Below are 57,042 nucleotides of genomic sequence, written 5' to 3'. Positions count from 1 at the left end.
TCAGGACTTGGGTCATGGTTCTATCATAACTTCCGCATTCCTCCCGACACTGACCCTACGGGTACAGTGCGGGGCTCCTGCGATTTCTAGCTGACCCCTATCCCGGCAAGACTTGTTGCTGCCAGAGGGCCTCCAGTTGCACCGTGTATTCGGAGTTCACGATGGGCACTGCCCCAGCAATGGCCTCTTGAATGGGGATCCCGGCAGCAGCCTCCAGTTGGGCAAAAGCTGTTTGGTAGTCGGCAGACAACCGGCTGACATCGATGAGCGGCAGATCCCCCCAAACCTCCGGCTTGAACTTTTCCAATTGCCCCTCCGGGCTGGCCAAAACCTCCGCCAGGACCATTGCCCCCCAAGGATTGGCCGCATTAATGGGAATGGCTGTAAACGAGGGATCGATCAAGCTGGTGCCCGGGATCCCATAGGGGGTGGTGCTGGGGGGAAATTGGCCGTTGCCCTTGCGTAAGATCACCTGATCGATAAAGGTGGGGATGAGCCACACTTCGCCGTTGGCAAAAAGCTCCGCCAGGCGGGCAAAGGTGGGCGGGTAGGTTTGGCCCTGTCTCCACAGGAAGGGATCCAGCTTTCTCAGGTATTCCACCAGGGCAGGGGATTGTCGCGCCCAGAGATCGGCATCGAAGTCCGGCCCGCTGTACTGAGCATAGCCCCCGGTCACGCCGTAGAAGGCGCTCAACAAAAAGCGGCTGCCATGAAAATCCGGCGGGGCCACGTAGGTAAATCGCCCTGGATTGGCCTCTGCCCAAGCCAACAGTTCGGCGTAGCTCTGGGGGGGATTGGGTACCCGTTCGGCATCATAGGCCATCAAAAAGTAGTTGCCGGTGTAGGGCGCAGAATAGCCCTCGGTGGGCAGGCCAAAATCCGTTGCAATATCGGCGGGATCGTAGAAGGGCAAGCTGGGCAATTTCTCAGCAAAAGGGCCGAAGAGCAAATTCCCCTGCTTGAGGGTGCGGAAGTTGTTGCCATTGATCCAGATGAGATCGATGCTGCCGCCGCTGAGCAGCCCGGCCTGTACCTCCCCAATCACCTTGTTGACTGCTTCAACGGTATCCGTGAGCGGGATCCGGTTCAAGCGAATGCCATAACGCTCCTGCAACTGGCTTTTCACCCAGCCATCCACGAAGCCGTTGATGGCCTCGCTGCCGCTCCACATGGCCCAGTTGACAGAGCTGCCCCGCGCCCGCTCCAGAATATCCGCCCAGCTCAAGGATCCCAGATCCACCATGTTCTGGGGGGCATTCTGGGCCAACGGAGAGCCTTGACTCAACACCCAAGCCCCCAGGGATCCCAGGCCGGCCAACACCTGCCGCCGCTTCCAGATAACGCTTTTGGGTTGCATAGCCTTGCCACCATCCCCATCAAACTTTCAGGTTCCAGATTCAACTTAAACTGATACATTTACGCTGAACACTGCTGATCATTACTGCTCAACGGTGCAGCGATAGCATTCTGTCCTTTTCCGAACAGAAAGGCGGTATCCCGCAAAGCTCTGAGCATAACACCCAGAGCGCCTTGCCAATCTCGTGGTAGCCTATGGCTGCACTTTGGGCATCTAAACACCTTTGCGCCACCCAACTTGGTGTGGATGTGCCCGCACTTGGTACAGGTTTTGCTGGTGTACGCTTCCGATACTTCCACGACGACCACGTTTTTCTTTTTGGCTTGAAACTTCAGGAACTGCTGGAACCGATAGTGCGCCCAGGTGAGCATCGCCCTTGCTGTCTTGCTACCAAACTTCCTCCCTGCCTTGGCAACCATCTTGGCTGACTCGAAAGTGGGGAGGAATATCAATCGGTAGTTATCCGTTAGGAACGCCGCTACCTTGCGATGGCACTCGTCCACCAAGTTCCTGATTCTCTCCCGCAGACGAAACGCCGCTTGCCGCATTCGCCTACGTTTGAGTCTCGGTGCTTTGCTCAGCCTAGATTGCAGATCGTCTAGGTGGTAGCACAGCCGAGCGATTCTACCAAAGTCCCCCTTGGCAATATTTACAAAACCTGCCCCATCAAACCCTGTAAGGAAGCTTCTTACCCCAGGGTCAAGCGCAACCACCCCCTTTGCTAACGAACACTGCTCGTTCACGGGCTCAGGAAAGATGGCATACCATCTGTCTTTCACCCGCATTAGCTCAGTTCCACGTGCCCATTCTCTGGGCATCTCCTCGGATGCACGGAACGCCAAACCTCGGGTGAGTTTCGGATACCACGTCCCATTGCGAAAGTTGCCGGCGTTGAATTGCAGCGTATGCGACCTGTCCCGCACACTGCGAAACCTCGCGTCTTTGCTTCGGCGAAACGCCAACCACGCCTCGACGACCGCGTTCTGCTTGATGTGGCAGGGGGCGTCCTTTACCCACTGGGGCAGGTCGGAGCGCAGGATGATGTCCCGCAGCTTTCTGGCCGTTCTTGGAACACCATGCTGACGCTGATAGGCAATCGCTTGGTTGTAGCAGTACCGGCACGCCGCTTGCCAACGCTTCCAAACCTTAGCCAGCGCTGGCTCCGGATAAATCCGTATCTTTCTCGATTGCAGCCCGGTATTTTCTGAGTCCGTAGAGCCGACTGCTGAAGCAGTGCAGGATGGTGAGGATATCCTCAACCAGTTCCTGTTGGGGAGAAAGGTGGTCGTCATCGAGAACCAAGATTTCGCAGCCGTATTGACGGCAGTACCACTCAACGAACTCAAATCCAAACCGGCAGAGTCGATCCCGATGAGCGACCACAATTGTTCCGACATCTCCCGCACGAACTCGTTCCAATAAGGCAAGGAACTTTGGTCTTTTGAAGTCGAGACCGCCGCCAACCTCTCCGACCACTTCGGCTCCAGGATAGAGGTTAACCAGTCTTGCAATCTGTCTCTCCAAGTCTGGTTTCTGCCCTCGACTGCTGACTCGGGCGTACAAAACGACTCGTTTGACTTTTCTTGGCGTTTTGATGTAGCTGTCGAGGTCATACCTTCTCGCCCTACCGGATGGTGTGCGTATTGCCTTGATCCAACCTTTCTGTTCCCATCGCCTCAAAGTGTGGAGACATACCCCGAAATAGTCCGCCGCTTCTCTCGGTTTCACATACCTAGCCATACTAAGCAGCCACGCTGAACATACTATACGTTATTTCCAGTATAGTCCAGCATATCATTGACTAGAGTCATGCTCTCCCCTCTTCCTTTGGGAAAAGGGCTGGGGGTGAGGGATCCCCGCCAACCCCCACAGGCCACAGAGCCTCTGGCGGCAAATGGATCCACACCGTCTGCCCCGGCGCAAACACTTGGTGGGGAGCCACCCAAGCCTGCAGACTGCCCCAAGGGGCTTGCAAGGTCAGCCGTCGCTGGGTGCCCGCAAAGCGTTCCGCCATCACCTGGGCCAAGAAAACATTGTCGGCCAAGCCGGGCGGCTGGGGAAGCACCTGCACCTGTTCCGGGCGCACCGTCAGCCGCACCTGACCTTGGAGTGGCGCGTCGCTTTTCAAGAGGATCCCGTCGTTGAGGCGAAGTTGGTGACCCTCCGCCTGCGCATCGAAAAAATTGACCCCGCCAAAAAAGCGGGCAATGCGCTCGGAGCGCGGCTGCTGATAGAACTCCACAGGGGATCCCACCTGGTGTAGCTGCCCCTCAAACATCAGGCCGATGCGTTGGGCCATGGCTGTGGCTTCTGCTTGATCGTGGGTAACCAGCACCGTCGTCACCCCTGTTTCCGCCTGCAGCTCCAGGATGAGAGCCTGCATCTCTTGGCGCAGGTTGGCATCCAGGGCCGATAAAGGTTCATCCAACAGCAGCACCTTGGGCCGAATCACCAAAGCCCGCGCCAGGGCCACCCGCTGCGCTTGTCCGCCAGAAAGCTGACTGGGCCGACGCTGAGCAAACCCGGCCAATTGTACCCGCTCCAGCATGCGCAAGGCGGCAGCCTCCCGCTCTGTCCGGGGAATGCCCCGCATTTTCAGGCCAAAAGCGACATTCTCCCCCACGCTCAGGTGGGGAAACAGGCGGCTGTGTTGGGACAGCAAAGTCACGCCGCGCCGTTCCGGCGGCAGAGGGTTGAGGGGGATCCCGTCCAGCCAGATTTCCCCCGGATAGGGCAAGGGATCCGGCTCCAGCAGGCCGGCGATGAGATTGAGGGTGGTGGACTTGCCGCAGCCCGACGGCCCCAGCAGGGCGAAGATCTCCCCTGCCTCCACACTCAAAGACAAATCCCTGAGGACAGGGATCCCTCCCTTGTGGAAGCGCTTGCTGAGGTGGCGGAGAACAAGGTGGCCCATGCTTGGGTTACCGATCAAACGCTCAATAGAGCTCTCAAACTCTCCCAAATTAGAACACCCAAATTAGAACAGAAAATACCGCTGCGCCATGGGCAGCACCTCTGCCGGCTCGCAGGTGAGCAATTCTCCATCGGCCCGCACTTCATAGGTCTCCGGGTTCACCTCAATGTGGGGAGTGGCGGTATTGAGTTTCAAATCCGCTTTGCCGATCTCGCGGCAATTTTTCACCGCTACGGCCCGGCGCTGGATCCCCAGTTTTTCCGGGATCCCCAGGTCTAGGGCAGCCTGGGAGACAAAGAGGAGGCTGGTCTCGGTCAAGGCGCGGCCAAAGCTGCCGAACATGGGGCGAGGGTACACCGGCTGCGGGGTCGGAATGGAAGCATTGGGATCCCCCATCTGGGCGTAGGCAATCAGGCCCCCCTTCAGGACGATTTCCGGCTTAACCCCAAAAAAGGCCGGCTTCCATAGACACAGATCCGCCAGCTTTCCCACCTCCACCGACCCGATGACGTGGCTGAGTCCTTGGGCGATGGCAGGGCAGATGGTGTACTTGGCTACGTAACGCTTGGCCCGGAAGTTGTCGTTGCGGCTGCTGTCTTGTGGCAAAGGCCCCCGCTGCACCTTCATCTTGTGAGCCGTCTGCCAAGTGCGGATGATCACCTCCCCCACCCGGCCCATGGCCTGCGAGTCGGAAGAGATGATGCTGAACACCCCCATGTCATGCAAGATGTCTTCGGCGGCGATGGTTTGGGGACGAATGCGGCTTTCGGCAAAAGCAATATCCTCCGGCACATTCTTGCTCAGGTGGTGACACACCATCAGCATGTCCAGATGCTCTTCGATGGTGTTGCGGGTAAAGGGGCGGGTGGGATTGGTGGAGCTGGGCAGCACGTTGGGCTCAGAGGCAATGCGAATGATATCGGGGGCATGCCCACCCCCGGCCCCTTCGGTGTGGAAGGTGTGAATGGTGCGGCCATTGATGGCAGCGATAGTGTCCTCCACGAAAGCGGACTCATTTAAGGTATCGGTGTGGATGAGGGTTTGGATGTCGTACTCATCCGCGACCTGCAAACAGCTGTCGATCACCGCCGGCGTGGATCCCCAATCTTCGTGGATCTTGAGGCCGCAGGCCCCCGCTTCCACCTGTTCCCGCAAAGCTGCGGGAAAAGCCGCGTTTCCCTTGCCAAAAAAGCCCAAATTGACGGGGAACCCCTCCGCCGCCTGCAACATCTTGCCCAAGTTCCAAGCTCCAGGGGTGCAGGTGGTGGCGTTGCTGCCTGTGGCCGGCCCAGTTCCGCCCCCCAAAAGGGTGGTCACTCCCGAGGCGATGGCAAACTCGCACAGCTGCGGACAGATGAAATGCACATGGGCATCGATCCCGCCCGCTGTCAGGATCAGGTTTTCCCCGGCAATCACCTCAGTGCTGGGGCCAACCACCATGCCCGGCGTCACCCCCGCTTGGATGTTGGGGTTGCCGGCTTTGCCAATGCCGACAATGTAGCCATCGCGAATGCCCACATCCGCCTTGACAATGCCCCACCAGTCCAGGATCAGGGCGTTGGTGATCACCAGATCCAAGGCCCCGTTGGCGCGGGTGGCCGTCGGCGATTGCCCCATGCCATCGCGGATGGTTTTGCCGCCCCCAAACTTAATCTCCTCGCCGTAGGTGGTGAAATCCTCCTCCACCTCGATGATCAGTTCGGTATCCGCCAGGCGCACCCGATCCCCTACGGTGGGGCCGTAGTTGCTGACGTATTGGCGACGGGGAATCTCTAGGGTCATAGGGTGGTATCTGCAAAAGGGCTGCCAGGGTTTTACCACACATCCCCACCCAGGGGATCCCTTGCTGCTTGTTGTCTGGTTTCAACCCTTCATTAGAACCCATTGGGTCGACTGAAAATTCGTTACATATATTTACATCTATGATCGAAAAAACAATTGCCAATCGACTCCGACCTCGATGGGACAAGGGATCCCTCGTTTAATTATTGTGAAGCAACTGAGGGCTCACAAACCCTGACCTATAATGCCAGGTAAGTCCTGCCCTGGGGGAATCTTCTGCCAAGGGGTAGGGATGCTTCGTTCCTTGTCGCAAGAGAGGAGTTCTTGATGACAACTACGCCAAAGGAGCGAGAGCCGAAGGTCAAGGTGTCGGTTGATGTGGATCCGGTTCCCACCTCATTTGAGAAATGGGCTAAGCCGGGCCACTTCGATCGCAGCCTATCCCGTGGCCCCAAGACCACGACCTGGATCTGGAACCTCCATGCTCTTGCTCATGACTTCGACAGTCACACCAGCGACTTAGAAGACGTCTCTCGTAAGATCTTTTCCGCTCACTTCGGCCACTTGGCAGTGGTTTTCGTCTGGCTGAGCGGCATGTACTACCACGGAGCTCAGTTCTCCAACTATTCCGCTTGGCTGGCGGATCCGATCAACATCAAGCCCAGCGCCCAAGTGGTCTGGCCCATCTTCGGCCAAGAGATCCTGAATGGGGATGTGGGCGGCGGCTTCGAAGGGATCCGCATTACTTCCGGTCTGTTTCACCTCTGGCGAGCTGCCGGCATCACCAATGAGTTTCAACTCCTCTGCACCGCCATCGGTGGCTTGGTGATGGCCGGGTTGTGCCTGTTTGCCGGCTGGTTCCACTACCACAAGCGGGCTCCCAAGCTGGAGTGGTTCCAAAATGTGGAATCGATGCTCAACCACCACCTGGCGGGCCTGCTGGGGCTGGGTTCTTTGGCCTGGGCCGGTCACCAAATCCACGTGGCCATTCCCATCAACAAGATGTTGGATGCGGGCGTGCCGGCTGACCAGGTGCCTTTGCCCCACGAGTTCATCCTCAAGCCCGCCTTGATGAAGGAGATGTTCCCCAGCGTGGATTGGGGCATCTTCAGCGGGGTGGTGCCCTTCTTTACCTTGGATTGGGGCAAGTACGCGGAGTTTCTCACCTTCAAGGGTGGCCTGGATCCGCAGAACGGTGCCCTCTGGCTGACCGACCAAGCCCACCACCACTTGGCCATTGCCGTGCTCTTCATCGTGGCCGGGCACATGTACCGCACCAACTGGGGCATTGGCCACTCCATTAAAGAGATCCTGGAAGCCCACAAGGGCCCCTTCACCGGCGAAGGCCACAAGGGCCTCTACGAAGTGCTCACCACCTCTTGGCATGCCCAGCTGGCCATCAACCTGGCCATGGTGGGATCCCTGAGCATCATCGTGGCGCAGCACATGTACGCCATGAACCCCTACCCCTACATGGGCATCGACTACGCCACCCAGATCTCCCTGTTTACCCACCACATGTGGATAGGCGGCTTCTTCGTGGTGGGGGGTGCTGCCCACGGGGCCATTTACATGGTGCGGGACTACGACCCGGCGGTGAACCGCAACAACGTGTTGGATCGGGTATTGCGCCACCGCGACGCCATCATCAGCCACCTCAACTGGGTGTGTCTGTTCTTGGGCTTCCACGCCTTTGGCTTCTACGTCCACAACGACACCATGCAGGCCCTGGGTCGTCCGCAGGACATGTTCTCGGACACCGGCATCCAACTGCAGCCCATCTTTGCCCAGTGGATCCAGTCGCTGCACACTTCGGCCATTGCCAGCACCGCTCCCTATGTGGGCGCCTCGGTTAGCCCCATCTTTGGTGGCGACGTGGTGGCTGTGGGTGGCAAGGTGTCCATGATGCCCATGGTGCTGGGCACGGCGGACTTCATGGTGCACCACATCCACGCCATGACCATCCACATTACGGTGCTGATCCTGCTCAAGGGGGTGTTGTTTGCCCGCTCTTCCCGGTTGATCCCGGACAAAGGCAAATTGGGCTTCCGCTTCCCCTGCGATGGCCCGGGCCGCGGCGGCACCTGCCAGGTCTCCGGCTGGGATCACGTGTTCCTGGGGCTGTTCTGGATGTACAACTGCATCTCCATCGTGATCTTCCACTTCAGTTGGAAGATGCAGAGCGACATCTGGGGCACCGTCAACGCCGATGGCACGATTGAGCACATCACCGGCGGCAACTTTGCGGCCAGCGCCATTAACATCAACGGCTGGTTGCGGGACTTCCTGTGGGCGCAATCGGTGCAGGTGATCAACTCCTACGGCTCGGCTCTGTCGGCTTATGGGCTGCTCTTCTTGGGCGCTCACTTTGTCTGGGCCTTCAGCCTGATGTTCCTGTTCAGCGGTCGCGGCTACTGGCAGGAGCTGATTGAGTCCATCGTTTGGGCCCACAACAAGCTAAAAGTCGCTCCGGCCATTCAACCCCGCGCTCTGAGCATCATTCAGGGTCGGGCGGTCGGTGTGGCCCACTACCTGTTGGGAGGGATCGTCACCACCTGGGCGTTCTTCCTGGCACGGTTCGGCGCACTCGGCTAAGGCAAGGAGGAAGAGAGAATCATGACAACTGCAACTCGTTTTCCCCAATTCAGCCAAGACCTGGCCAGCGATCCCACCACGCGTCGGCTGTGGTATGGCATTGCCACCGCCCACGACTTCGAGACCCACGATGGCATGACGGAGGAGCGGCTTTACCAAAAGCTGTTCGCCACCCACTTTGGCCATCTGGCAATCATCTTCCTGTGGGCCTCCGGCAACGTCTTCCACATTGCTTGGCAAGGCAACTATGAGCAATGGGTAGCCAACCCCACGGGTGTCACCCCCATCGCCCACGCCATCTGGGATCCCCACTTTGGCAAGGCAGCGGTGGAAGCCTTTACCCAACCGGGGGGCGGCGGCCCCGTCAACGCGGCCTACTCTGGCCTGTACTACTGGTTCAACACCATTGGCCTGCGCACCAACGGCGATCTCTACGCCGGTGCCATTGGCCTGTTGTTGTTGGCGGCGGTGTTTCTGTTTGCCGGCTGGCTGCACCTGCAGCCCCGCTTCCGGCCTAGCCTGAGCTGGTTCAAGAACGCTGAAGCCCGTCTCAACCACCACCTGGCCGGCTTGTTTGGGGTCAGTTCCCTGGCTTGGACTGGTCACCTGGTACACGTCGCCATCCCCGAGTCCCGCGGGCAGCACGTAGGCTGGGACAACTTCCTTACCACTCTGCCCCACCCGGCAGGTCTGAAGCCCTTCTTTACCCTCAACTGGGGGGTCTACGCCCAAAACCCGGACACGGCCAACCATGTCTGGGGCACGGCAGAAGGGGCGGGCACGGCCATCCTCACTTTCTTGGGTGGCTTTAACCCCAACACCCAGTCTCTGTGGCTGACGGACATGGCCCACCACCACCTGGCCATCGCGGTGATCTTCATCGTGGCCGGCCACATGTACCGCACCAACTGGGGCATTGGCCATAGCATCCGGGAGATCCTTGGCGCCCACAACCCCCCCAAGGGCACTCCCTTCGGAGGCCTGCTGGGAGAAGGCCACAAAGGTCTCTACGACACGGTCAACAACTCCCTGCACTTCCAGTTGGCTCTGGCCTTGGCCTGTCTGGGGGTGGTGACCTCGCTGGTGGCGCAGCACATGTACGCCCTTAACCCCTACGTGTTCATGTCCATGGATCACACCACGGAGGCGGCTCTCTACACCCATCACCAGTACATTGCTGGCTTCTTGATGGTGGGGGCGTTTGCCCACGGGGCCATCTTCCTGGTGCGGGACTACGATCCTGAGGCCAACAAGAACAACGTGCTGGCGCGGGTGCTGGATCACAAAGAAGCGATCATCTCCCACCTCAGTTGGGTATCGCTGTTCTTGGGCTTCCACACGCTGGGGCTGTACGTCCACAACGACGTCATGCAGGCCTTTGGCACGCCCGAGAAGCAGATCTTGATCGAGCCGGTGTTCGCCCAGTTCATCCAGGCCTCTCACGGCAAGATGATCTACGGCATGGATGTGTTGTTGTCCAACCCCGACAGCCTTGCTTCTACCGCTTGGCCCAACTACGGCAACGTGTGGCTGCCGGGCTGGCTGCAGGCCATCAACGATCCCAATGGATCCCTGTTCCTGCCCATTGGCCCGGGTGACTTCCTGGTGCACCACGCCATTGCGCTGGGCTTGCACACCACCACCTTGATCTTGGTCAAGGGGGCGTTGGATGCCCGCGGCTCTAAGCTGATGCCGGACAAGAAGGACTTTGGCTACAGCTTCCCCTGCGACGGCCCGGGTCGAGGCGGCACCTGCGACATCTCCGCCTGGGATGCCTTCTACCTGGCCATGTTCTGGATGCTGAACACCATCGGCTGGGTTACCTTCTACTGGCACTGGAAGCAGCTTGGGGTTTGGAGCGGCAACACTGCCCAGTTCAACGAGAACTCCACTTACCTGATGGGCTGGCTGCGGGATTACCTCTGGGCCAACTCTGCTCAGTTGATCAACGGCTACAACCCCTACGGGATGAATAACCTGGCGGTTTGGGCCTGGATGTTCCTGTTTGGCCACTTGGTCTGGGCGACGGGGTTCATGTTCTTGATCTCCTGGCGCGGCTACTGGCAAGAGCTGATCGAGACCTTGGTGTGGGCGCATGAGCGCACTCCCTTGGCCAAGCTGATCCGCTGGAAAGACAAGCCGGTGGCCATGTCGATTGTCCAAGGTCGTCTGGTGGGTCTGGCTCACTTCACGGTGGGTTACGTGTTGACCTATGCGGCCTTTGTTATCGCCTCGACAGCCTCTCAGTCGGGGTAGCAAGCCCATAACCTGCTGAATAGGGATCCCTCGGCTGGTCCAGGGATCCCTTTTTTGTGAGTTGGTAGAGTGGTGATATGAAGTTTAGGGTCTGATGAGTTTGGTCGATGACTCTAGCCGCCCGATTGGATCCCTATATCAGGCGATATACCTTTGAGGAGTTTCATCGGCTGATTGAGTCTGGACAGATTGAAGAGCCCAATCAGTTGGAGCTGATTGACGGGCTCCTGGTTCAAAAGATGACGAAAGGGGAGAGGCACGCCGCCTACTGTAGCCGCCTGTACCGACTGTTGGTGGGCCTTGTGCAGGAGCAAGCTATTGTGCGCACCCAGGATCCGGTGCAACTGCCCCCCAATCACGAGCCAGAGCCCGACTTTGCCATTGTGCGCTTTCAGCAGGATGAGTACCGCTCTCGGCATCCTCAGCCCGAAGACATCTATCTCATCATCGAAGTGGCTGATTCTTCCCTTACCTATGATCGGGAAGTCAAACTCGGACTCTACGCCAAAGCCGGGATCCCCAACTACTGGATCTTGAACTTGCAAGAGAACTGCCTAGAGACGTACAGCTTGCCAACAGGGTCGGGAGTTTACCAGAAAAGAGAGGCTTACACCCCCGAGGAGAAAGTTGGGATCCCAGGGATCCGGGCTGGAGAGTTGAGTCTGGATCAGGTTTTTTCCATCGGTTAAGGCAGGGATCCCTTGCCGGCAGATCGAATCTTGGCTGGCAGGAGCATGACTCTATTCAATGATACGCTGGACTATACTGAAAATAATGTACAGTATGTTCAGTATGGCTGCTTGGTATGGCTAGGTATGTGAAACCGAGAGAGGCGGCGGATTATTTTGGGGTGTGTCTCCACACTTTGAGGCGATGGGAACAGAAAGGTTGGATCAATGCAGTACGTACGCCGTCTGGTAGAGCGAGAAGGTATGACCTCGACAGCTACATCAAAGCGCCCAGAAAGGCCAAGCGAGTCGTTTTGTATGCCCGAGTCAGCAGTCGAGGGCAGAAGTCAGACTTGGAGCGACAGATTGCAAGACTGGTTAACCTCTATCCTGGAGCCGAAGTGGTCGGAGAGGTTGGCGGCGGTCTCAACTTCAAAAGACCAAAGTTCCTTGCCTTATTGGAACGAGTTCGTGCGGGAGATGTCGGAACAATTGTGGTCGCTCACCGGGATCGACTCTGCCGGTTTGGATTTGAGTTCGTTGAGTGGTACTGCCGCCAATACGGGTGCGAAATCTTGGTTCTCGATGACGATCACTTTTCTCCCCAACAGGAACTGGTTGAGGATATCCTCGCCATCCTGCACTGCTTCAGCAATCGGCTCTACGGACTCAGAAAATATCGGGCTGCAATCGAGAAAGATACGGATTTATCCGGAGCCAGCGCTGGCTAAAGTTTGGAAGCGTTGGCAAGCGGCGTGCCGGTACTGCTACAACCAAGCGATTGCCTATCAGCGTCAGCATGGCACTACTAAAACCCCAGAAAAGCTGCGGAATATTATCCTGCAATCGGACTTGCCGCAGTGGGTGAAGGAAGCCCCCTGCCACATTAAGCAGAACGCCGTCATGGAGGCATGGCAAGCGTTTCGCCAAAGCAAGGAAGCTCGGTTTCGCAGTGTGAGGGATAAGACCCACACCTTGCAGTTCAACAACAGTAATTTCAGTCAGGGCAGGTGGTATCCGAAGCTCACGAAGGGTTTGTCGTTTACGGCGTCAGAAGCGGTGCCGCAAAAGTGTGCCTATGGGACTAAGCTAATGCGGGTGAAAGATAGATGGTATGCCATCTTCCCCGAGCCCGTGAACGAGCAGTGTTCGTTAGCAAGGGGGGTGATCGCACTTGATCCTGGAGTAAGAAGCTTCCTTACAGGGTTTGATGGGGCGGGCTTTGTAGATATCGCCAAGGGAGACTTTGGCAGAATCGTTCGGCTGTGCTACCACCTAGACGATCTGCAGTCTAGGCTGAGTAAAGCACCGAGACCCAAGCGTAGGCGAATGCGGCAAGCGGCATTTCGTCTGCGGGAGAGAATCAGGAACTTGGTGGACGAGTGCCATCGCAAGGTAGCGGCGTTCCTAACGGATAACTACCGATTGATATTCCTCCCCACTTTCGAGTCAGCCAAGATGGTTGCCAAGGCGGGGAGGAAGTTTGGTAGCAAGACGGCGGGGGCGATGCTCACCTGGGCGCACTATCGGTTCCAGCAGTTCCTGAAGTTCCAAGCCAAAAAGAAAAACGTGGTCGTCGTGGAAGTATCGGAGGCGTACACCAGTAAAACCTGTACTAAGTGCGGGCACATCCACACCAAGTTGGGTGGCGCAAAGGTGTTTAGATGCCCAAAGTGCAACCATAGGCTACCACGAGATTGGCAAGGCGCTCTGGGTGTTATGCTCAGAGCTTTGCGGGATACCGCCTTTCTGTTCGGACTCCGTCCCGCTGACGCGGTCGCGTTAGCGTCGCGTAGCGACAACGGAAACGGGCAGAATGCTATCGCTTCACCGTTGAGCAGTAATGCTCAGCAGTGTTCAGCGTAAATGTATCAGTATTGTGGGTGGAGAAGCGTTTGCAGAAGGATTGTCGATGAGCTACGACGCGGTGGTGATTGGGGCCGGGCACAACGGGCTGGTGAGCGCTTGCTATTTGGCCAAAGCGGGGCAAAAAGTGCTGGTGCTGGAGCGCTATCACACCGTTGGTGGTGCTGCCATTACAGAAGAAATTCACCCGGGCTTTCGCGTGTCGGTGGCTTCCTATTCCTGTAGTTTGCTGCGACCGGAGATCATTCGCGATTTGCGCCTGCCGGACTATGGCTTTGAGGTCTACGCCAAGCAACCTTCCTACTTCATGCCTTTCCCGGATGGGCAGCACCTCTTTCTGTATGCCGATAACCGTGCCAAGAGCAAGGCGGAAATTGCCAAGTTTTCTCGCAAAGATGCGGAAGCCTACGACCGCTGGGAGGAGTTTTGGGATCGGGTGAACGAGGTGGTGGAGCCAACCTTAATGCAGCCGCCGATTTCACTGGGCCAACTGGCGGATCGCTTTGCAGCTGCTGGCTATGAAGACGATTTCCGCCGCATCATGCTCCTCTCGACCACTGATCTCCTGGATGAATTCTTCGAGTCGGAGCAAGTCAAGGCGGCGATGGCTCCTCAATCTTTGATCGGCACCTCTGCCGGGCCGATGACTCCGGGTACGCCCTACATCTGGCTGGTCCATGCGGTAGGTCGGGCCATTGGCTCGCGTGGGGTCTGGGGCTATGTGCGCGGTGGGATGGGATCCATTACCCAAGCGATGGCCAAGGCAGCTCTGGACTTAGGGGTGGAGATCCGCACGTCTGCTCCAGTGGCGGAGATCTTGATGGAGAGTGGGCAGGCCGCTGGGGTTATCCTCGAATCGGGGGAAACCGTGCGGGCGCGGGCGGTTCTCTCCAATGCCCATCCCCAAATCACCTTTTTGCGGCTCTGCTCCTCTTTGCCCCCAGACTTGCGCGACCGACTAGAACGGCACTACCGCACCTCAGGCCCGGTGTACAAGCTCAACTTGGCCCTGGAAGAATTGCCTCGCTACACAGCGGCCCCTGCTGAAGTGCCCCCAGAAGTGGTCAGTTCCGCCACGGTAGACATTGCTCCCTCGGTGGCCTATCTGGAGCGGGCTTGGGATGATTGCAAATACGGGATCCCTTCCCGGGATCCGTTTATCGAGATCTACAGCCAATCCCCCACCGACCCGACGATGGCTCCCCCAGGCAAGCACATTCTCTCCTGCTTCTGCCAGTTTGTGCCCTACCAACCCAAAGGGCGGGACTGGAACGATGGCCTACGGGAGGAATTTGCCGATCGGGTAATCGACAAAATTGCCCAATTTGCCCCCAACATTAAAAACGCCGTGATCGCACGGCAGATGTTGTCGCCCGTGGATCTGGAGGCCCGCTTCGGCCTTGTGGGGGGCAGCATTTTTCACGGGGAAATGACGCCGGATCAAAGCTACAACCTGCGGCCCATCTCCGGCCTAGCCGACTATCGATCCCCCATCCCCGGCCTTTACCTCTGCGGCTCAGGGGCGCACCCAGGAGGCGGAGTGACCGGGATCCCTGGCCACAACTGCGCACAGGTGGTGCTCAGCGATCTACCCAAGCTCTGACCGACGAAAAGGCCAAGCCAGAGCGGATCCCTGCTCTGGGATCAGACGGTTTGCCTGGGCTACAGGCGTACCTCAGTTCCCTCAAAGAACCCACGGATGATTAAGATAGTTCCAGTTGGGTCTGGAGTAAGAGTGTTAGTAGGGAATTGCTGTTCCAAAAACCACTGGCCGGAAATGCGCTCAGCAGAGGTCGTTGAATCGAAGACAAGGTTCAGATTTCCTCTTTGTGTTCCCCCACCAATATCAAGCCGGTTAAACGGCCCTGATAACTGTGCTCCGGCCAAGGTGCGGAAGAGGAAATCCCCCGTTGCAGGCACGATGCCCTGCAAAACAACTGGAGTACCCCCGCCTTCTTCCCTTTCAGTTCGTAATGAGAAAAAGTAATCAAAGGCTGTAGGAGCATTTGGCGGCGGGCTGACCTGCACAAAGTTGAGGACTGTGCTGACGTTGGCCGGATCAAACTCCGCTTGAACACGACCGTTCAACAGGCGGCGGATGCGAACCAACTGATTGGGCAAGATGTTCGGTCGAGTCGGATCCGGAGCGAACAGTACCGACTGCGTACCCACCTGGGCAGGGCGATAGACAATCTCCGCCTGGTTGGGCCGGAAGTTCAGGCGGGCAAAGAGAGCCAAGGCATCCTCAGGAGTGCCATCGCCCGCAACCCCCCGCTGCCGCACCACAAAGCTCGCGGAGAAACTGCCTGTTTGGAGAATAGCGACTACAGGACCTTGGGGTGGAGGAGGGTTGACAAAGGAGCCAGGCGCCAAAATCTCACCACCGGGGCCAGGGCCACCGTTTTCAAACAATACACCCACAGTGGGGACAATCAGGGAAGAATCTCCCTCCAGGACGACTTGATTACCATTTCTACTCACCAAAATGCGGCGCACGGTGAGCGTTAAAACAGTGCGGTCATCTCGGATAGCCCTGAAGGTGGTGTTCACCCGAATGCGCTGGTCGTTGGGGAGGGTCGAAATTGCAACCAGCCCGGCGATATTGAATTGCGTAGATAGCCTGCCGTCGTTGGGTCCAAAGGCAGTGATATTCACCAGCGGTGTGGTTCGCCCAATTTGGATGGCCAGGGTGCTGGAGCGAAGAGTTGAGTCAATCGTCAGCTCAGTGGCTGGGATCTCGTTCACAGGCAAGATGCGGGCTTCAACATTGGCGATGCGAGCTTCACCGCTGCCTTGGAGGGGGTTGGTGCGCACAGGGATCCCGTTGTCAAACCTCGGATTGACATAGTCCAGCCGCAGGCTGGTGGTCTCCAGCACCGAGCCGGGGGTAAAGCGATACTCTTGGGCCGAGACAAAGGCAGCCGGATCCACCTGGACGGGCCCAGGCAAGGTCGGAGACTCATTAACTTCTCCGCAGCCGCCTAGCAGCAAGACTCCACACAAAACCGCCAACGAGCGACCTTTGAAGTTCATATGGCACTTCCTCACACACCTTAAATCTGGGCAAATCCACACACAAAATGGGGAGAAGGCACCCAACCCCTAACGCTACAGGTAAGCTGGCCGCCCCTGCTCGAGGCTATGATACCCCATATCTAGGGGATGGGCCATTTCCAGAACAATTTCTTGCATTTGCTCTGCCGCTCGCTTGACAACGCTCTAGGATGCAGTAGAACTAACAGCAGGCATCCCCCTTGAAATTGTGCAGATGCATAAGACTTGAGCAAGCTCCGTGGATCCCCGCTGGACGCTGCCTAAGACGTTTGCTGTGGTGTGAGTGAGTGGAGATTTTTCGATGAGACGACGTTTTGGCTCAGCCCTTGGCCGTGGCGGCCTCTCTCTTTGGGCAACCTGTGCTTCGGTTGCGCTGATTACCGGCTGCAGTAGCGAGACCACCAGCGGGGTGCCGCCTCTACTGGCTTCTAGCGGTGCCACGCCTCCTCCTGTGGCCGTTGCCCCTACGATTGCCCCCATCACCCCACCGCCCATCCAGCTCGACCTACCGGATCCGCCTAGTCTGTTGCCAGATGGGGAGTTCAATCTTTCATCAGTGGAATCCGCTTTCGTAACCATCACTCTGAGAGGCTTACTTGCTCCAGGAGTGATCAGGAGCGTAGAGGTTCAGTTTTTTAACATCAGTCGCGGCACGGATATTACCAGCATCTTTTTGCCGACGGCAATCGAGCAGTTTAGAAATACGCTGATAGGCAGAGGCAATAGCTACGACGACCGAATCAACGGGATCACGCTTACCAACGGCTTCACCTTCCCGGCGGATCTAGCCGCCTACAACACCAACGTTGCTGCGGGAGAAAGGGTTTTGGTAATCGTGGTCATTCGAGATTCATTTGGTCAAGCTCTGAGGCTGGAAGCGGACGCCCAAGCCACCCAAGCTGGAGCTGAGTAAGGCTGTTTGGGTTTGTGCCACGAGAGAGTTGAATGGCAGGAGGATGAGGGAATGAAAACGGGAAAAGTAGCTGGGGTTTTGGCTTGCTTGTGCTTGGGCTTGCTAACAGCTTGTCAACAAACTAAAGAGAGGAATCCAATCAGCTCGCTGCCAGGGCCAATCATCCCTGTGCAAAACCCAAACACAGAACCCGGAGGAACGGGGGTAGGGCTGCCATCCACCCCGCCCCTGCCCACTCCCAATCCCTCTCCTAGCATTATTGGCTTGCCCCCAGGCCCCTTGGCTGCTCCAACGTTCACTAAGCAGTTTGTTCCTAACCCGACTACAAACGGCAACGTCGTAACTGTTGTCTTCACAATTACGAACACTGCAACTGTTCCCATAACCGGCCTCAGTTTCATCGACATTTTGCCCAACGTTCCGGCTTCAGGGTTACAAATTACGACTCCAGCAGTTACCTCAAACACCTGCGGTGGCACGCTGACAGCAACTGCTGGTACGACCGCGATTTCTCTCACGGGCGGAAGCCTAGCCGCAGGCGCCTCCTGCGTGGTTTCTGTATCGGTCAAGCAAGCAGCTATGATGCCCACGCCTGGAACCTACACCAATCCACCTGTTACTCTCTTGAGCAATGGCGCGCCGCCAGCGACTTCTGGTACAGTTATGGTAACTTTTACACCGTAACTTTTAAGTAGAGTTCTTACCCTTGACCCAAGTAAAAGTGAGGCAGATGGGTCAAGCTGTGAGCATTCCTATGCTGCTCAGCAGAGCTTGGGGGGAGAGGCCAACCCTGTAGGCTGCCGCAGTTTGGCAGCCTCTCAGTCTCTGCACTCAAGAGTCAAAGGGATCCAGCTTTGCGCAAAAGATTATCTGGGATATTAAGCTGTTGTGCTGTTCAAGCCGGCTGCCCAATCCAGCAGGCGATTCACTTCTTCCGGGGTTTTGGCTTCCGAGTACAGCCGCAGCAAAGGCTCGGTGCCGCTGCCGCGAATCATCACCCAACTGCCGTCGGCGAGGGTGAATTTGTGGCCATCTTTGTCGAAATGTTTGATCACCTTCTGCCCCAAAATCTCAGCCGGGGGATCCATCTGTAGCCGTTTGAATAACTCAGTTTGTTGATTTTGATCGGCGAGGTGGAGATCGCGGCGCAGGTAAACAGAGGTGAACCCTTCCCGTTCCTGCAAAGCCCGGTAGATGGTGCTGAGATCTTGGCCGGTTTCCGTAACCGCTTCGATGAGATACAGGGCCGAAAGCAGGGCATCCCGCTCGGGAATGTGGCCCAAGTAGCCGATGCCGCCCGATTCCTCTCCACCCAAGAGCACCTCTGTGCTCATCATGCGCTCGGCGATGTACTTAAAGCCCACCGGCATTTCCGTAACCGGTAGGCCATAGTGCTGTGCAACTTTAACAAACAGTTCGGAGCCGCTGATGGTTTTGACAATCTCGCCCCGCAAGCCGCGTCGCCCGGCCAGGTGGTCGATCAAGATGGGGATCAGGATCTGCGGGCTGAGGAAATGGCCCTGCCCATCCAGGGCGGCAATGCGGTCGGCATCTCCATCAAAGACCAAACCCATTTTCAAGGGGGCGGGATCCGCCGCGATGATCTGAGCAGAAGCCTGCAGGTTTTGGGGCAAGGGCTCGGGGGGAAATCCCCCAAACAAGGGATCCCGATGCGCCTGCAATTCAATCACCTTCTCCCCCAAGAGGCGCTTGAGGCCGCCAGCGCCAGAGCCAAACATGACATCCACCCAAATCTTGGCCGGGGATCCTTTGAGCTTTTCCAGATCCACAAAGCGGCTGAGCTGGGCCAGGTAGCCAGGCCAGGGATCCCAGGCGTGAATGGGGGCCTTGTGGGATCCCAGAGGTTGCAGGTGGCGCATATCCTGCTCGATGGCGGCAGTGACTTCCGGTGGCACGGATCCGCCAAATCCCCCCTTGACCTTGAGGCCGGAATAGTGGGGGGGGTTGTGGCTGGCGGTGATCACCAAAGCGCCGTGGCAGCCCCGCTCCTTGGCACCCCAGCTAAAGGCCGGCGTTGGGGCCACACAGGTGGAGAGGTAAACTGGGATCCCCAGGCGGGCCACCACCTCAGCAACGTGGGCGGCAAAGCGTTCCGAAAGAAAGCGGTTGTCGTAGCCGACCAGGATCCCTTCGCCGGGGTAGGTGCGGGCCAACACTTGGGCGCTGGCCTGGGCGGCAAGGGCCAAGTTTTGGAAAGTAAAGGCATCGGCAATCACGGCTCGCCAGCCGTCGGTGCCAAAGTGAATAGGGGGGGTGGGCATGGCTTGATGTATCGGATCCCGTCGCATCAACTCATAGCATGATGCCAAGGTCAATGGTTTCAAGGAGGACGAAAAAGCGGTTGATCTGCGGTTTCTCAGCCCACTCTCAGGCAAAATGGGCTGCATTCTCAGCTGGAGCGGGGGTAATAAGAGAGGAGTTTCTCTTGCAGGGTTCATCAATCCAGCTCCCAGCCTGACGGCCCAAGGTATCTGCGAGGGAGTTCCTCCGCGTATTTACGTGGGTACAGTTCTGCAAGTTGTGGTGCCAAGATGTTCAGCCTACTCCTTCTGCTGACCTTGATTGGGGTGATCTTCTTCACCCGGCGGCTACAGCAACTCCTGCACAACATTCCGCAGCGCTACTGGCTCTCTCTGGGTGGAGGGATTTCTCTGGCCTATGTGTTCACGGCTTTTTTGGCGGAAGTGACGGAGCTGCAACAACACTTGATGCCCCTAGAAGTGCCTGTGTTGGGCTATTTGATTGAACACATTCATCTGCTCATGTTGCTGGGCATTGTTACGGTATATGGGTTGGAGGGGCTGGCCCAATCTTCCAAGCAAGAGGCATTGCTGCATCCAAGGATATTTTCCGTTCACATTGGTTTCTTTACGCTCTACAGCGTAATTCTGGGTTATTTGCTAAGACACACGGTGCAAGAATGGCTCAGTTGCCTGTTGCTGACCATCGCTTTGGCTATCCACCTCAGCATCGTCTGTAAAGATCTATTTGAGCATCATCCCCACTTATTTCAGCACCAAGGGCGTTGGCTGTTGATCGGATCCCTTTTTGTCGGTTGGCTGATGGGGCAAAGGGCCATTTTGCCGGAGATAGCCTTAGCCGCCAGCATTGCCTTTGTAGCGGGGGTTTTAATCTTTCAAGTGCTGAAGCACGAGCTACCCGAAACCGAAGGGCACTTTGGGGCATTTTTGGCGGGTGTTGTCGGTTTTGGTAGCTTGCTGGTGGCCATTTCGGCCATTCGGGCCTGGGAGTGAGTTCTACGGGTAAACCCAGCGTATCAGTAGCAATCACTGGGATCCCTCTCTGAAATTCTGCGGATTTTGAGTGGAGATTACCTTTTCTGAATCTTCGCTTAACAAAAAGTTAACTCTAGCCTGCTATTTTCTATCTGTTCCTTGAAGAAACACTGAGCCCTCATTGAGGAGTCAATAGACACTATGATGAAAACTTTCTTGGCAGGCCGTCGCTCTTTGCTCGTGGGGCTAGTTGCCACCGTGGCCGGTGCTTCTGTAGCCCTGTCTGGACTGGTGCATGCCCAGGCCAAAGATTGCCCCCGTCCGCCGGAGATGGATGTGCGCTTCTGCGACCGCGATGGCGATTTGATTGCCGATGTGCCGGAAGATCCGAACGAGTGGATCAATCCGGATACCCTGATCTTTGCCTACACCCCCGTTGAGGATCCCTCAGTTTACAAGAACGTTTGGGCTGAGTTTCTCGATCACTTGGCAGAGTTAACCGGCAAGAAGGTGGAATACTTCCCAGTGCAGTCCAATGCTGCTCAGTTGGAAGCGATGCGGGCGGGCCGTCTGCATGTGACCGGCTTTAACACCGGCTCTGTCCCTTTGGCGGTGAATGCGGTGGGCTTCCGTCCTTTTGCTATGATGGCCAGCTTGGATGGCAGCTTCGGCTACGAAATGGAGATCATCGTTCCTGCCGATAGCGATATCCAATCCATCGAAGATCTGCGCGGTCGGCAATTGGCTTTCACTAGCGAAACCTCCAACTCTGGCTTTAAGGCTCCTTCGGCGCTGCTGAAAGGGGAATTTGGCATGGAGCCCGGGGTTGACTACCAAACTGTCTTCTCAGGCAACCACGAGAACTCTATCTTGGGTGTGTTTAACGGTGACTACGAGGCGGCGGCTATTGCCAACTCCGTGATGACCCGCATGGCCAAGCGGGGCACGATTGATCCCAGCAAAATTCGCACCATCTACAAATCTCAAACTTTCCCCACCACAGCCTATGGAGTTGTCTACAACCTCCACCCAGAAGTGGCGGAAAAAGTGAAAGAGGCTTTCTTCACCTTTAAGTGGGAAGGCACCAAGCTAGCGGAAGAGTTTGGCAAGAGTGGTGGGGAGCAGTTCATTACCATCACTTACAAAGAGTATTGGGAAGTGATCCGCACTATTGATAAAGCCAGCGGCGTGGAGTACAAGCTCTAAATCCTCTCCAGCAGATCTTTCACTTATGGGATCCCTTCTCGATCGGGGATCCCTTTTTGTTGTCCTGCGACAGTCAGGATCGAGCCGGACAGTATCATCGTTGCAGACCTATCCTGCAGATCCCAGCATCCTGATCCCCCATGGCCCTGTTCACCCTCAACTCCGTTCGCAAAGATTTTGGCATCAAGGAACTCCTGAGGAATGCCAGTTTCAGCCTAGAAGAAGGCGATAAAGTCGGCATCATCGGCACCAACGGTTCCGGAAAATCCACACTGCTCAAGATGATCGCTGGCCTAGAACCCATCGATGGGGGCGACCTCTGGGTCAGTTCTGGGGCGAGGATAATCTACCTACCCCAACAGCCAGAGATGGATCCCGAGCATACGGTGCTGGAGCAGGTGTTTGCGGCTGCCGGAGAAAAAATGCGCCTGATCCGAGCCTACGAGGAGCTTTCCCATCGCTTGGCCCATCAAGGTGGGGATCCCAGTCTGTTATCCCAGTTGGCCAGTATTAGCGAGCGTATCGAGGTGGAATCCGCTTGGGATCTGGAAACCCAGGCCAAAACCATTCTCAGCCGTTTGGGCATTGCAGACTTTCAGGCCCGCGTTGGCGATTTGTCGGGGGGATACCGTAAGCGGATTGCCATTGCGTCAGCCCTCTTGGCAGAGCCAGATGCTCTACTGATGGATGAGCCCACCAACCACTTGGATGCCGAATCGGTGGAATGGTTGCAAGATTATTTGAATCGTTTTGCTGGGGCAGTGCTGCTGATCACCCACGACCGCTATTTTTTGGATCGGGTTACCCAGCGCATTCTGGAAATTGATCGCGGCGATCTGTATGCCTACAGCGGCAACTACTCTTACTACCTGGAGAAAAAAGCGGCTGCTGAAGCGGTCGAAAAGGGATCCCAACGCAAGTATGCCAATCTCTTACGGCGGGAATTGGAATGGCTCAAACGAGGCGCCAAAGCCCGCAGCACCAAGCAAAAAGCCCGCAAACAGCGCATCGAAGACCTACAAAATCAAGAATTCAAGCAAGCTCTGGGACAAGTGGATATTGCGACCGCCGGGCGTCGCATCGGCAAAAAGGTGATCGAGCTAGAAGGGATCCACAAATCCTACGGCGACCAACTCCTCATTCAAGACTTTACCTATACCTTTGCCCCCGATGATCGGGTGGGCATTATTGGCCCCAATGGGGCGGGAAAATCGACTTTGATGAATATCATCATCGGCAAATTGGCTCCAGATGCGGGCCGAGTGGAGATTGGCCCCACCATCCACATTGGCTACTTCGACCAACACTCTGACGATCTCAGCCTCAACCCCGACCAACGGGTGATCGAGTACCTCAAAGAAGTGGCAGAGCTGGTGAAAACTGCCGATGGGGAGACGATCACCGCATCGCAAATGTTGGAGCGCTTTCTCTTTCCCCCCAATCAACAATATGCCCCACTCCACAAACTTTCCGGTGGTGAGCGCCGCCGCTTGTTTTTGTTGAGGGTGTTGATGCAAGCGCCGAATGTGTTGATTTTGGATGAGCCCACCAATGATCTGGATGTGCAAACCTTGGCAGTATTGGAAGACTATCTGGAAGAATTCAATGGTTGTGTGATCGTGGTGTCTCATGACCGCTATTTTTTGGATCGCACCGTGAATCGCATCTTCGCCTTTGAGGGATCCGGCCGAATCCGGCAATATCCTGGCAACTATTCTGTTTATCTGGAGCATAAGCAGCGCCAAGAGAGTGAGATCAAATCCGCCCGCCCTGAGTCTGTCCCTCTCATTCCCCAGCCTGAAAAAGAGCTTGATAGGATCCCACAAAGCAGAAAACTCTCCTTCAAAGAAAAACGGGAATATGAGCAGCTTGAAAGCCAAATTCCGCAGATGGAGGCAGAAAAAGCTGAAATTGAGCAGATCCTTTATCGCAACCCTCCCAGCGGCTACAGCGAAGTGCAAAAGTTAGCCCAGAAACTGGCAGACTTAACCGCCGCCATCGACTCCGGGACCGCCCGTTGGCTAGAATTGGCCGAGCGCCACCTCAACTAGCGTCGAGCCTGCTTCCAGCATCTCTTCTGTCGAATTTGCAACAGCATCTGGGCAACAATCGTCAAAACTGGCAGCTCGATCAGGGGGCCGATCACCAAAGCCAGAAGGATCAACGGACGCTGCGGAAAAGCAGAAGCAGCAATGGCCAAAGCAAGCGGAGAATTGCGAGCCAAGGTTGTACAGGTCAAACAGACCCACTCCTCATAAGCCAAACCCAGCCAGCGGCTGACCTGGTAAGCCAAGAGGAAGTTGACGGCGAAAAAAACCAGAATGGGAGGCAGAAGCTTGAAAAGTAGGGCTGGATTCTCAGCGAGAATGCTTCCTTCAGTGGCAAAAATAAAAACTATCGCTAGATTCAAAGCCACAATCTGCATGATGCTAATCCGGTCTTGATAGCTTTCAAGGGATCCCCTCTCTCCACGTTCCGTTTTGATTTGCCGAATGGAGTATTGTGTGAGTGCTGCTGCCAGCAAAGGCAAGAAAAGGATCCAAAACAAGCCTGACAATAAAATTTCAACATTTAATTCGACTAAATCTCCTGCCAAAAGCAAAAGATAAACTGGCAAAAGCAAAACTTGCAGAACCAAATTAACAGGCAACAGGGCCGTTGCTAAAACCACATTTCCACCCGCTATCCCTGTAAAAACCAAATACCAATCCGTACAAGGAGTTACCATCAACATGAGCAGGCCAACCCACAAATCTGGCAGATCCGATAAAAAAACAGCCCCCAATCCCCAGGCAAAAATCGGAGTCCACAGAAAGTTGATCGACAAACTGGCCAACGCCACTGCCAATACAGCTTTAGAAGCGCGATTAACCTGCTCAAGTTTCTGAAAAAAACCTTTCCCCCAGATGCGAGTGGAATGCCCAGGAAAGTGAGATAAAGCAGCAAAGCCAACAGAGGTTGTACCCAGCCTCTTAAGATTTGGACAGAGTTTGGCCATCCTGTGAGGGCCAGACCCACGCCGATCGATACCACAACGAGCAAAGGTTGAGCTCTTTCAGAGAAACGCATGGATACAACTCGATGGATAGTGAGCAGCATTTCCAGTCTCTCAGCCCCTGTCAGTGTGGGATCCCACCTCGCAAGAACCAGAGAAACGGCTACAGTAACCTGGAAAGCGTTCCGCTCCTTTGTGCCATGACTCAGCAACTGACTCTCGACGGACTGGGATTTGGCTCGGGTGGGGGATCCCGTCTGGGTCGGGTGATTGTAACCGATTTGCAGGGGGAGATGCAGCGCTCCTACCTGGAATACGCCATGAGCGTGATCGTGGGGCGGGCCTTGCCGGATGTGCGGGATGGCCTCAAGCCGGTACACCGCCGCATCCTCTACGCCATGCACGAGCTGGGCCTGACGCCGGATCGCCCCTACCGCAAATGCGCACGGGTGGTGGGGGATGTGCTGGGGAAATATCACCCCCACGGGGATCAGGCAGTTTATGACGCGCTGGTGCGCATGGTGCAAGACTTTTCCAGCCGCTATCCCCTGGTGGCGGGACACGGCAACTTCGGCTCTGTGGATGATGACCCGCCGGCGGCTATGCGCTACACGGAGTGCCGGCTGGCGGAGCTGAGCCACACAGCGCTTCTGGAGCAGGTGTCGGAAGAGATCGTCGATTTCATGCCCAATTTCGACGGATCCCAGGCGGAGCCCACCGTTCTCCCGGCCCGATTGCCCATTTTGCTGCTCAACGGCTCTTCCGGCATTGCCGTGGGCATGGCCACCAATATCCCACCCCACAACCTGGGGGAAGTGGTGGATGGCCTGTTGGCTTTGATCGACCATCCCGACCTCAGCCCTGAGGAACTGTTGCGGTGGATCCCAGGGCCGGATTTTCCCACCGGCGGCCAAATCTTAGACACCCAAGGGATCCGCGCAGCCTACCTCACCGGGCGCGGTTCCATCACCCTGCGGGGGGTAGCCCGATTTGAGGAGATCCAGCCGGGCAAAGGACGCCACCGGCGGCCTGCTCTAGTCATCAGCGAGTTTCCCTATCAGGTGAACAAAGCCGCCTGGATCGAAAAAGTGGCCGAGCTGGCCAACCAAGACCGCATCAGCGGCATCGCCGATCTGCGGGATGAGTCGGATCGCAGCGGCATTCGCGTGGTGGTGGAGCTGAAGCGAGAGGCCAACCCACAGGCGGTTTTGCAGCAGTTGTATAAGCTCACCCCTTTGCAAAGCAACTTTGGAGCCATCCTGCTGGCTTTGGTGAACGGGGAACCGCGGCAGCTGAGCCTCAAAGAGATCCTGCAGCACTTTTTGCAATTTCGCGAGGCCACCCTCAACCGGATGTTCCGTGCCGAACTGCAGCAGGTGCAGCGCAAGGCGGAAGAGGTGGCAGGAATGTTGCTGGCGTTGGCGGATCTGGAGGGGGTGATCGAGCTGCTGCGGCAAGCGCCCGATGGCACCACGGCCAAAGCCCAATTGCAAACTCGCCTGGGCTGTACCCCCCAGCAGGCAGAGACGATTTTGGCCATGCCTCTGCGTCGCCTGACGGGATTGGAGCGGGAACGGCTGCACCAGGAACACGCCCAGTTGCAGACCCGCATCGAAGAACTGCAGGGGCTACTCAGCGACCGCCGCAAGCTCTTGAATTATTTGAAAAAAGAGCTGCGACACCTGAAAAAGACCTTCGGGGATCCCCGGCGCACCCAGATCCTCTCAGCCTCGGAGCTGGAAGCGGAAGTGGCCCAAATCCCCAGCGGCGAAGAGACGGAAGAGACCCACTTCTTGCTGCAATTCACCCGCAAGGGCTATGTGCGCCGCCTGCCTCTGCCTAGCCGTCGCTCCCGCAGCAACCCGGCGCAACGGGAACTGGGGGAAGATGTGCTGGTCGGCCTGGAATGCGTCACGCTGGAGCAGGAAATCTTGGTGCTCACCGCCGGCGGCAAAGCTTTCACCCTGCCCATCGCAGGGATCCCCCTCAGCACTGGGTCCTCACGGGGGGTGCCTCTGGTTACCCTTCTCCCCAACCCTGAGCCGATCGTCGCCACCTTCACGTTGGATCCGGATCCGGGCAAGGCAAGTTTGGTGGTGCTCAGCCGGCAGGGGCGGATCAAGCGGCTGGCCCTGGCAGAGCTAATGGGCCTCACCCAACGGGGATCCACCGTCCTCAAACTAAAGGAGGGAGATGAGCTGGGCTGGGCAGCCCTTTGGGATCCCGACCACCAAGGCTACAGCGTCGTCCTGGCTACTTCAGGGGGACGGGTGCTGCGGCTGGATGTCCAACAGATTCCCCTGATGGGTCGGGCGGCTATGGGATCGCCGGCCCTGCGCCTGGGGCGCACCGAGCGAATAGTTGGTATGGCGCTGGTGCCCTCCCAAGGGATCCTGGTTCTGGCCAGCCGGTTGGGCTATCTGAAGCGCTTGTCTCTGGAGGAGATCCCCATCTTGGAGCGGGGTCAAGTGGGCGCGCCGGCCTTTCACTTCTCCGACCGAGGGGATGTGCTGGTGGGCTTGGTGGGTCTCCCCCCCGAGCTGGAGAGGCCTTCCCATCTGCAACTGGATGTGATCACGGAGTCTGAACAGGTGTACTCCTTCTCTCCTGCCGAGATCCCGCTGCAAAGCCGCTCCGGGGGCGGATCCCTCCTGGTCAAAGGGGAGCGGGTCAGGGAGTTGCGCCTGTTCTGGCCGCAGTGGCTGCCGGAAGGCGATGTGGGATAGCTCTTGGGGGAGCAGAAGATCCCTAGGACGAAGAGCCTTCCCCAGGCGAGGCCGAATCGGTCGGCGGGGAGCCGGGATCCGTCTCCGGCACTTCGGGATGGCGAACGGGCTTGGGTAGGGTGCCACCTGACCTGATAACCAAACAGCGCACGGTTTGGTGCAGCTCCTCCAGCAAAATGCTGATGGCAGAGCGGAAGTCTCGGTGGTCATCTCGCATTTGCTCCAGCATGGCGCGGATGACTTCCTGACAATCCTTCAGGATGTGCTGCTGCTGGGCAACAATCTGCACCAGTTCGCTTTGTTCCTTGAGCAGCTCCCGCAGACAGGAGCGCAGCTCTTCCACATGGCTCTGCCAAAGGGCCTGTCCTTCCCGCAGCTCCATCACGCTGGTGCGCAAATCGGCGGTCGAGTCTCTTAGGGCTTCGCTGTGGCGGCGCTCGGCTTCCAGTTGCTTTTGCTGCTCCTGCTGCTGCTGCCGCAGCTCAGAGTTGGCCTTGAGGTTGGCTTCCGCTGCCCTGAGCAATTGAGCCAATCGAACCTCAGTAACAACCCAACGCTCTTCCGGGGAGAGAGATCGACCTCGGCCAACTCGCCTGCAGAAGTACTTCACAGTCGCTGCACCCTATACACAACTCTCTACTTTAAATCAAAGCACCATAGGACTTCAGCCCAAGCAGAGACCTGTCTATCGGGCTTTGTCCCGGCTGTTTTCTGGGTTTACCCAATGTAGCCATGATAGCGGATGCCGAATCCAGAAGTTCGGAAGACGGAGCTGCCCCTCTCCAGGGATCCCAGTCGTTCTTCTAGGATGGTGGAGAGTTTGGATAAAAGAAACCATGCCTTCACTTGCAAATCAGGTGGTGCTGATTACCGGCGCCTCTGCTGGAATTGGGGAAGCCGTCGCTCTGGAGGCGGCCAAACGCGGGGCTCGCTTGGTGCTGGCGGCCCGCCGGGAAGGGCTGCTGCGAAACGTCAAAGACTTGGTGGAGAGTCGGGGAGCGGAGGCGCTGGTGGTGCCCACCGACATGGCCGATACGGCCCAGGTGGAGGCGCTGGCCCAAAAGGCTCTGGATCACTTTGGCCGGGTGGATATCCTGGTGAACAACGCCGGCTATGGCCAGATGGGGCCGGTGGAAGAGGTGGATGTGGCGGCCATGCGGCGCCAGTTTGAGGTGAATGTATTTGGCTTGCACGCCCTCACCCGTGCCCTCTTGCCCCAAATGCGGGAACGGGGCAGTGGCCGCATCCTCAACCTCAGCTCGGTGGCCGGCCAGCTGTCCATGCCTTTCAGCGGCGTTTACAACGCAACCAAGTTTGCTGTCGAAGCCCTCAGCGACGCCCTGCGGGTGGAAGTGGCCCCCTTCGGCATCAAGGTTATCTTGATCGAGCCGGGGCCGGTAGCCACCGAGTTTGGCCGCGTGGCGGAAGAAACCTTTGCTGCCGTTGTCAACCCCAACGGCCCCTACAAGGCGATCTTGGACAAGACCGCCGAGCTGGCCAGCTCGTTCAGCAAAATGGCCTGGCCGGTGGAAAAAGTGGTGGAGCCGATCTTGAGGGCGATGACCGATCCTCACCCTTCCGACCGCTACACCGCTTTCACGGGGGGTAAGGTGGCGTTGGGGCTGATGCGGCTCATGCCCGCTGCTCTGGCTGACTCCATGTGGCGGCGCGTCTATGGGCTGGATGGTCTGGGATCCCCCGGCTCGGCCTAACTGCAGGCTGGTGGCGGGCATCGGATGGGGCAGGGATCCCTCAGGAGCTCATCCTTGCGGGGGTAGGGTTGTGCCTTCCAGGAGGGACAGGTTAAGTTTGTTAAAGGACTTTTAATAACCGAGCGTTCTCTTCCCTATGAACAAGCCTCTATCTCCCCAGCGCTGGCTGATCGCCCTCCTGCTGGGCTTTTGTCTCTGGCAGGGATCCGGCCTGGTGCTGCAGCCTGCACCCGCCCATGCAGCTTTGGCCTCGGCCCTCACCTACGATCGCTTTTTGCGCTACGTCGAGGAGGGGCGGGTTACGGATGTGCGCCTCACGGACAACAATCTGGTAGCTGAAGTTACGGCTGTGGATCCCCAGACCCAGCATTCCACCCGCTACCGAGTGAACCTGCTGCCCAACACCGTACCGCAACTGGTGGACCGCCTCACCGAGCAGGGGATCGAAGTGGCAGTGGTACCCACCCGCAATGGCAGCGCCTTTTGGGCGCTTCTGGGCAACCTGGTGATCCCGCTGTTGCTGTTGGGAGGGTTGTTCTTTTTCCTGCGGCGTGCCGGTGCTGGAGCGGGCGGCCCTGGGCAGGCAATGAACTTCGGCAAATCGCGGGCCCGCTTTCAGATGGAAGCCAAAACCGGCGTTAAGTTCGACGATGTGGCCGGGATTGAAGAAGCCAAAGAAGAATTGCAAGAGGTGGTTACCTTCTTGAAGAAGCCGGAGCGCTTCACCGCTGTTGGGGCCAAGATCCCCAAAGGCGTGTTGTTGGTGGGGCCGCCGGGGACGGGCAAAACCCTTCTGGCCAAGGCCATTGCCGGCGAGGCAGGAGTGCCTTTCTTTAGCCTGTCCGGCTCTGAGTTTGTGGAAATGTTTGTCGGGGTGGGCGCCTCTCGCGTGCGGGATCTCTTCAAGAAGGCCAAGGAGAATGCGCCTTGCATCGTCTTCATCGACGAGATCGACGCGGTGGGCCGGCAGCGGGGGGCCGGCATCGGCGGTGGCAACGACGAACGCGAGCAAACCCTGAACCAGTTGCTCACGGAGATGGACGGCTTTGAGGGCAACACCGGCATTATCGTGATTGCCGCCACCAACCGCCCTGATGTGTTGGATGCCGCTCTCTTGCGTCCGGGGCGCTTCGACCGCCAGATTACGGTGGATCGGCCTAGCTTTAAGGGGCGCTACGAGATCTTGCGGGTGCATGCCCGCAACAAGAAGCTGGCGGAAGAGGTCAGCCTAGAGGCGATTGCCCGCCGTACCCCTGGCTTTGCCGGCGCGGATCTGGCCAACCTGCTCAATGAAGCGGCCATTTTGGCGGCCCGCCGTCAGCGCATGGCCATCACCAACCAAGACATTGAGGACGCCATTGACCGCATCACCATTGGCCTGACCAAGCCGCCGCTTCTGGACGGCAAGAGCAAGCGCCTGATCGCCTACCACGAGTGTGGCCATGCCCTGTTGATGACACTTTTGCCCCACGCGGATCCCTTGAACAAGGTGACCATCATCCCCCGTTCCGGCGGCGCAGGTGGCTTTGCCCAGCAACTGCCCAACGAGGAGCAGATCGACTCCGGCATGTACAGCCGCGCTTGGCTGCTGGATCGGGTGGTGGTGGGCTTTGGCGGTCGGGCGGCCGAAGAGATCGTCTTCGGCTACTCGGAAGTGACCACCGGAGCCAGCAACGACCTGCAGCAGAACACGAATCTGGTGCGGCAGATGGTGACCCGCTTTGGCATGTCTGAGCTGGGGCCCTTGATGCTGGATCCCCCCAACAACGAGGTATTCTTGGGCGGCGGCTGGATGAACCGCGTCGAGTACTCGGAGGATGTGGCCGCCAAGATCGACCGCCAGGTGCGGCAGATCCTGGAGAGCTGTTACCAGAAAGCCAAGCAGATTTTGCTGGAGCACCGCCCTCTGCTGGATCGATTGGCCGATACCTTGGTGGAACGGGAAACCCTGGATGGCGACGAATTCCGGGCGATTGTCTCAGAGTATGTGCCCATCCCGGAGAAGGTCGGCCTACCCAGTCCATTCCCGGAAGCGGGACGGAGTCCAAAGCTGGTCTAAGGGATCCCATCTCCATTGCCAGATAGACAACTGGGGGGGTTGTTGGGGCTGGATCCCGGCAGCTGCCCCCTTTTCCTCGCGAGTTTTGGGTTGCGTTGGGCTGTCGCATGCTCTCTTCGCTCTCTGCTTTGCCGGTTCACCTTTATCGCTGCCTGAGCTGCGGTCGGGAAGGGCTGACCCAAGCACCAGGGCGGGAGCAGGGATCCGTGGCAGATCGGGTTTATTGTCCCAGTTGTGGCCAAATTTACCCCATCACCGCTTCTGGGGCTGTGGATTTTATCGGCAGCTCATCGGACCTGCATCTCACGCCGGCCCAAGCCATTGCCCATCTGCCTGGGTTTGCCTGGGGCTACGATCGCCTCTGGCGGCCCTGGGCTCTGTCGCTGCTGACGGGAGAGAGCTTTGGCAGCGAGCGGGAGAGTCAACTGCTGGCCGAGTTGGTGGGGGAGGGGGATCCCATCTTGGATTTGGGCACTGCCGGGGGGTACTGGAGCCGCTTGATTCTGGCCAGGGATCCGCAGCGGACGGTGGTCGGCCTGGACAATGCGGCAGGGGTATTGGCGGAAGCCGCTCAACAGGCACAGCCCCACTGGCAGCACTACAGCCTGATGCGGGCCCGAGCCGAACAGCTTCCCCTCGCCTCTGGAACTTTTGGGGCGGTGATCAGTGGGGCGACCTTGAACGAAGTGCCTTTGGATCCCTGTTTGCGGGAAATTGCCCGCGTCTTGAAACCGGGAGGGGCCTTTGTCTCGATGCACAGCCAGCAGGTACAGGGATGGGGGCAGATGGTGCAGCAATGGCTGGAAGCCACCGGCCTTCATTTTTTCTCAGAAACCCAGTTGCGCGAGCACCTTCAACAGGTGGGGCTGCAGTTGGAGCGTTATCTCAGCTTGGGTTGGGTGGCCTTTGTGCGGGCGGTGCGCCTCTGATCTTGGCCGGGTTAAGTTGTGCAGTGGCCATCGAGTCGATGTCGGAGCCATTACCCCAATCCAAGTCATGCCGATCCCTGGCTCCCCTCTTCCACCAAGAGAGAGACTAGGAGTGAGGGGGCACTCTATGGGATCCACTCCAGCCCAACGCCAAAGCTAAACTCCCGATCCAGGGTCGAGTTGCGCAGGCTATAGCGAGCAGAAAGACGAAAGGAAGGGCTAATGGCGTAGGCAGCAGTGAGCTCCGCCAGGGTGGCCTGTCCTTCTTCCGGCTCCTGGGGGGCAACCCAACTGTAGCTGCCGGTCAAATCTACACCTCCCGGAGCCAAGGCCAAAACAGCAAAAGCCCCATAGCTAACTCCACTGAGGCTGCGGTTCTTTTGTTCCAAAGCCCGATACCCCAGTTGTGGCGCCAGATTAAAACGGGATCCCATGGGGGCCAGAAAGTAACGCATTTCCGACCCGTACTGGCGCACTTCGGGATGTTCGGAAGATTGGCGATAGTCACCGCTGAGGGTGAGGCGATCTCCCAGACGCAAGTCTTGTAGGCTGATTCGCCAGTGCGAAGAGGACTCAAAACCGGCCTGCAAGCGCGTGGGCAAGACAGGGGTGTTGCGGATTTCTTCCAGGAGATGGGGCGGGTTTTGCAGCCAGCGGCGCAACACGGGGCTGCCTTCCAAAAGTTGGCTATCCAAGCCCAAATCCAAAGCGGCTGAGAGCGTGGCCGGCGCCGGATCCTGAATGCTGGCTTGCGTGGAATTGGCCCAAACTGGCCACCCAGGCACCAGTCCAGCCCAGAGGAGCAGCATACCCAGGGGAAGCCCTTTGCCAGACTGTCTCACCGCCTGCAACCCCATGCATCGCGTCCCTACTGTAGCCGCTTTCCGAGGGATTCTCCACGCAGACGGGCAAGGCTGGAGGTGCTCCACAGCGCGGCAACAACACCTCAAAGACGGCCCAGCGACAACAGAAAGCCTAGCTGCTCCGGCTGTTGGCAACCACCCGCAAGCGCTCGACCAATTTTTGCAGTTGCCGTTCAAATTGCAGACTTTGCCGCTGTAGCTGACTGACCTTTTCACAGCTATAGAGGACGGTGGTGTGATCTTTTCCCCCAAAGTAGTCGCCAATTTTGGGCAGGCTGAGGTTGGTGTAGTGGCGCATCAAGAACATGGCAATTTGCCGTGCTTGGCTGATGTCGCGCTTGCGGGAGGATCCCAGTAAACTGTCTCGGTCGATGCCGAATTCTTCACAGACCACATCGGTAATCATGTCGGCGGTGATCTCTTTCGGCTCGCTGGGGGGATTGAGGATGGGCTGAATCGTCTCCACGCTCATCGGCAAGCCAGAAATGGAAACATAGGCGACGGCGCGGATCAGGGCACCTTCCAGCTCGCGGATGTTGCTGGTGTAGGTGGTGGCAATGTACTCGATCACGTCGGCGGGCAAGTTCATTCCCTCGTACTCGGCTTTCTTCTTGAGAATGGCCATGCGGGTTTCGATATCCGGCGATTGAATTTCGGCAATCAGGCCCATCGAAAACCGAGAACAGAGACGTTCCTGCAGACGCGGGATCAGATGAGGAGAGCGGTCGGCGGCCAGTACGATCTGTTTGCCGGACTCGTGCAGCGTATTAAAGGTGTGAAAAAACTCCTCTTGGGTGTACTCTTTGCCTTCGATAAATTGAACGTCATCCACCAATAAAATATCCACATCCCGATAGTGCTCCCGGAAAGACTGCATGCTGTCTCGCCGGATGGCATCGATTAAATCGTTGGTAAACCGTTCGGTGGACACGTAAAAGACTTTGGCCTGTGGATTTGCCTCTAGCTGGTAGTGGCCAATGGCCTGCATCAGGTGGGTTTTGCCTAGACCCACCCCACCGCAGAGAAACAGGGGGTTGTAGGCGCGCCCAGGCTTGTCGGCCACAGCCAGAGCTGCAGCGTGAGCCATGCGGTTGTTGGGGCCAACCACAAACCGCGAGAAGGAATACTTGGGGTTGAGATCCGGCGCCCGCATGGGCAGGCTGCCGCCGACTTCCAGTCCTAGGGTGGTGGAGGCAGGTAAGCTGCCGGCTCTGCCCGATGTTGGGGAAATCGCCCTTGAAGGGGGTTCTGCCTCGACAGAAGCGTGGGGGGAAACGGAAAACTCCACCTGCAAAGGGATCCCGGCTACCCGCTGCACCACCTCGGTGATGGTGGAGGCGTAGTGCTTTTGCAGCCAGCCCCGCGCCCATTCGCTGGGGGTACAGATGGTGAGGCGGTTGTCCACCAACGATTCAGCCCGCGCCGTTTTGATCCAAGCCTCAAAGGTTGGGCGGCTGAGCTGCACCTGCAGATGACACAGGGCTTCATCCCAGAGCTGATCCAGGGAAATATCCACACCACACACTCAGAGCGACACAGCAGAAGCCCAGAGGAAACAGCGGCGGCTTCCTCGACAGGAGCTTCGGGATTCCCAATTTAACTGCTCGGCGCGGGGTGGCCAATCTAGCAATTTTCCATTGAGTCTGCTAAGATTGAGCGTCTGCGATCAGTTTCAAGCGGGCTAATTTCGGTCTGGTCAGCTCTGGCAAATGATCTTGGATTCATAAGTTGGCTTCTCACCATGACTCAGCGTACCCTTCGTGGCACCAATCGCAGACGCATTCGGGTTTCTGGGTTTCGGGCCAGAATGCGAACGGCAACTGGGCGTCAGGTCTTGCGGCGACGGCGGGCCAAGGGGCGTTATCGCCTGGCGGTTTCCTAAGCCCTTTGGTCAGAGATTTGATTTGTCTTGGTTTTTTGGAGCGTTGCAGCCCAAAACTCGCTGACTTCTGGGGCAGACTCTCCTCGGTGCCCAATGTTGCCGGCTCCTCATCGATTGCGGGATCGACGAGCTTTTCAGGCGCTCTACCAGGGGGGCCAACGTCGTTCCGGTGCAGGCTTGACCCTGCTGTTTCAGCCGATGCCCGCAGGGTGCGAAGGGATCCCTAGCCAAGTGGGGCTGGTGATCGGCAGAAAGGTGAGCAAATCTGCCGTAAAGCGGAATCGGCTGCGCCGCCAGTTGCGAGAAATCTTGCGCCCCCTGTGCCCAAACCTGAAACCCGGATACCGGCTGCTGTTTATCTCCAAGGCAAACTTACTGACCTACCGCTGGCCGGAGCTGAGGGCGGAGGTGCATCGTCTTCTCCAAAAGGCCGACCTGCTCGTCAGCACAGATGTAGACTCAACAGGTGCAGACTCAGATGCCAAGCCGTCCTAAGAAACTTGAGCTGCACAGGTTTTTGCTACCCATGCTAGCCTGTTGCCATCATATGCTGGTGGCCACGCTAGATGTGGGGTGTGATGTACATCAAGCGGATTGAGCTGACCCGATTTAAGTCGTTTGGCAGCACCACCTCGTTGCCCCTGCTGCCGGGCTTTACGGTCATTTCCGGCCCCAATGGCTCCGGTAAGTCTAACATCCTGGATGGGATCCTGTTCGCGCTGGGTTTATCGTCCTCGCGGGGGATGCGGGCAGAGAGGCTTTTGGATCTGGTGCATTCCGGCAGCCTCAACGGCAATCGGCAGGTGGAAACCCACGTTTCCGTCACCTTTGAGCTGGGGCCAGGAGAAGATGGCCAGCCCAGGGAATGGAAAGTCAGTCGCCGGCTGCGGGTCAGGCCCGGAAAGGCTGAGGAGCTCGCCCGCGATAGTGGGACGGAGTCCTTTTCTCTCCCCTACACCAGCACCTTTTATATCAACGATGTGCCCTGTACCCTGAGCGAGCTGCACGAACAACTGGAGGCGATGCACATCTACCCCAACGGCTACAACGTTGTTTTACAAGGGGATGTCACCAGTATCATTTCCATGCACCCCAAGGAACGGCGGCAGATCATCGACGAATTGGCGGGGGTGGCCACCTTCGACCGCAAGATCGCCCAGGCCAACAGCAAGCTGGAGGCGGTGCGGGAACAAATTGAGCGTTTTCGGCTCATCGAACAGGAATGGCAAGCCCAGGGAGAACGGCTGCTCAAAGAGAGCGAAAAGGCTCAACACCATCAGCAACTGCGGCTGCAGCTGCAAACGCTGGGGCAGCAGCAACAGGTGTTGCTTTGGCGGCATTTGCAAGTCCAAGTGGAAGAAACCCAGGCGGCCATTCAGCGGTTTCTGGAAACTCAGGAGCAGGCCACTGCTCAGGTGCAGACCTTGAACGATCATTTGCAACAGGCCGAAGCCGCCCTGGGCGAGTTGCAAAGCCGCATCCATGCTCTTGGAGAGGAGGAATACCTGCACCTGCAAGCCCAAATCGCCGCCGCCGAAGCACAGCGGCAACAGGTCAGCCGACAGATCGCAGCCTGGCAGGAGGAGATCCAGCAAGCGCAGCGCCTACATCAGGAGTGCCAAGCCCAACAGCAGCATCTGCAGGCGGAGCTGGAACACCTGCACAGCCAACAAGAGCAACTGGCCCAAGCCCAGGGATCCCTGCAGGCCCAGGTTCAGAAAGCCCAAATTAGCTTGGAACAGAGCCGCGAACAGCTGCGCGCCCTAGCCCAATCCGCTGATGCCTGGGTGAAACAGCAGCGCTACCTCACCCGCCACATTGAGGAACTTCGCGCCGAACAGGAGCCTCTCCAACAGGAGCAAATTCGCCTGCAAGAGCGACAACGGCAACTGGAACGGCAAAGCCAAGAGATCCAGGCGGAGATTGCCCAGATCGAGGCGTGGCTGGGATCCCACCTGGCCCTCACCGCCGAGCTGGAACACACTTGCCGACAGTCGGAAGCTCAGGTTCAAACTTTGGCCCAAGAGCTGGCGCAACTGCAGGCCAGCCTGGAGTTGGATCGCGCCACCCACGAACGCCTCACCGTCGAGCTGCACGCCAAGCAGCGGCAACTGGACAAATGGGAAACCCGCCGCCAAGTGTTGCAAGAATCCCAGGGATCCCGGGCGACCCAAGCCATCCTGAGTGCCCGTCTGCCGGGGGTTTTGGGGTTGGTGGCCCAGTTGGGGCAGGTGGATCCCCAGTATCAACTGGCCCTGGAGGTTGCAGCAGGCAACCGGCTGCACTTTGTGGTGGTGGAGGATGACACCGTGGCCGTGAGCGCTGTCAACTTTTTGAAACGGGAAAAAGCCGGACGCGCCACCTTTTTGCCCTTGAATAAGCTCCAGCCCACCCGCCCCCCCAGCCCCCTGAAATTGGACGGCCTGATCGACTACGCCATTCGTTTGGTGCGTTTTGAAGAGCGCTACCGGGATGTTTTCGGCTTTGTGTTCGGCTCCACCCTGGTTTTCCAAAGCCTAGAGCTGGCCCAGCCCCACATCGGCAAGCACCGCATGGTTACTCTGGAAGGGGAGCTGTTGGAAACTTCGGGCGCCATGACCGGCGGCAGCGCCCCCCAGCGAGCTGGGATCCATTTTTCTGTCGGCGAACCTTCCGAGGAGGCCGCCTTGCGCTCCCGCTTGGCCGAGCTGGAGGAACTGCTGGCCGCCCTCACCCTGCGCCTACAAGCAGCCCAAGCCCGCGAAAAACAACTGGCCCAAGCCCTGCTCCTGGCTCGCCAAGACGCCCTGCAAGCCCAGCAATATCTGGAGCGGCACCAAGCCGACTGCCAAAAGCAACAGGCCCGCCTGCAACACCTGCAGGGATCCCTGGCGCAAAGGCAAAGCGAAAGCCACCAGATCCAGCAGCGGCTCCAGCAGATTCAACTGCGTTGGGATCCCTTGCAACAGCGCCTGGCCGATCTCACCCTCAAGCTCAGCCAACTGGAGGGATCCCCGGTGAACCAACATTGGCAGCAACTGCAGCAGACGGTGCAGCAGCAGGAAAGTCGCTTGGCAGAGCTGCAGCAGCAACTGACCCAACTGGAGCGGCAACAGCAGGAGAACTCCGGCCAACAACACCTGAAACAGGCCCAAATCCAGCACCACCAGGAGCGCCTGCAGGAGAGCAAACAGCGCCAAGCCTATCTGCAGGAGCAAATCGTCCAAGCCCAAGCCACCCTTGGCCAAATCCAGCAACACCTTGCCGAGCAACGGCAACAGATGAGCCAGATCGAGGCCCGACTTTCCCACCTGCGCCAAGAGCGAGATCGGCAGGAATTTCAACTGCGGGCCCAACAACAGCAAATCCAACGCCTGGAGTGGGAACGCTACAACGCCCTCACCCAACAACAGGAAAAAGAGGCCCTGCTGGCCCAACTGCAAACCCAACTGCAAGCGGTGGCCCAAGAGCTGCCGGATCCGCTGCCCGACTTGCCCGCCACCCTGACCCTAGACGAGCTGCAACGGCAAAAACGCAAAATCGAAGAGCAATTGCGATCCCTGGAGCCGGTAAACATGCTGGCCATTGCCGAATACGAACAGACCCAAGCTCGCCTGCGGGATCTCAGCGCCAAACTGGAAACCCTGCACCAAGAGCGCACCGAGTTGTTGCTGCGCATCGAGAACTTTTCCACCCTGCGTCGGCAAGCCTTCTTGGATGCCTTTCATGCCGTCAACGGCCATTTTCAGACCATCTTTGCCCAACTTTCCGATGGGGATGGCCATTTGGAATTGGAAAACCCAGAGGATCCCTTCGCAGGCGGTCTAACCTTGGTGGCCCACCCCAAAGGCAAGCCGGTGCGCCGTCTCAGCGCCATGTCGGGAGGAGAAAAATCCTTGACAGCCCTCAGCTTTATTTTTGCTCTGCAGCGATTCCGCCCTTCCAGCTTTTACGCCTTTGATGAAGTAGATATGTTTTTGGACGGGGCCAATGTGGAAAAATTGGCCAATATGATCTGGCAGCAATCTCGTCAGGCGCAGTTTTTGGTGGTCAGTTTACGCCGCCCCATGATCGAAAAAGCTGAGCACACCATTGGTGTAACCCAGGCCCGCGGTGCATACACTCAGGTGATCGGCCTGACCAAACCCGCCCCTCACCCCAGTTAAGATGTGGCTTGGTTAAGAGCAGAGGGCAAATCCTGAGGTCCCATTAGGCTCATTCTAAGAATGGTTTAGGAGTGTCCAAACGCCTGCCATGGTTGCTCTGACTCTGAATCTATCCCCCCTGACAACCCTGAGCCGAGCAGATTTTATTCGGCTTTGTGCCGCCAATCCTGACTTGAAGCTGGAGCGTACCGCTCAAGGAGAATTGGTTATCATGTCTCCAACCGGCGGGGAAACCGGCCACTGGAATGCCGAAATCACCACAGACTTAACCCTTTGGAATCGGCAATCGGGCCGAGGGAAAAGCTTTGATTCTTCCACCGGATTTTCCTTGCCTTCAGGCAGCGACCGCTCCCCTGATTTGGCCTGGATCCCGATTGAAAAGTGGGAAGCTTTGGATCCCTCAGTCCGTCAAGGATTTTTGCCCTTGTGCCCCGATTTTGTGGTGGAGATCCTCTCGCCCACCGATTCTTGGATCCAAACTCAGGCCAAGATGCAAGAATACATGGACAACGGCTGCCGGCTGGGGTGGCTGCTGGATCCCAAGGCTAAGCGGGTGATGATCTACCGACAAGGGCAAGCGCCGGAATTGGTCGAAGATCCGGAAACCCTATCAGGAGAGGACGTGCTGCCGGGCTTCACCTTGCCCATTCGCAAGATCTGGTCGGCTTGATATGAGTAGCTTTCACGGATTTACGATCCCTGATACAGATTTTTTCCACACCCTTAACCCAGCTAACTCAGATGGATCTCTTGCATGACAGGGATCGGAATTGCAGAACTCTCCCAACCTTGGAAACAGCTGCAGTAAAAATGTTGAGCGATAGGCCAAAAACAGGCGGAGTCACACTACCATGGCTGCTCTGACTCTGAATCTATCTCCCCTGATAACCCTCAGCCGAGCAGATTTTATCCGGCTTTGTGCCGCCAATCCTGAGCTGAAGCTGGAGCGTACTGCCCAAGGAGAATTGGTCATCATGTCTCCAACCGGTGGGGAAACGGGCAATCTTAACTTTGAAATTGCCGGGGAAGTTTATGTTTGGAATCGGCAATCGGGCCGAGGGAAAAGCTTTGATTCTTCCACCGGATTTTCCTTGCCTTCAGGCAGCGACCGCTCCCCTGATTTGGCCTGGATCCCGATTGAAAAGTGGGAAGCTTTGGATCCGGAAACCCGCCAAGGATTTTTGCCCCTGTGCCCCGATTTTGTGGTGGAGATCCTCTCGCCCACCGACTCTTGGATTCAAACTCAGGCCAAGATGCAAGAATACATGGACAACGGCTGCCGGCTGGGGTGGCTGCTGGATCCCAAGGCCAAGCGGGTGATGATCTACCGACAAGGGCAAGCGCCGGAATTGGTCGAAGATCCGGAAACCTTATCGGGAGAGGACGTGCTGCCGGGCTTCACCTTGCCCATCCGCAAGATCTGGTCCACCTGACATTCTACGGTCGTTTTATAGTCATTTTAGACAGGAATGAAACATTTGTGTATTGGTTCCTAACTCCCCTCTCCCAAAGGAAGAGGGGCTGGGAGTGGTCGCAGAAGCTGCACGGAATGCTTGAGGAGTGTCTCAATCTAGTTTGGAATGACTATAGTCCTCAGATTGGGGTCTTTCGCGCAATTCTGGCGAGACTGGGATCTTGGCCAGGCTGGATAAGGCCCACCGATGCCTTTTGCACCTGCTGGACTTCTTGCAAAAGCTGCAAGTAAAAAGTCCGTCGTTCCCAATCCAGATCTCGGAGCCCACAGCCCGGCTCTCGATGGTGCAGGCAATCGCGAAACTGACAGGCGCCCAAGCGATCCCTTACTTCGGGGAAGCACCGTATCAACTGCAAAGGATGCACCGGCGGGATCCCTTCGCCAGCATTGAATCCCGGCGAATCGGCGATCCAACCGCCTTCCGGCAAAGGAAACAGCTCCACATGGCGGGTGGTGTGCCGACCATGGCCCAAACGTCTGGAGACGGCCTGAGTGGCCAGCCGAACGTCCGGCAGCAGCCGATTGAGCAAGCTGGATTTGCCCACCCCGGAAGGGCCCATCACCACCGAGATCTGATCTCGACAGCACTGTTGCAACTGGGGGATCCCAGCTTGGGTGTGGGCACTGACCAACAGAGGCTCATATCCCCACCTCTGCAGACGCTCCACCCAAGTTGTCGCCACTTCTGGATCCACGCAGTCGCATTTGTTCAACACCACCTGAACCCGCAGTTGGCTGGCCTCGGCTTGCACCAGCAGACGACTGAGGGCGTTGGGCTCAGGGTCGGGCTCGGCCAGGGCCACCACCACCAGAACTTGGGTTGCGTTGGCAATAGCGGGTCGAGGCAGCTGAGTGCGCCGCGGCAGGATCGCCTCGATCACCCCCCGCTCCGGCCAGAGGTCGGCGGCAGCAGGCGGCAAGCGCACCTCCACCCAGTCCCCCACCATCACCTGCTGGCCCGTTTTTTTCAGCTTGGCCCGGCTGGTACAGAGAATCTCCGCCGGGGTGGGCTTTTGAGCCGGAAACTGAGCCGGGATCTCGGGAAAAAGGGCGGCCAAACTCGGATCGATCCGCACGCGATAAAAGTTGGCCTGCGCTGCGCGCACCCAGCCGGTACAATCTTTTCCTTCCGGTTTCACCGGGCTCATGCCGACTCAGGCGTGCCGCGACGCACCCAGAGAATGTGATGGCCTTCGGGGGCAGCCGCCTGTCCCTCAATCCGATGCCCGGCCATGGCTAGACTGTTGGGCACCTGCTCCAGGGGTTCTCCCGCATCCAGCCATAGCTCCAGCAGTTCTCCAGGAGCCATGCGCTCCAGGCGCAGCTTCGCCCGCACGTAGTTAAGTGGGCAAGGGATCCCGCGCTGGTCAAGGATAAACTTGACCTCTTCCGACGAAACAGCCTCTGCAGTCATTCTTCCTCACGCTCCCGGTTGCCAGGCATCTGGGCCAGCCCCCGCAACAACCCGCCCAAGAAACCATCCCGCTTGTTGATGCGTTCTCCGTGCAGCTCAGCCAGGCGCATGAGCAATTCCCGCTCTTCTGAGCTGATGCGGGTGGGGATCTCCACCACCAAGGTGATTTGGTGGTCGCCCCGAGACATCGGGTTGCCAATGCGAGGTACCCCCTTGCCCTCCAGGGTCAGCACTGTACCCGGCTGGGATCCGGCTGGGATGGTCAGCTCCACCTCCTCCTCCAGGCCGGCTTTCGAGTCCACGGTGGGCACAGAGACCTTGGCCCCCAAGATGGCCTGCAAATAGCTCACCCGCACCTCCGAGAGAATGGTCAGGCCATCTCGCTGGAAGTCGGGATCCGGTTCCACGAATAGGTAGACGTAGAGATCCCCGGGCGGGCCACCGCGTCGACCGGCATCGCCTTCCCCGGAAACCCGCAAACGGGTGCCACTATCCACGCCGGCTGGGATGTTAATGCGCAGTTTCTTCGTGGTTTGGGCCAAGCCCTCGCCGTTGCAGTTGTAGCAGGGCTCCTCCAACACCTGACCGCTGCCACCACAGGTGGGACAAACCGAGACCTGGGTAAAGTTGCCAAACGGCGTGCGGGTTGCCCGCCGCACCTGACCACCGCCCCCGCAGGTGGGGCAAGTTTTCACCTCCGTACCGGGCTTAGCCCCGCTGCCTCCACAGACGTTGCAGACTTCCAAGTGGCTGATGCGAATCTGCTTTTCGCCGCCGAAGATGGCTTCCAGAAACTCCAGTTTTAGGTCAAAGCGCAGATCATCGCCCCGTACCGGCCCCTGGCGACTGCGGGCATAGCTGGCTCCTGCCCCTGCAAAGTTGGTGAAAAAGCTCTCGAAAATGTCGGCAAAGCCACCCATCCCCGCAAAATCCTGGAATCCACTTGCTGCCGCAGCAGCTCCACTCAAACCCGCTTCTCCAAAGCGATCGTAGCGAGCTTTTAGCTCATTATCAGAGAGCACCTCATAGGCACGGTTGATCTCTTTGAAGCGCTCCTCGGCGCCTGGCTCCTTATTGACATCCGGGTGGTACTTACGAGCCAACCGTCGATAGGCGCGCTTGATCTCCTCTTTGGAGCTATCGCGGCTAACCCCCAAGATTTCATAGTAGTCGCGAGCCATAGAAGCGCTTCAGAAGAGGTTAAAGATCAAAACATCAGACACACTTGAGATGCAACTTGTCAGGCAGCACAACCGAAGCAGACCTACAAGGCACCGGAGCTGGGGGAGAGCAAGCAGTTGCCTAGAATCCTCAGCGAGCTCCATAGATCTCGCTACCCATCTCCAGCAGGACAGCCCGCAGTTCTTCCATTGCGTTCCGTAAAGTTGCTAAGTCTACGTTATCATTTGCCAGCAATGCCCTCAATGTGCCCGCCACCTGAGCCCCCCGCTGGATTCGAGCTTCGCTGAGACGATTGCCATGCTCCTGCAGGGTTTTGTCGTAGTTGTAGAGCAGGCTATCTGACTGGTTGCGGGCTTCCACCAACTGCCGCCGGCGTTGATCTTCTTCGGCATAAGCCTCCGCTTCTCGGCGCATCCGCTCGATCTCGCTGCTGCTCAGGCCACCGTTATTGGTGATCTTGACGCTCTGCTCGATTCCTGTCCCCTTTTCCCGAGCCGAGACTTTCAAGATCCCGTTGGCATCGATGTCAAAAGAAACCTCGATCTGGGGCACCCCACGGGGAGCCGGCGGGATCCCGGTCAGCTGAAAGCGGCCCAAGGTTTTGTTGTCTTTGGCCATGGCCCGCTCTCCCTGCAGGACGTGAATCTCCACCACACTCTGGCCATCGGTGGCAGTGGAGAAAATCTGGGTTTTACTGGTGGGAATGGTGGTGTTGCGCTCGATGATGCGGGTGAAGACTCCCCCCAGCGTTTCCACCCCAATCGAGAGAGGGATCACGTCCAGCAGCAGTAGATCTTTCACTTCTCCACCCACCACGCCTGCCTGGATGGCAGCGCCAAGGGCCACCGCCTCGTCCGGGTTGACGGAGCGATCTGGGTTTTTTTTGAAGATTTGCCGAATTTTCTCCTGGACAGCGGGAATACGAGTAGAGCCGCCCACCAGCAGCACGCGGTCGATGTCTGCAGGGGAGAGGCCAGCATCCCGCAGCGCCTGTTCTGTAGGCTCCACGGTGGCCTCCACCAGATCCCGCACCAACTCCTCAAACTTGCCGCGGGTCAGCTCCACTTCCAGGTGCTTGGGCCCCGAATCGTCGGCGGTGATAAAAGGCAGGTTAATGAGTGTAACCTGGGTGCTGGACAGCTCAATTTTGGCCTTCTCAGCAGCCTCCCGCATCCGCTGCAGGGCCATGCGATCCCGCGAGAGGTCGATCCCTTCCGTCTCCAAAAACTGACGGATGAGCCAATCGACAATTCTTTGGTCGAAATCATCCCCCCCCAGGTGGTTGTTGCCGGCAGTCGCTTGCACCTCAAACACGCCGCTGCCCAGTTGCAGCACCGAGACATCGAAGGTGCCGCCACCCAAATCGAAAACCAGAATGCGCAGGTCTTGATCTTGTTTGTCTAGACCATAGGCCAGGGCGGCTGCTGTCGGCTCGTTGATGATGCGCAGCACCTCCAGGCCGGCAATGGTGCCCGCATCTTTGGTGGCCTGCCGCTGGGCATCGGTGAAGTAGGCGGGAACGGTGATCACGGCTTGGGTCACCGGCTCCCCCAGATAGGCCTCCGCATCGGCCTTCAGCTTTTGCAGGATCATGGCGGAGATCTCCTGCGGAGTGTAGGCGCGATCTTGCACCGCCACTTCCACCATGTTGTCTCGACCGGGGATGACTTTGTAGGGAACCCGCCTCCGCTCATCTTCGGTCTCGGCAAAGGTGCGGCCAATGAAGCGTTTGATGCTGAAGATGGTGTTTTCGGCATTGGTAACCGCCTGGCGCTTGGCCAGTTGGCCCACCAAGCGGGTGTTGTTCTTGGCGAAGCCGACAATGCTGGGGGTGGTGCGCCCTCCCTCGGCGTTGGTGATCACAACGGGCTGACCACCTTCCAAAACCGCCACGCAACTGTTGGTGGTTCCCAGGTCAATCCCGATGACTTTACCCATAGCCCCCTCTTCCCGTGCGCCAAGTCTCAACCCAAGAACGCGATTCCACGGATCTTAAAAGCATTCTGCCCAGAATCCCTCAGAAACCTTCAGACGGTGCTTTCGTCTCCGTAGCTTTACTGTAGCGTTTCTGAGACTGCTCTGGCTCTGTTTGTCAAGGTTCAAGTGAGCAAGTTTGGCTAGGAAGGTTGGGGGTTTTGGGGAGAGGCAGGAGTGCTCTCCGGGCCGGGTTCGCTGGTGGCCTGGGCAGAGGGGGAAGGTTCAGCGCTGGGGTTGCCTGCCGAGACGGCTACCATGGCATGACGGATCACCAAGTCCCCCAACTTGTAACCCGGCTGATATTCGACGGCTACCACATCCTCGGGATAGTCTGGGCTGGGCTGACGGGCTATGGCTTCGTGCAGGTTGGGGTCGAAGGGCTGGCCCACCGATTTCATGCGGGAGACGCCCATCTTCTTCAGGCATTCCACCAGCAGGCGGTAGACGCTCTGGTAGCTGTTGTGCAACTCCCGCTCGCGGTCGGTTTCCAGCTTCAGCTGCTGCTGAGCCCGCTCAAAGCTGTCCACAACAGGCAAGATCTCCAGCACAAATTTCTGCCGTTCTTTTTGGCTGAACTCTTCTTTTTCCCGCTGGGTACGCCGCCGGTAGTTTTCAAAATCGGCGTAGAGGCGCAGGTAGGCGTCTTCTTTCTCTTTGAGTTGCTGGCGGACAACTTCCAACTCGTGCTGGAGCTGCTTGAGAGCTTCACCGGGATCTGGAGAAGGCTCAGCTGCGGTTTCTCCGGAGGAGGTACCGGCTTCTGCTTCGCTATCTTCCAAAATCAGCTTCTCCAGCTCTGCCTCTACGTCGATCTCTTCTTCCTGTAGTTCAGGATGGGTATCTTCTGGGGCCATCGGTTGCTTCTCTTCGGCAGTCATGGGCGATGTCGGCAAGTGTTAGCAATGAGCAGTGACTCGGATATCCCCAGTTTGGCAGTTTCAAAACCGCCGCTGCACTCAGCCAAACCAGGCTCTGTGTTGATCGTATTCTACCGGGTTCTCTTTCAGCCAGTTGAAGTCAATATCTTTTCTTTCCTAGCCGACCAGCAGATGTTCCCGTGGCCGGCCCAGGCAATCGGGGAAGTAGATCTTGGCCAAGTCGGGGATTAGGCGCCAGTTGGGGCTGTAGATGGGTTGAATGGGGGAGTGGGTGTGAATATAGTAGACCAGAAAGTCGCGGATGCTATCGGCTGAGATCCACAGGGTTTGGGCTTCTTGGAACATGCTGTAACCGCCGCCGCCGCCGGCTCGGTAGTGGTTAATGGCCAGGCGAAAGGTCTGTGCTGGTTCCACCGGCTGTCCGCGGAATTGTAAGGTCACCAGGCGCTTTCCTACGGGGCGGGTGAGATCGAAGCAGTAGTCGATGCCGTGGTAGAGGTCGAAGGTGTAGCCGCGGGCTTCGGGGGCCACGACGGCAGCAGGATCGGCGGGAAGGTGATTGGGATCCAACTGGCGAAAATAGCCGGCAGTCTGTTCCAGGGCGCGCCGCAGAATATCTCCGGTGATCTCCAACACGCAGAGGGTGTTGTCGTAGACGGTGAGGCTGTAGGCATCTTGCAGGGAGATGGGGCCTGCTGACAGGCCGGCGCTGCTGCAGATGTTGACCAGGGAGAGCTCTGCGGGGAATCCTGCCTCCCGCACTGCTTGCAATTGGGCCTGATGGAGCAGCTCTGCCAGAGGGTTGGCCCCCAGACGGGCTGCCAGACCGCCGCTATAGGCAGAACGGGCTTGGCCAATGGGCTGACGGATGTAGCGCAGGGTGGCTTGATGATAGGGCTCTGTCAAGGCCAAGAGTTCGGGATCGGGAGGGATCCCTTCGGCGGAGAGGAGCTGTGCGCTTTTGCTGATGATTTGCCAGCGGCTGCCCTGGCGCTCCAGCTCCAGGGATACCTGGGAGAGGTGGCTGCCCCAATAGCCGGGCTGAACTACCAGAGCTTGGGATCCCCCCAAACCGGCGATGGTCTGGTGGGTATGGCCGGAGAGGATGACGTCAATGCCGTCCAGCTCGGCCAGGGCCAACAGTTCGTTTTCCCCTGCCAGGCTTTTGTTGCTGCACCAGCCGGAGCGATCCGGGTTGTGCCAATGCTCAGGGGTGCGCAGGGGGGGCAATTGGTTGGGGCCGCTGTGCAGGATCAAGATCAAGACATCCACCTGAGGTCGCAGCAGCGACAGGTAGTGGCGGGCGGTCTCCAGCAGGGGGGCAAAGCGTAGGCCCAAGATGTAGTCCGGGCGCTCCCAGGTGTCGATGCGGGGGGTGGTCAGCCCCAACAGGCCGACGCGAACCCCGGCCAATTCCCGGATCAGGTAGGGCTGGAAGAGGGGATCCCCATTCTGGCGGAGGATGTTGGCACAGAGCACCGGACAGCGGAGATCGCCGACAAAATCCCGGAGAACCTGAAGCCCAAAGTTAAAGTCGTGGTTGCCAGGGGTAAAGGCGTCGTAGCCTAGGGCGTTGAGGGCATGGGCCAAGGGGTGGGGAGAGACGCGCTCCACCTGCGCATAGTAGGTGCCCAAGGGGGATCCCTGAATGGTATCGCCGCTGTCGATGAGTAAGACGGGATCCTCACTGGCAGCTCGCACGCGCTTAATAAGGGTGGCCAGCTTGGCTAGACCGTGCTCCGCAGGGATCCCGGTGAAGTAGTTCCAGGGATGTAGATTGGCATGGAGATCCGAAGTGTGGAGAATTGTTAATCGCATTCTCATATCATAGCCAAAGTCAAAGCCCAACCCAAACTCGTCAGCCCAGCAAGAACAGCACCTGCACACAGCCCACCAAAAAGCCGAGGAGGCCGCCTAAGTTGACGATGGCCTGGAGTTCTTGGCGCACAATCTGCTGGATGGCCTGCTCCAGGTCGGCAGGGGAGGTGGCGTTGACTTTATCGGCAATGACCTGATCCAGGTTCAACACCGGGATCACCTGCATCATCAGGGATTCGAGATCCCGTTCTAGGTAGCGCTCCAAGACCAAAGCCAGGTCGGCGCTGATCTGATCGATGGAGGTGATCAACGCCTTGGAGTTGCGCAGGCGTCCCAACACCAGGCTGGCCACTTTTTCCCAATCGATGGTCTCCCCCAGCCCTTTGATAACCTCTGGCCCTTGGCTGCGCAGGTAATCTTGGATCCCGTCGCGGAGGGCACGGCGCAACTGACGCACGGCGGAAACCGGCAGGTTTTGCAGCGAGAGGTTCTGCAGGATCTCGGTCAGGCGGCGGGAGGCGTTGATGTCTTTGAGCAGATCTTCCAAGATGGCTTCTGCCCCTTCCGGCTCTTCTAGACAATAGGTGCGCAGGCGCAACAGGGCATTTTTCAGGCCGAACAAGTTGGCCACCACCCAGTAGGAGCCGGTCGCTCGTTCACGAAACTCCTCATCCAGGGATTCGATGTTGCGATCGGTGAGAAAGTCCACCAAGTTCTGCCGCAACACCTTTGGGGGCAGCGCCTGCTTCAAGATCCACTCTGAGAGCTGCTTGGCCTGCTCGGCACTGAGACGCAGCTCCAGCAACACCTGGTCGAACAGTTGGTTAATCGGCCCTTCCAAAAAGGTTTCTTGACGGGCAAGCACCTTCACCAGGCGGGGCAACGACTCGTTAAACAGGTCGGCTAAAATGCGCGCCAACACCTGAGCAGTTTGCTGCTGTTGCTCAGGGTTTTGCAGCCGATCCAGGGCTACCCCCAGCAGCCAGCGGATCCCTGCTTGCATGCGCTCGGTTTGCAGCAGCTTACGGGCCAGATTGTGCAGTTCCTCCGGCGTGAGCAGGGATCCCATGATGGTCTTGGCGATCTGCTTGGCCAGACGGGGTTGGTTCTGCGGGATCAGGCCGGGGGTGAAGGGGATGCGCCAGCCGAAAACCCGATAGGGGCGGTAGGGCCGGAACAGCATTTTGATGGCAATGTCGTTGGTGAAATAGCCGATCACCAGCCCGGCCAGCGGGGGCACAACGTAGATCCAGAAGGCCATGGAACCAATGGAGGGGGCTCTCTTCTACTCTACCGAGCTGCCCCGAGTCACTTCAGCCAGCCACAGGGCAAAAGAGGGTTGGCCAGTTCATTGGATGATCAGGCTATCGGTCAGTTCCAGCTCCACCAGCGTATTGGGCTGCAGCGTCACCACCCGGTCAATATTGGTACTGCCTGCCGCAGCGCCGGCCAAGCTGCCGGCCAAGATCGGCAAAAAGCCCCATCCCCCCGTGAGGATCCCCAAGGCCAACCCACCTGCTGCCCCATAGCCTGCCCCGCGGGCTACAGTTGTGCCGACATCGGCGTTGCGATCCAACCCGACTGATAGCGGCGCAGATTGGCCTCTCACCAAGTAGGTGGAAGACCCAATGGTGAGGCGGTTGGCCACAAAGCGGCTGCCGACGACCCGCTCTTGGGGATCGGCGCTCTCCGCCTCCCGACCAGGAAACTTCTGTTCTCGGTAAACCGGCTCAAAAGTGCCCCACACTACACTCCCTGCCGGGATCACCACCTGGCCAAAGCGATCCACCACCGGCTCGGAGACTTCCAGGTGGCCGTTAATGGCCTGGTAGGGCTGGAAAGTGATGGGGCGGTAGACCGTGAGGAGAATACGGGTGCCGGCAGGCAGCTCGCCCCACGTGGCTCCAGGGAGATCCCCACCTGGGCTGAGGTCGGGCCGACGTTGATAGGAATAGGCCTCGCCTTGGGGGAGTTGTCCACCTGGGGCCGCTTGAACGGGCACCACCGGGATCGGATCCAAGGCCGGAGCTGTGGGATCCAGCGGCATTTGCGGCACCTGAGGTACCGGTGGCAGGGCCGTGGCAGAGCCGGGGGAGGGCGGAGCACTCAGCAAGGGCAAGGTAGGGACGGGATCCCCCCTGGGGGGCACCGGCTGAGGGGTGAACTCGAACTGCTGAGCAGCAACCGGGGTAACGGCACCGGCTATCAACACCCCCCAAAAGGAACTCCTCTGCAACAAATGCAGGAACGGCTGCAAGGTTGAGCTCATGGATCCCATCCGGTCACAACTGGCAGTAGCTTAACATCCTGCCCCGCTTGTGCCCACTAGATTTAGTAGGTATTAAGGGATCGGAAGCTCTTAAAACACTATTGAGCCTGTTCGGGGTCTGGATCGAGTTTTCCCTAGGGGCTGGGGGAAGGAGAAGGAGTCGGTCCGCCGGGATCCCCTGGCTGGGGGGCTGGGGATTCTGGCTTAGGAGACTCTGTAGCCTCACTCTCCTGAGCCTCGGGGCTGGACTCCGGCTTGGGTTCTGCAGGAGACCGTCCTTCTGGAGAAGGAGAAGGTGAAGGCTGATACATTTACGCTGAACACTGCTGAACATCACTGTTCAACTATGCAGCGATAGCATTCTGTTTGTTTCCAAACAGAATGGCGGTATCCCGCAAAGCTTTGAGTAGAATACCCAAAGCGCAGTTTCCGTGTCGTCTTACTACCAATTTTCTGCTTTGCTTTGGCTACCATGTTGGCAGACTCGAAAGTAAACAGAAAGATCAACTGGTAGTAATCCGTACTGAACATATTATACATTATTTTCAGTATAGTTGAGCTTATTATTGACTAGAGTCATGCTCCCCGCCAGGCTGTGGAGTGGGAGTGGGTGTAGCTTCCGGCGTGGGTGTGGGAGTAGGCGTAGCTACCGGTGTTGGGGTTGGCGTTGGGGTCAGAGCTGGAGTCGGCGTTGGGGTCGGTGTGGGAGTGGGCTGGGCGGCCTGCACCTGGAAAGACCACTGCTGGATGGTGGTGTTGCCGCTGGTATCGGCAATTTGGACGGCGATCAAGGTCGGTCGATCGGTGGGCAGCGGCTCGGCTGGGGTGTAGGCGAAGCCGGTGCGGGTGAGCTGGGCTTGGGCGGTGACATCCACATTGTTCACCAGCAAGGTAAAGCTATTCAGGTCAATTCCTTGGTCATCTTGGAAACGGGCTGAGATGGAGGGGCGAGGGTTGTCTGTTAGGGATCCGTTGGGAGGGGCCAGTTCGCTGATGGTGGGGAAGGTGGTGTCGGTCACCCGCCCGATGGTGATGGTCTTATCCGGCAGCTGCACCAGGGTTACCAGTCCATCCCGCTCCAAGCGGGCAAAAACAGGCGCTTCTGAGGCCCGGTCTTGGCTGCGGAAGGTGTAGCTGCCCTCGTATTGCCCTGGGCGGGTTTCCTGCAGTGGCAGGTTGTAGGCAATGCCGGGGATGGAAAACGATCCCTGCGCCCCTGGGGATCCCAGCAAAAACACGGTAATCGTATCTCCTGGGTTTACAGATCCCAGCTCTTCGCGGGCAAAGAAGGTTCTCACCTCTGGAGCGGCGGGCAGCGTTTCCACCAGAGGCTCAATGGGAATGTCTGGCGTGGTCAGGGGTTCGGGCGTAGGAGTGACCTGGGCAAGGAGCTCGGTACGGATCCCAGGGCCGGGAATGGCAGCCCCCACCGGCGGATCCAAATTGGGCACCCGGCCCACCTTGGCCAGCGCTTGGTAGGTAAGGGCAGCCACTTCCCCCCGCGTGGCCACCGCCTGGGCATTCAATTGAGTGGGGTTGGGGTAGAGCACCAACAGCCCTTCCTGAACCGCTGTCGCGATGGGGGCGCGGGCAAAGTTGGGAACCAAATTGGCATCGCCGAACGCGGATAGGATCGCGTCAATTTGGCCGGCATCTTCGATGAGCCTACCGTTGGTGGCGGCACGGGTCAGGACAGTGATGGCCTGCGCACGGGTGAGCACATCGTTGGGGCGAAAGGTGCCGTCCGGGAAGCCGGAAACAAACCCTGCCGCTGCCGCTGCGCCGATGGAGGGAGCCGCCCAACTGGGAATCGGATCGGCAAAGGAGCGCACAGGAACGTTGGTATCTAGGCCAAAAGCTTTGGTGACAATGACGGCAAATTGGGCACGGGTGATGGATTCATTGGGACGAAAGGTGCCATCCGGGAAGCCACCGATGATCTGCCGTTCATTCAACCCGGCAATGTACTGGGCACCCCAATAGGTGCTGATATCAGAAAGTTGGGCCCAAGCGGGATCCCCAAGCCAGGCCAAGCTGCTGCAACTGATCACCAGAGCGGCGGTTTTCCAGCCCTGCCAAAGGGAAAGCTCACGCATCGTTCACACCTCAGGTTCTGGGTACGGGATTTACAGTCTTGGATCCCCACTCTCGGTTGGGAGGGGCCCTGGAAGTTGGCCGGACAGAAGTGTAGGAGAGGATATCCAAACCGCACACCCAGACGAGGAAACCTTCTGAAAAGTTCTGTCTGGCCACCGGTTTCGCCAACCTTTCAGGGGGCAGGATTGGGGTAGCGCTGGTGAACCGCTTCGATCTCCGCCAGGATCTGCGGGGACAGCTCCACATCCAGGCAACTGAGGTTCTCTTTGAGTTGGGTCAGGCTGGTGGCCCCAATGATGGTGCTGGTGACAAGCCAGCGGCTGCGCACAAAGGCCAAAGCCAACTGGGCCGGTGTCAGACCGTGCCGGCGGGCAATTTGCACATAGGCGGCCACCGCTTCTTCCACATTCGGCTTGCGGTACCGCTGGCCAAAGCCTTCAAACAAGGCCAAACGGGATCCCGGCGGCTTCACCCCCCCCAGATATTTGCCCGTCAGCAGCCCAAATCCGAGCGGGCTGTAGGCCAGCAAGCCCACCTGCTCGTGGCGGCAGACTTCCGCCAGGCCCATTTCAAACGTGCGGTTGATGAGGCTGTAGGCATTCTGAATCGAGACCACCTTGGGCAACCCCAGTTGCTCGGCCACCTGGCAGAACTTGCTCACCCCCCAAGGGGTTTCGTTGCTCAGGCCGATGTAGCGAATGAGACCCTCTTGCACCAATTCCGCCAGAGCCTGCAACTGCTCGGCAATGGGAACGGTGGGCCGCTCCTGGCTGGGATCGTAGGCAACGCCCCCAAACAGAGGCACATAGCGATCCGGCCAGTGGATCTGGTAGAGGTCGATGTAGTCGGTCTTCAGGCGTTTGAGGCTACCGGCCACCGCCTGCCTGAGGTTGTCGCGGGTAATGGACAGGGATCCGCCGCGAATCCAATGCCAGGGCCGACCAGGGCCGGTGATCTTGGTGGCCAGGATCAGGCGATGCCGCGGTTGGTGTTGCAGCCACTCGCCGATGTAGCGCTCGGTGGATCCCTGGGTTTCCGCCCGCGCCGGCACCGGGTACATCTCGGCGGTATCGATGAAGTTGATCCCGTGCTCCACCGCGTAGTCGAGCTGTTCGAAAGCCTCAGACAAAGTATTCTGCTGCCCAAAGGTCATGGTGCCCAGGCAGATCTCGGAAACTTGCAAAGGGCTGTGGCCAAGCTGGCGGTAGCGCATGGGGAATCTCCGTCTAGACAGCACGCCAGTCCCCATTCTGCCCAAAACCTGTCGGCCTACGGGATCCCCCGCTCTGCCCCCGTTCCTATTTCGGTGCGGATCCCAGCAGGGGAACGTACTCGCGGTAGAGCTGACCCAAAATTTCCAGACCAATGCGGGTGCGGTTATCGGGGGGGCGAGCCTCAATGGCCGCCTTGACTTGCAAAATCGTGCCCACCGGATAGGGGGAGCGCAGCTCCTCCCGCTTGCCCAAAAACACATCCGTAAAGTAGTCGATCAGCCGCTTGACTTCTCCCACGTCCTTGCGGGAAATGTCCATATCCAAAACGGTGGTCAACTTGGCCCGCATGGCCTGAAAACTTTGCTGGCCGGTGTTGAGGGCCACCCGCTTGGCCAGGCTATCCACCACAATTTGGGTGATCTTCTCCACATTTTGGGTGACGATTTCTCGGTGGCGGGCGGCAAAGCGCAACTGAACCTCATCCAGGAATCGTTCTCGTTCCAGAATCTGGATGCCCTGTTGCTCCAGATCCACTCCATAGCTTTGCAACTGCTTGTACTGATTCAAAACCCATTGGTTGTAGAAGGAATCGGCCAAAACTCGCCAATAGCCGATGAGGGTGGCCTCGGCAGAGGGAACGCTGACCAAATAGGCCTCGCTGGTGATCAGGCGCAAATGCTCTGTCAGCTCATCTCGCTCCTTCTCATCCAAGTAGGAGGTGCGCGGCACCCAAACTGCCCCGTACTCGCTTTTCACCTCCCCGGGCAGGGATCCGAAGAGGGTGTCAAAAAACTGATGAATGCTGAAGAGAAGAAACTTTCCCGGATCCTGAAGGCGGTTGAGCAGTTCCTGTTTTTTCTCCTCCTGATATTGGGCCACCAATTGCTGGGCCTCGGCGATCTGGCCGCGGGCCACCTCCACATCTTGCCGCAGCTTTTCAATCTCCTCCGAGCTCACCATCTCAACACCAGTAGGCTCCCGTTCCCCGCTGAAATAGCTGCCCCCCAGCCCGCTGCCCCCAATGCCCACCAGGGTAGCGTCGCTGTCGTTGTCCAGGGTTAGAAGGCGAGCAAGAGCCTGGAGTCGAGCCTGCCGATTGGAGGAGCGCAGGGATCCCAGCTCCACCGGATCCCCACTTTCCCAACCGTCCAACCCACCAATGCGGTAGAGCGTGTAAAAATACTTGCTGAGCAGAAGCGCCAGCAGATGCCTGTTCTTGACCTCGTTGTACTCTAAGTAGGCCCGCAGACACAGTTGGAAGGCGATGTTGGGCAAGCTGCGACACACCTTCATAATCTGGGTGTAGACCCTTTGCAGGTGAGGCCGAAAGCTGCGTGGGATCGCCTCGGGCCGTAGGCCGCGCAACAAGAACTCCTGCTGGCGCAGATCTTGAGGGGTAAAGTAAAAACTTTCTTGCCAAAGCAGCTCATCCAAGTCACGGGCAAAAATCGGTTTCAAATGGTCGATGATTTGCACCACAACCGACTCGGTGAAGACCGGTATAATCTTCTCGATGTGAAGCTGATCGTAAACGGAGCGCAGCCGCTCGCTGCGGAAGTCTTCGATGGAGATCAGCCCCTTCATGGTTCCGATCCGACCGTCGCTCAGCAGGAACTTATAGACCACTTCGGCAGTGGCCCCTGGGGAGAGAACAAGAGTTCCCGTCAAGTCAGGGCAGATTTGCAGGGGGCGTAGCAGGCGGCTGGTTTCACTGACGCTGAAGCAACTCCAAGCTGCCGGGTTTAACACCACCGACGATAGGGAGGCCAACAATTGCTTCTCGTCCAAGTCCTCCAGCCGAATTTCTCCCCTGTGAGCTTCGCTAGGTCCCGGAGGCAAGCTCGCCCGCGAATCCTGAACGGCGGAAGGGGATAAGGATGGGGGAGATGTGCTCATGCGGTAAAGGCTATTGAATCTTAACGTTCACTCTAAGTCGGCGAAGGATGGATGAGTGTGATCTGTATCTCTGTATCCAATGAAAGTCTCTCAAGAAGAATCTGCCCAGAATCTGCCTCGAATTGTCTCCCGCCACTAGTATCTGGAAACGGTTAGCTTTTGGGTAGCGTGCAACCACGGTTTGGGGGATCCACAAATCGATACGCACCTTCAGCTCCGATGGATGAAGCTGTTGAGGCCTTCCCCGTTGTCGTGAACTGCTTGCCGAGCCGGTTTTCCTGCTGCAACCCCTAAGCTAGGATGAGAGGTCTGCCTATCGGTATGGGATATCGGGCTGGAGTTGGGTTTGGATGCGTTTTGACTTCAGGATTGGGGTGCAGCGGTCATGGCGGCCATTTTGATTGTTGACGACGATCCGACGATTCGGCTGGTGTTGAAGCGATCCCTGGAACGACAGGGCTACACCGTGGAGATGGCCAGCAACGGTTCCGAGGGGCTGGAGCAAGCCCACCTGCTGGTGCCGGGGCTGATCATCTGTGACTGGATGATGCCGGACATGGATGGGCTGGAGGTTTGCCGACGCATCAAAGCCGATCCCAAGTTTTCCACGACGTTTTTTATTTTGCTCACCGCTCGCACTGAGGTGGAAGACCGCATCCAGGGCCTGGATGCCGGAGCAGATGAATTTCTAAGCAAGCCCATCGACCCCAATGAGTTGCGGGCACGTGTGCGGGCCGGGCTGCGCTTACACCAGCTCAGCTATGACCTGCAGCAGCAAACGGCCAGGTTACGGGCAGAATTGGCCGAGGCGGCCAGCTATGTGCGTTCTCTCCTGCCGGAGCCGGCCTATTTTCCCGACTGCAAAGTGGCTCTCGAGTGGCGCTTTTTGCCCTCCCAGGAATTGGGGGGAGATTCGTTTAACTATCATTGGCTGGATGAGGAACACCTGGCCATCTATCTGCTGGATGTGTCGGGGCATGGGGTGGGATCCGCTCTGTTGTCGGTGTCGGTGATGAACCAGTTGCGCACTCAAGGCTTGGCCGATGCCGATCCCCGCCAGCCGGACGCGGTCTTGCGTGCCCTCAACCACTCTTTTCAAATGGGATCCCACCATGAGATGTACTTCACCCTTTGGTACGGGGTTTACCAGCCGGGATCCCGTCTGCTCTCTTTTGCCAGTGCCGGCCACCCACCTGCCCTGCTCATCCAGGGTCAGGATTCGCTCCTGCTGAAGACTGCCAACTTGCCCATTGGCATTTTGCCCGACCTCACTTTTCAAAGGGATCAGGTGCGGATCCCCGAGAACAGCCATCTCTACCTGTTCAGTGATGGAGTTTACGAAGTCATAAACCCCCAGAGAGAAATCTGGGGGCTGGACAATTTGATAGCCCTGCTGAGCAAGGGCGCTGGCAATAGTTTGGATCAGGTGATCCATCAGGCCCAATCCTTTCAGGGGCGGACGGACTTTGAGGATGATTTCTCCCTGCTCCGGATCAGCTTTGGTTAGAGGTGAGTTATGGCTATTGCAAGCTGCTTTGAGGCGATCCCCTGACCAAAAGGCGCGGCAAGCCCCGTCCTTCAGGGCAGGGAAGGATAGCGCCGACCGTAGCCGACGCCCTTTAAAAACGCAGTGCCGGCCATGTG

At 58.0% G+C, this 57,042-nt stretch carries 43 protein-coding genes and 1 pseudogene; 21 read left to right on the top strand and 23 right to left on the bottom strand.

The genetic code is table 11. The features are described from left to right. Positions 1 to 97 precede the first annotated feature (97 nt). The 5 genes from ACVWZJ_RS08330 to ureC form a co-directional block, all read right to left on the bottom strand. Entirely contained in the window at positions 98 to 1,357 is a 1,260-nt protein-coding gene (locus ACVWZJ_RS08330; protein ID WP_457395742.1) for an ABC transporter substrate-binding protein, read from the bottom strand. 59 nt (positions 1,358 to 1,416) lie between these two features. Next, positions 1,417 to 2,616 carry an RNA-guided endonuclease InsQ/TnpB family protein gene (locus ACVWZJ_RS08325; protein WP_457395748.1) on the bottom strand — a complete coding sequence of 400 codons (1,200 nt, stop codon included), beginning with the start codon at positions 2,614 to 2,616 and terminating at the stop codon, positions 1,417 to 1,419. Next, positions 2,504 to 3,097 carry an IS607 family transposase gene (locus tag ACVWZJ_RS08320; protein WP_011431697.1) on the bottom strand — a complete coding sequence of 198 codons (594 nt, stop codon included), beginning with the start codon at positions 3,095 to 3,097 and terminating at the stop codon, positions 2,504 to 2,506. Before ACVWZJ_RS08320 ends, ACVWZJ_RS08325 begins: the two co-directional genes overlap by 113 nt. Positions 3,098 to 3,164: 67 nt before the next feature. Further along, positions 3,165 to 4,271 (bottom strand): ABC transporter ATP-binding protein, encoded by a 1,107-nt coding sequence (locus tag ACVWZJ_RS08315; protein WP_011431696.1) that lies wholly within the window; start codon positions 4,269 to 4,271, stop codon positions 3,165 to 3,167. Between the two features lie 63 nt (positions 4,272 to 4,334). Then, positions 4,335 to 6,053 carry an urease subunit alpha gene (gene ureC / locus ACVWZJ_RS08310; protein WP_011431695.1) on the bottom strand — a complete coding sequence of 573 codons (1,719 nt, stop codon included), beginning with the start codon at positions 6,051 to 6,053 and terminating at the stop codon, positions 4,335 to 4,337. A gap of 327 nt (positions 6,054 to 6,380) precedes the next feature. Between ureC and psaA the strand changes: the two genes are divergently transcribed. The 6 genes from psaA to ACVWZJ_RS08280 all read left to right on the top strand — a co-directional run bounded on the left by psaA (position 6,381) and on the right by ACVWZJ_RS08280 (position 15,041). Next, a complete protein-coding gene (psaA, locus tag ACVWZJ_RS08305) occupies positions 6,381 to 8,648 on the top strand; it encodes a photosystem I core protein PsaA (RefSeq protein WP_011431694.1) in 2,268 nt (755 codons plus the stop codon). Between the two features lie 21 nt (positions 8,649 to 8,669). Further along, on the top strand, positions 8,670 to 10,904 hold the full coding sequence (gene psaB, locus ACVWZJ_RS08300) for a photosystem I core protein PsaB (RefSeq protein ID WP_011431693.1): 2,235 nt from the start codon (positions 8,670 to 8,672) through the stop codon (positions 10,902 to 10,904). A gap of 107 nt (positions 10,905 to 11,011) precedes the next feature. Beyond that, complete coding sequence (locus ACVWZJ_RS08295; protein WP_011431692.1) at positions 11,012 to 11,593, top strand: Uma2 family endonuclease; 582 nt, start codon at positions 11,012 to 11,014, stop codon at positions 11,591 to 11,593. Positions 11,594 to 11,709: 116 nt separating this feature from the next. Beyond that, positions 11,710 to 12,303 carry an IS607 family transposase gene (locus tag ACVWZJ_RS08290; protein ID WP_011431691.1) on the top strand — a complete coding sequence of 198 codons (594 nt, stop codon included), beginning with the start codon at positions 11,710 to 11,712 and terminating at the stop codon, positions 12,301 to 12,303. Further along, positions 12,191 to 13,438: an RNA-guided endonuclease InsQ/TnpB family protein gene (locus tag ACVWZJ_RS08285; protein ID WP_457395746.1), complete on the top strand. Its 1,248-nt coding sequence runs from the start codon at positions 12,191 to 12,193 to the stop codon at positions 13,436 to 13,438. Before ACVWZJ_RS08290 ends, ACVWZJ_RS08285 begins: the two co-directional genes overlap by 113 nt. Then, on the top strand, positions 13,416 to 15,041 hold the full coding sequence (locus ACVWZJ_RS08280; RefSeq protein ID WP_457395738.1) for a phytoene desaturase family protein: 1,626 nt from the start codon (positions 13,416 to 13,418) through the stop codon (positions 15,039 to 15,041). Before ACVWZJ_RS08285 ends, ACVWZJ_RS08280 begins: the two co-directional genes overlap by 23 nt. 59 nt (positions 15,042 to 15,100) lie before the next feature. On the opposite strand, the gene ACVWZJ_RS08275 is transcribed toward ACVWZJ_RS08280, so the two are convergent. Continuing rightward, positions 15,101 to 16,387, bottom strand: a complete 1,287-nt coding sequence (locus ACVWZJ_RS08275; protein ID WP_457395736.1) for a hypothetical protein — start codon at positions 16,385 to 16,387, stop codon at positions 15,101 to 15,103. 406 nt (positions 16,388 to 16,793) lie between these two features. Between ACVWZJ_RS08275 and ACVWZJ_RS08270 the strand changes: the two genes are divergently transcribed. Further along, positions 16,794 to 17,405, top strand: a complete 612-nt coding sequence (locus tag ACVWZJ_RS08270; protein WP_011431687.1) for a hypothetical protein — start codon at positions 16,794 to 16,796, stop codon at positions 17,403 to 17,405. Positions 17,406 to 17,456: 51 nt separating this feature from the next. Beyond that, on the top strand, positions 17,457 to 18,089 hold the full coding sequence (locus tag ACVWZJ_RS08265) for a DUF7933 domain-containing protein (RefSeq protein ID WP_457395734.1): 633 nt from the start codon (positions 17,457 to 17,459) through the stop codon (positions 18,087 to 18,089). A gap of 194 nt (positions 18,090 to 18,283) precedes the next feature. On the opposite strand, the gene ACVWZJ_RS08260 is transcribed toward ACVWZJ_RS08265, so the two are convergent. Beyond that, entirely contained in the window at positions 18,284 to 19,687 is a 1,404-nt protein-coding gene (locus ACVWZJ_RS08260; RefSeq protein WP_011431685.1) for a phosphoglucomutase/phosphomannomutase family protein, read from the bottom strand. Positions 19,688 to 19,957: 270 nt separating this feature from the next. On the opposite strand from ACVWZJ_RS08260, the gene ACVWZJ_RS08255 reads away from it, so the two are divergent. The 3 genes from ACVWZJ_RS08255 to ACVWZJ_RS08245 all read left to right on the top strand — a co-directional run bounded on the left by ACVWZJ_RS08255 (position 19,958) and on the right by ACVWZJ_RS08245 (position 23,919). Beyond that, positions 19,958 to 20,680: a hypothetical protein gene (locus ACVWZJ_RS08255; RefSeq protein WP_011431684.1), complete on the top strand. Its 723-nt coding sequence runs from the start codon at positions 19,958 to 19,960 to the stop codon at positions 20,678 to 20,680. Between the two features lie 183 nt (positions 20,681 to 20,863). Beyond that, positions 20,864 to 21,868, top strand: coding sequence for a phosphate/phosphite/phosphonate ABC transporter substrate-binding protein (phnD, locus tag ACVWZJ_RS08250; RefSeq protein ID WP_011431683.1), 1,005 nt, complete (start codon positions 20,864 to 20,866; stop codon positions 21,866 to 21,868). A gap of 140 nt (positions 21,869 to 22,008) precedes the next feature. After that, entirely contained in the window at positions 22,009 to 23,919 is a 1,911-nt protein-coding gene (locus tag ACVWZJ_RS08245) for an ABC-F family ATP-binding cassette domain-containing protein (RefSeq protein ID WP_011431682.1), read from the top strand. Here the strand turns inward: ACVWZJ_RS08245 and ACVWZJ_RS08240 are convergent. Continuing rightward, positions 23,916 to 24,866, bottom strand: a complete 951-nt coding sequence (locus ACVWZJ_RS08240; RefSeq protein WP_083757623.1) for an arsenic resistance protein — start codon at positions 24,864 to 24,866, stop codon at positions 23,916 to 23,918. The two genes, ACVWZJ_RS08245 and ACVWZJ_RS08240, sit on opposite strands and share 4 nt — an antisense overlap. Before the next feature lie 197 nt (positions 24,867 to 25,063). On the opposite strand from ACVWZJ_RS08240, the gene ACVWZJ_RS08235 reads away from it, so the two are divergent. Further along, complete coding sequence (locus ACVWZJ_RS08235) at positions 25,064 to 27,589, top strand: DNA gyrase/topoisomerase IV subunit A (protein ID WP_049749540.1); 2,526 nt, start codon at positions 25,064 to 25,066, stop codon at positions 27,587 to 27,589. A 22-nt stretch (positions 27,590 to 27,611) separates the two neighbouring features. Here the strand turns inward: ACVWZJ_RS08235 and ACVWZJ_RS08230 are convergent, their stop codons facing one another. Further along, positions 27,612 to 28,199 (bottom strand): hypothetical protein, encoded by a 588-nt coding sequence (locus ACVWZJ_RS08230; RefSeq protein ID WP_457395731.1) that lies wholly within the window; start codon positions 28,197 to 28,199, stop codon positions 27,612 to 27,614. Positions 28,200 to 28,425: 226 nt separating this feature from the next. On the opposite strand from ACVWZJ_RS08230, the gene ACVWZJ_RS08225 reads away from it, so the two are divergent. The 3 genes from ACVWZJ_RS08225 to ACVWZJ_RS08215 all read left to right on the top strand — a co-directional run bounded on the left by ACVWZJ_RS08225 (position 28,426) and on the right by ACVWZJ_RS08215 (position 32,289). Beyond that, complete coding sequence (locus tag ACVWZJ_RS08225) at positions 28,426 to 29,301, top strand: SDR family NAD(P)-dependent oxidoreductase (RefSeq protein WP_457395729.1); 876 nt, start codon at positions 28,426 to 28,428, stop codon at positions 29,299 to 29,301. 136 nt (positions 29,302 to 29,437) lie between these two features. Then, a complete protein-coding gene (gene ftsH, locus ACVWZJ_RS08220; protein WP_457395727.1) occupies positions 29,438 to 31,360 on the top strand; it encodes an ATP-dependent zinc metalloprotease FtsH in 1,923 nt (640 codons plus the stop codon). Between the two features lie 107 nt (positions 31,361 to 31,467). Beyond that, positions 31,468 to 32,289: a class I SAM-dependent methyltransferase gene (locus ACVWZJ_RS08215; protein ID WP_011431676.1), complete on the top strand. Its 822-nt coding sequence runs from the start codon at positions 31,468 to 31,470 to the stop codon at positions 32,287 to 32,289. Between the two features lie 125 nt (positions 32,290 to 32,414). On the opposite strand, the gene ACVWZJ_RS08210 is transcribed toward ACVWZJ_RS08215, so the two are convergent. Continuing rightward, positions 32,415 to 33,098, bottom strand: a complete 684-nt coding sequence (locus tag ACVWZJ_RS08210) for a hypothetical protein (protein WP_148202667.1) — start codon at positions 33,096 to 33,098, stop codon at positions 32,415 to 32,417. Positions 33,099 to 33,264: 166 nt separating this feature from the next. Further along, positions 33,265 to 34,668, bottom strand: coding sequence for a chromosomal replication initiator protein DnaA (dnaA, locus tag ACVWZJ_RS08205; RefSeq protein ID WP_011431674.1), 1,404 nt, complete (start codon positions 34,666 to 34,668; stop codon positions 33,265 to 33,267). 225 nt (positions 34,669 to 34,893) lie between these two features. Between dnaA and rpmH the strand changes: the two genes are divergently transcribed. The 5 genes from rpmH to ACVWZJ_RS08180 all read left to right on the top strand — a co-directional run bounded on the left by rpmH (position 34,894) and on the right by ACVWZJ_RS08180 (position 40,612). Next, entirely contained in the window at positions 34,894 to 35,034 is a 141-nt protein-coding gene (rpmH, locus tag ACVWZJ_RS08200) for a 50S ribosomal protein L34 (protein ID WP_011434477.1), read from the top strand. Between the two features lie 93 nt (positions 35,035 to 35,127). Then, on the top strand, positions 35,128 to 35,529 hold the full coding sequence (gene rnpA / locus ACVWZJ_RS08195) for a ribonuclease P protein component (RefSeq protein ID WP_011434476.1): 402 nt from the start codon (positions 35,128 to 35,130) through the stop codon (positions 35,527 to 35,529). An 83-nt stretch (positions 35,530 to 35,612) separates the two neighbouring features. Next, complete coding sequence (gene smc, locus ACVWZJ_RS08190) at positions 35,613 to 39,179, top strand: chromosome segregation protein SMC (protein WP_457395744.1); 3,567 nt, start codon at positions 35,613 to 35,615, stop codon at positions 39,177 to 39,179. 88 nt (positions 39,180 to 39,267) lie between these two features. Next, positions 39,268 to 39,849, top strand: a complete 582-nt coding sequence (locus tag ACVWZJ_RS08185; RefSeq protein WP_011434474.1) for a Uma2 family endonuclease — start codon at positions 39,268 to 39,270, stop codon at positions 39,847 to 39,849. 181 nt (positions 39,850 to 40,030) lie between these two features. Beyond that, a complete protein-coding gene (locus ACVWZJ_RS08180) occupies positions 40,031 to 40,612 on the top strand; it encodes a Uma2 family endonuclease (protein ID WP_011434473.1) in 582 nt (193 codons plus the stop codon). A 160-nt stretch (positions 40,613 to 40,772) separates the two neighbouring features. Here ACVWZJ_RS08180 and rsgA read toward each other — a convergent pair whose 3' ends face one another. The 12 genes and pseudogenes from rsgA to ACVWZJ_RS08120 all read right to left on the bottom strand — a co-directional run bounded on the left by rsgA (position 40,773) and on the right by ACVWZJ_RS08120 (position 55,341). Further along, positions 40,773 to 41,801, bottom strand: coding sequence for a ribosome small subunit-dependent GTPase A (rsgA, locus tag ACVWZJ_RS08175; protein ID WP_011434472.1), 1,029 nt, complete (start codon positions 41,799 to 41,801; stop codon positions 40,773 to 40,775). Further along, positions 41,798 to 42,067, bottom strand: coding sequence for a sulfurtransferase TusA family protein (locus ACVWZJ_RS08170; protein ID WP_011434471.1), 270 nt, complete (start codon positions 42,065 to 42,067; stop codon positions 41,798 to 41,800). Before ACVWZJ_RS08170 ends, rsgA begins: the two co-directional genes overlap by 4 nt. After that, positions 42,064 to 43,248: a molecular chaperone DnaJ gene (gene dnaJ / locus ACVWZJ_RS08165; protein WP_414329167.1), complete on the bottom strand. Its 1,185-nt coding sequence runs from the start codon at positions 43,246 to 43,248 to the stop codon at positions 42,064 to 42,066. The genes ACVWZJ_RS08170 and dnaJ overlap by 4 nt, the downstream gene beginning before the upstream one ends. Positions 43,249 to 43,378: 130 nt before the next feature. After that, a complete protein-coding gene (gene dnaK, locus ACVWZJ_RS08160; protein ID WP_414329166.1) occupies positions 43,379 to 45,187 on the bottom strand; it encodes a molecular chaperone DnaK in 1,809 nt (602 codons plus the stop codon). Positions 45,188 to 45,366: 179 nt separating this feature from the next. Further along, the gene (gene grpE / locus ACVWZJ_RS08155; protein ID WP_457395723.1) at positions 45,367 to 46,104 is read right to left on the bottom strand and encodes a nucleotide exchange factor GrpE; all 738 of its coding nucleotides are present in this window, start codon (positions 46,102 to 46,104) and stop codon (positions 45,367 to 45,369) included. Between the two features lie 156 nt (positions 46,105 to 46,260). Then, positions 46,261 to 47,922, bottom strand: coding sequence for a bifunctional metallophosphatase/5'-nucleotidase (locus tag ACVWZJ_RS08150; protein ID WP_457395721.1), 1,662 nt, complete (start codon positions 47,920 to 47,922; stop codon positions 46,261 to 46,263). Positions 47,923 to 47,962: 40 nt separating this feature from the next. After that, complete coding sequence (locus ACVWZJ_RS08145; RefSeq protein WP_414374087.1) at positions 47,963 to 49,183, bottom strand: DUF445 domain-containing protein; 1,221 nt, start codon at positions 49,181 to 49,183, stop codon at positions 47,963 to 47,965. Between the two features lie 87 nt (positions 49,184 to 49,270). Then, on the bottom strand, positions 49,271 to 50,191 hold the full coding sequence (locus ACVWZJ_RS08140) for a hypothetical protein (RefSeq protein ID WP_457395719.1): 921 nt from the start codon (positions 50,189 to 50,191) through the stop codon (positions 49,271 to 49,273). Positions 50,192 to 50,535: 344 nt separating this feature from the next. Next, positions 50,536 to 50,719, bottom strand: a pseudogene (locus ACVWZJ_RS08135) (hypothetical protein); the annotation flags it as partial. Positions 50,720 to 50,754: 35 nt separating this feature from the next. Continuing rightward, on the bottom strand, positions 50,755 to 52,287 hold the full coding sequence (locus ACVWZJ_RS08130) for an S-layer homology domain-containing protein (RefSeq protein WP_457395717.1): 1,533 nt from the start codon (positions 52,285 to 52,287) through the stop codon (positions 50,755 to 50,757). Between the two features lie 173 nt (positions 52,288 to 52,460). After that, positions 52,461 to 53,501 (bottom strand): NADP(H)-dependent aldo-keto reductase, encoded by a 1,041-nt coding sequence (locus ACVWZJ_RS08125; RefSeq protein WP_457395715.1) that lies wholly within the window; start codon positions 53,499 to 53,501, stop codon positions 52,461 to 52,463. Between the two features lie 85 nt (positions 53,502 to 53,586). Beyond that, positions 53,587 to 55,341 (bottom strand): hypothetical protein, encoded by a 1,755-nt coding sequence (locus tag ACVWZJ_RS08120; protein WP_457395713.1) that lies wholly within the window; start codon positions 55,339 to 55,341, stop codon positions 53,587 to 53,589. A 442-nt stretch (positions 55,342 to 55,783) separates the two neighbouring features. On the opposite strand from ACVWZJ_RS08120, the gene ACVWZJ_RS08115 reads away from it, so the two are divergent. Further along, positions 55,784 to 56,905 carry a PP2C family protein-serine/threonine phosphatase gene (locus ACVWZJ_RS08115; RefSeq protein WP_457395711.1) on the top strand — a complete coding sequence of 374 codons (1,122 nt, stop codon included), beginning with the start codon at positions 55,784 to 55,786 and terminating at the stop codon, positions 56,903 to 56,905. The last annotated feature ends 137 nt before the right edge of the window (positions 56,906 to 57,042 follow it).

The sequence above is a fragment of the Thermostichus sp. OS-CIW-29 genome, assembly GCF_054058195.1.
Note: the sequence above shows the minus strand (reverse complement) of the source record. Positions and strands in the feature narration are given on the sequence as shown.

What these genes read in the sequence shown, in the direction of transcription:
- ftsH (WP_457395727.1), top strand. Translation starts at nt 29,438, where the DNA reads ATGAACAAGCCTCTATCTCCCCAGCGCTGGCTGATCGCCCTCCTGCTG.
- ACVWZJ_RS08265 (WP_457395734.1), top strand. Translation starts at nt 17,457, where the DNA reads ATGAAAACGGGAAAAGTAGCTGGGGTTTTGGCTTGCTTGTGCTTGGGC.
- phnD (WP_011431683.1), top strand. Translation starts at nt 20,864, where the DNA reads ATGATGAAAACTTTCTTGGCAGGCCGTCGCTCTTTGCTCGTGGGGCTA.
- rpmH (WP_011434477.1), top strand. Translation starts at nt 34,894, where the DNA reads ATGACTCAGCGTACCCTTCGTGGCACCAATCGCAGACGCATTCGGGTT.
- ACVWZJ_RS08280 (WP_457395738.1), top strand. Translation starts at nt 13,416, where the DNA reads ATGCTCAGCAGTGTTCAGCGTAAATGTATCAGTATTGTGGGTGGAGAA.
- ACVWZJ_RS08330 (WP_457395742.1), bottom strand. Translation starts at nt 1,357, where the DNA reads ATGCAACCCAAAAGCGTTATCTGGAAGCGGCGGCAGGTGTTGGCCGGC.
- ACVWZJ_RS08255 (WP_011431684.1), top strand. Translation starts at nt 19,958, where the DNA reads ATGTTCAGCCTACTCCTTCTGCTGACCTTGATTGGGGTGATCTTCTTC.
- ACVWZJ_RS08145 (WP_414374087.1), bottom strand. Translation starts at nt 49,183, where the DNA reads ATGGCCTTCTGGATCTACGTTGTGCCCCCGCTGGCCGGGCTGGTGATC.
- dnaK (WP_414329166.1), bottom strand. Translation starts at nt 45,187, where the DNA reads ATGGGTAAAGTCATCGGGATTGACCTGGGAACCACCAACAGTTGCGTG.
- grpE (WP_457395723.1), bottom strand. Translation starts at nt 46,104, where the DNA reads ATGACTGCCGAAGAGAAGCAACCGATGGCCCCAGAAGATACCCATCCT.
- ACVWZJ_RS08270 (WP_011431687.1), top strand. Translation starts at nt 16,794, where the DNA reads ATGAGACGACGTTTTGGCTCAGCCCTTGGCCGTGGCGGCCTCTCTCTT.
- ACVWZJ_RS08290 (WP_011431691.1), top strand. Translation starts at nt 11,710, where the DNA reads ATGGCTAGGTATGTGAAACCGAGAGAGGCGGCGGATTATTTTGGGGTG.
- ACVWZJ_RS08245 (WP_011431682.1), top strand. Translation starts at nt 22,009, where the DNA reads ATGGCCCTGTTCACCCTCAACTCCGTTCGCAAAGATTTTGGCATCAAG.
- ACVWZJ_RS08150 (WP_457395721.1), bottom strand. Translation starts at nt 47,922, where the DNA reads ATGCGATTAACAATTCTCCACACTTCGGATCTCCATGCCAATCTACAT.
- ACVWZJ_RS08140 (WP_457395719.1), bottom strand. Translation starts at nt 50,191, where the DNA reads ATGAGCTCAACCTTGCAGCCGTTCCTGCATTTGTTGCAGAGGAGTTCC.
- ACVWZJ_RS08215 (WP_011431676.1), top strand. Translation starts at nt 31,468, where the DNA reads ATGCTCTCTTCGCTCTCTGCTTTGCCGGTTCACCTTTATCGCTGCCTG.
- ACVWZJ_RS08180 (WP_011434473.1), top strand. Translation starts at nt 40,031, where the DNA reads ATGGCTGCTCTGACTCTGAATCTATCTCCCCTGATAACCCTCAGCCGA.
- ACVWZJ_RS08125 (WP_457395715.1), bottom strand. Translation starts at nt 53,501, where the DNA reads ATGCGCTACCGCCAGCTTGGCCACAGCCCTTTGCAAGTTTCCGAGATC.
- ACVWZJ_RS08315 (WP_011431696.1), bottom strand. Translation starts at nt 4,271, where the DNA reads ATGGGCCACCTTGTTCTCCGCCACCTCAGCAAGCGCTTCCACAAGGGA.
- ACVWZJ_RS08210 (WP_148202667.1), bottom strand. Translation starts at nt 33,098, where the DNA reads ATGCTGCTCCTCTGGGCTGGACTGGTGCCTGGGTGGCCAGTTTGGGCC.
- ACVWZJ_RS08240 (WP_083757623.1), bottom strand. Translation starts at nt 24,866, where the DNA reads ATGGCCAAACTCTGTCCAAATCTTAAGAGGCTGGGTACAACCTCTGTT.
- psaA (WP_011431694.1), top strand. Translation starts at nt 6,381, where the DNA reads ATGACAACTACGCCAAAGGAGCGAGAGCCGAAGGTCAAGGTGTCGGTT.
- psaB (WP_011431693.1), top strand. Translation starts at nt 8,670, where the DNA reads ATGACAACTGCAACTCGTTTTCCCCAATTCAGCCAAGACCTGGCCAGC.
- ACVWZJ_RS08320 (WP_011431697.1), bottom strand. Translation starts at nt 3,097, where the DNA reads ATGGCTAGGTATGTGAAACCGAGAGAAGCGGCGGACTATTTCGGGGTA.
- rnpA (WP_011434476.1), top strand. Translation starts at nt 35,128, where the DNA reads ATGTTGCCGGCTCCTCATCGATTGCGGGATCGACGAGCTTTTCAGGCG.
- smc (WP_457395744.1), top strand. Translation starts at nt 35,613, where the DNA reads ATGTACATCAAGCGGATTGAGCTGACCCGATTTAAGTCGTTTGGCAGC.
- ACVWZJ_RS08260 (WP_011431685.1), bottom strand. Translation starts at nt 19,687, where the DNA reads ATGCCCACCCCCCCTATTCACTTTGGCACCGACGGCTGGCGAGCCGTG.
- ACVWZJ_RS08225 (WP_457395729.1), top strand. Translation starts at nt 28,426, where the DNA reads ATGCCTTCACTTGCAAATCAGGTGGTGCTGATTACCGGCGCCTCTGCT.
- rsgA (WP_011434472.1), bottom strand. Translation starts at nt 41,801, where the DNA reads ATGAGCCCGGTGAAACCGGAAGGAAAAGATTGTACCGGCTGGGTGCGC.
- ACVWZJ_RS08170 (WP_011434471.1), bottom strand. Translation starts at nt 42,067, where the DNA reads ATGACTGCAGAGGCTGTTTCGTCGGAAGAGGTCAAGTTTATCCTTGAC.
- ACVWZJ_RS08295 (WP_011431692.1), top strand. Translation starts at nt 11,012, where the DNA reads ATGACTCTAGCCGCCCGATTGGATCCCTATATCAGGCGATATACCTTT.
- ureC (WP_011431695.1), bottom strand. Translation starts at nt 6,053, where the DNA reads ATGACCCTAGAGATTCCCCGTCGCCAATACGTCAGCAACTACGGCCCC.
- ACVWZJ_RS08115 (WP_457395711.1), top strand. Translation starts at nt 55,784, where the DNA reads ATGGCGGCCATTTTGATTGTTGACGACGATCCGACGATTCGGCTGGTG.
- ACVWZJ_RS08130 (WP_457395717.1), bottom strand. Translation starts at nt 52,287, where the DNA reads ATGCGTGAGCTTTCCCTTTGGCAGGGCTGGAAAACCGCCGCTCTGGTG.
- dnaJ (WP_414329167.1), bottom strand. Translation starts at nt 43,248, where the DNA reads ATGGCTCGCGACTACTATGAAATCTTGGGGGTTAGCCGCGATAGCTCC.
- ACVWZJ_RS08235 (WP_049749540.1), top strand. Translation starts at nt 25,064, where the DNA reads ATGACTCAGCAACTGACTCTCGACGGACTGGGATTTGGCTCGGGTGGG.
- ACVWZJ_RS08185 (WP_011434474.1), top strand. Translation starts at nt 39,268, where the DNA reads ATGGTTGCTCTGACTCTGAATCTATCCCCCCTGACAACCCTGAGCCGA.